General features: G+C 75.0%; 52 protein-coding genes (1 of these 52 running past the window's edge). 36 read left to right on the top strand and 16 right to left on the bottom strand.

Features of this window, described 5'->3' with window-relative positions; genetic code table 11:
• From trpC to EV188_RS25505, 6 genes are all read left to right on the top strand, one after another.
• Positions 1-780: the 3' portion of an indole-3-glycerol phosphate synthase TrpC gene (gene trpC, locus EV188_RS25530; RefSeq protein ID WP_133829147.1), read on the top strand. It extends 30 nt beyond the left edge of the window; 780 of the gene's 810 nt are visible here — the last part of the coding sequence; the start codon falls outside the window, past its left edge; it ends in the stop codon at positions 778-780.
• Positions 781-857: 77 nt separating this feature from the next.
• Entirely contained in the window at positions 858-2,144 is a 1,287-nt protein-coding gene (gene trpB, locus EV188_RS25525; RefSeq protein ID WP_133829146.1) for a tryptophan synthase subunit beta, read from the top strand.
• Between the two features lie 20 nt (positions 2,145-2,164).
• Positions 2,165-2,956, top strand: coding sequence for a tryptophan synthase subunit alpha (gene trpA / locus EV188_RS25520; RefSeq protein WP_133829298.1), 792 nt, complete (start codon positions 2,165-2,167; stop codon positions 2,954-2,956).
• A 15-nt stretch (positions 2,957-2,971) separates the two neighbouring features.
• Positions 2,972-4,102, top strand: coding sequence for a prolipoprotein diacylglyceryl transferase (lgt, locus tag EV188_RS25515; protein ID WP_133829145.1), 1,131 nt, complete (start codon positions 2,972-2,974; stop codon positions 4,100-4,102).
• A 235-nt stretch (positions 4,103-4,337) separates the two neighbouring features.
• The gene (gene gltB / locus EV188_RS25510) at positions 4,338-8,924 is read left to right on the top strand and encodes a glutamate synthase large subunit (protein ID WP_133829144.1); all 4,587 of its coding nucleotides are present in this window, start codon (positions 4,338-4,340) and stop codon (positions 8,922-8,924) included.
• Entirely contained in the window at positions 8,917-10,428 is a 1,512-nt protein-coding gene (locus tag EV188_RS25505; protein WP_133829143.1) for a glutamate synthase subunit beta, read from the top strand. Before gltB ends, EV188_RS25505 begins: the two co-directional genes overlap by 8 nt.
• Positions 10,429-10,435: 7 nt before the next feature.
• Here the strand turns inward: EV188_RS25505 and EV188_RS25500 are convergent, their stop codons facing one another.
• On the bottom strand, positions 10,436-10,816 hold the full coding sequence (locus tag EV188_RS25500) for a nuclear transport factor 2 family protein (RefSeq protein WP_133829142.1): 381 nt from the start codon (positions 10,814-10,816) through the stop codon (positions 10,436-10,438).
• A 10-nt stretch (positions 10,817-10,826) separates the two neighbouring features.
• Positions 10,827-11,822 carry a helix-turn-helix transcriptional regulator gene (locus EV188_RS25495; RefSeq protein ID WP_133829141.1) on the bottom strand — a complete coding sequence of 332 codons (996 nt, stop codon included), beginning with the start codon at positions 11,820-11,822 and terminating at the stop codon, positions 10,827-10,829.
• A gap of 61 nt (positions 11,823-11,883) precedes the next feature.
• On the opposite strand from EV188_RS25495, the gene EV188_RS25490 reads away from it, so the two are divergent.
• A complete protein-coding gene (locus tag EV188_RS25490; protein ID WP_133829140.1) occupies positions 11,884-12,651 on the top strand; it encodes an SDR family oxidoreductase in 768 nt (255 codons plus the stop codon).
• Here EV188_RS25490 and EV188_RS25485 read toward each other — a convergent pair.
• Positions 12,644-13,447, bottom strand: coding sequence for an alpha/beta fold hydrolase (locus tag EV188_RS25485; protein WP_133829139.1), 804 nt, complete (start codon positions 13,445-13,447; stop codon positions 12,644-12,646). The genes EV188_RS25490 and EV188_RS25485 overlap by 8 nt on opposite strands.
• A 90-nt stretch (positions 13,448-13,537) precedes the next feature.
• Positions 13,538-14,353, bottom strand: a complete 816-nt coding sequence (locus tag EV188_RS25480; RefSeq protein ID WP_133829138.1) for a peptidylprolyl isomerase — start codon at positions 14,351-14,353, stop codon at positions 13,538-13,540.
• Positions 14,354-14,444: 91 nt separating this feature from the next.
• On the opposite strand from EV188_RS25480, the gene EV188_RS25475 reads away from it, so the two are divergent.
• Both EV188_RS25475 and hisS read left to right on the top strand, forming a co-directional pair.
• Positions 14,445-15,137 (top strand): MBL fold metallo-hydrolase, encoded by a 693-nt coding sequence (locus tag EV188_RS25475; RefSeq protein ID WP_133829137.1) that lies wholly within the window; start codon positions 14,445-14,447, stop codon positions 15,135-15,137.
• Complete coding sequence (gene hisS, locus EV188_RS25470; protein WP_133829136.1) at positions 15,134-16,408, top strand: histidine--tRNA ligase; 1,275 nt, start codon at positions 15,134-15,136, stop codon at positions 16,406-16,408. Before EV188_RS25475 ends, hisS begins: the two co-directional genes overlap by 4 nt.
• Here hisS and EV188_RS25465 read toward each other — a convergent pair.
• The 5 genes from EV188_RS25465 to EV188_RS25445 form a co-directional block, all read right to left on the bottom strand.
• A complete protein-coding gene (locus EV188_RS25465; RefSeq protein WP_133829135.1) occupies positions 16,405-16,809 on the bottom strand; it encodes a DoxX family protein in 405 nt (134 codons plus the stop codon). The two genes, hisS and EV188_RS25465, sit on opposite strands and share 4 nt — an antisense overlap.
• 134 nt (positions 16,810-16,943) lie before the next feature.
• Positions 16,944-17,807 (bottom strand): amidohydrolase family protein, encoded by an 864-nt coding sequence (locus EV188_RS25460; RefSeq protein WP_133829134.1) that lies wholly within the window; start codon positions 17,805-17,807, stop codon positions 16,944-16,946.
• Entirely contained in the window at positions 17,807-18,637 is an 831-nt protein-coding gene (locus tag EV188_RS25455; RefSeq protein ID WP_133829133.1) for a 3-hydroxyacyl-CoA dehydrogenase NAD-binding domain-containing protein, read from the bottom strand. The genes EV188_RS25460 and EV188_RS25455 overlap by 1 nt, the downstream gene beginning before the upstream one ends.
• Positions 18,634-20,538 (bottom strand): acetoacetate--CoA ligase, encoded by a 1,905-nt coding sequence (locus tag EV188_RS25450; RefSeq protein WP_133829132.1) that lies wholly within the window; start codon positions 20,536-20,538, stop codon positions 18,634-18,636. The genes EV188_RS25455 and EV188_RS25450 overlap by 4 nt, the downstream gene beginning before the upstream one ends.
• Positions 20,538-21,311 carry a crotonase/enoyl-CoA hydratase family protein gene (locus tag EV188_RS25445; protein WP_243741991.1) on the bottom strand — a complete coding sequence of 258 codons (774 nt, stop codon included), beginning with the start codon at positions 21,309-21,311 and terminating at the stop codon, positions 20,538-20,540. Before EV188_RS25445 ends, EV188_RS25450 begins: the two co-directional genes overlap by 1 nt.
• Positions 21,312-21,437: 126 nt before the next feature.
• On the opposite strand from EV188_RS25445, the gene EV188_RS25440 reads away from it, so the two are divergent.
• The 5 genes from EV188_RS25440 (at position 21,438) to EV188_RS25420 (ending at position 26,704) form a co-directional block, all read left to right on the top strand.
• Positions 21,438-21,881, top strand: coding sequence for a MarR family winged helix-turn-helix transcriptional regulator (locus tag EV188_RS25440; protein WP_133829296.1), 444 nt, complete (start codon positions 21,438-21,440; stop codon positions 21,879-21,881).
• Between the two features lie 140 nt (positions 21,882-22,021).
• The gene (gene eat / locus EV188_RS25435; protein ID WP_133829131.1) at positions 22,022-23,452 is read left to right on the top strand and encodes an ethanolamine permease; all 1,431 of its coding nucleotides are present in this window, start codon (positions 22,022-22,024) and stop codon (positions 23,450-23,452) included.
• Positions 23,449-24,822, top strand: coding sequence for an ethanolamine ammonia-lyase subunit EutB (locus EV188_RS25430; RefSeq protein ID WP_133829130.1), 1,374 nt, complete (start codon positions 23,449-23,451; stop codon positions 24,820-24,822). The genes eat and EV188_RS25430 overlap by 4 nt, the downstream gene beginning before the upstream one ends.
• Positions 24,819-25,544, top strand: coding sequence for an ethanolamine ammonia-lyase subunit EutC (gene eutC / locus EV188_RS25425; RefSeq protein WP_133829129.1), 726 nt, complete (start codon positions 24,819-24,821; stop codon positions 25,542-25,544). The genes EV188_RS25430 and eutC overlap by 4 nt, the downstream gene beginning before the upstream one ends.
• A 182-nt stretch (positions 25,545-25,726) precedes the next feature.
• The gene (locus EV188_RS25420) at positions 25,727-26,704 is read left to right on the top strand and encodes a hypothetical protein (RefSeq protein ID WP_133829128.1); all 978 of its coding nucleotides are present in this window, start codon (positions 25,727-25,729) and stop codon (positions 26,702-26,704) included.
• A gap of 95 nt (positions 26,705-26,799) precedes the next feature.
• Here EV188_RS25420 and EV188_RS25415 read toward each other — a convergent pair whose 3' ends face one another.
• Positions 26,800-28,350: a hypothetical protein gene (locus EV188_RS25415; RefSeq protein WP_133829127.1), complete on the bottom strand. Its 1,551-nt coding sequence runs from the start codon at positions 28,348-28,350 to the stop codon at positions 26,800-26,802.
• On the bottom strand, positions 28,347-29,792 hold the full coding sequence (locus EV188_RS25410) for a YibE/F family protein (RefSeq protein ID WP_243741990.1): 1,446 nt from the start codon (positions 29,790-29,792) through the stop codon (positions 28,347-28,349). Before EV188_RS25410 ends, EV188_RS25415 begins: the two co-directional genes overlap by 4 nt.
• 54 nt (positions 29,793-29,846) lie before the next feature.
• On the opposite strand from EV188_RS25410, the gene EV188_RS25405 reads away from it, so the two are divergent.
• Positions 29,847-30,863 carry an alcohol dehydrogenase catalytic domain-containing protein gene (locus tag EV188_RS25405; RefSeq protein ID WP_133829126.1) on the top strand — a complete coding sequence of 339 codons (1,017 nt, stop codon included), beginning with the start codon at positions 29,847-29,849 and terminating at the stop codon, positions 30,861-30,863.
• Positions 30,864-30,916: 53 nt separating this feature from the next.
• Here the strand turns inward: EV188_RS25405 and EV188_RS25400 are convergent, their stop codons facing one another.
• Together EV188_RS25400 and EV188_RS25395 are read right to left on the bottom strand one after the other, a co-directional pair.
• The gene (locus EV188_RS25400; protein ID WP_133829125.1) at positions 30,917-32,287 is read right to left on the bottom strand and encodes an acyl-CoA dehydrogenase family protein; all 1,371 of its coding nucleotides are present in this window, start codon (positions 32,285-32,287) and stop codon (positions 30,917-30,919) included.
• Between the two features lie 55 nt (positions 32,288-32,342).
• Positions 32,343-33,179 carry an SCO6745 family protein gene (locus EV188_RS25395; protein ID WP_208114375.1) on the bottom strand — a complete coding sequence of 279 codons (837 nt, stop codon included), beginning with the start codon at positions 33,177-33,179 and terminating at the stop codon, positions 32,343-32,345.
• 61 nt (positions 33,180-33,240) lie between these two features.
• On the opposite strand from EV188_RS25395, the gene EV188_RS25390 reads away from it, so the two are divergent.
• From EV188_RS25390 to EV188_RS25365, 6 genes are all read left to right on the top strand, one after another.
• The gene (locus EV188_RS25390; protein ID WP_133829124.1) at positions 33,241-34,833 is read left to right on the top strand and encodes an Rv2578c family radical SAM protein; all 1,593 of its coding nucleotides are present in this window, start codon (positions 33,241-33,243) and stop codon (positions 34,831-34,833) included.
• Between the two features lie 23 nt (positions 34,834-34,856).
• Positions 34,857-35,267, top strand: coding sequence for a TIGR03618 family F420-dependent PPOX class oxidoreductase (locus EV188_RS25385; RefSeq protein ID WP_133829123.1), 411 nt, complete (start codon positions 34,857-34,859; stop codon positions 35,265-35,267).
• 159 nt (positions 35,268-35,426) lie between these two features.
• On the top strand, positions 35,427-35,786 hold the full coding sequence (locus EV188_RS25380) for a hypothetical protein (RefSeq protein ID WP_133829122.1): 360 nt from the start codon (positions 35,427-35,429) through the stop codon (positions 35,784-35,786).
• A 74-nt stretch (positions 35,787-35,860) separates the two neighbouring features.
• Positions 35,861-37,678, top strand: coding sequence for an aspartate--tRNA ligase (gene aspS, locus EV188_RS25375; RefSeq protein WP_133829121.1), 1,818 nt, complete (start codon positions 35,861-35,863; stop codon positions 37,676-37,678).
• A 7-nt stretch (positions 37,679-37,685) separates the two neighbouring features.
• Positions 37,686-38,651 (top strand): DUF389 domain-containing protein, encoded by a 966-nt coding sequence (locus EV188_RS25370; RefSeq protein ID WP_208114374.1) that lies wholly within the window; start codon positions 37,686-37,688, stop codon positions 38,649-38,651.
• A 13-nt stretch (positions 38,652-38,664) separates the two neighbouring features.
• Positions 38,665-39,897, top strand: a complete 1,233-nt coding sequence (locus tag EV188_RS25365; protein ID WP_133829120.1) for a hypothetical protein — start codon at positions 38,665-38,667, stop codon at positions 39,895-39,897.
• Positions 39,898-39,900: 3 nt separating this feature from the next.
• Here EV188_RS25365 and EV188_RS25360 read toward each other — a convergent pair whose 3' ends face one another.
• Positions 39,901-40,572 carry a hypothetical protein gene (locus EV188_RS25360; protein ID WP_133829119.1) on the bottom strand — a complete coding sequence of 224 codons (672 nt, stop codon included), beginning with the start codon at positions 40,570-40,572 and terminating at the stop codon, positions 39,901-39,903.
• A gap of 119 nt (positions 40,573-40,691) precedes the next feature.
• On the opposite strand from EV188_RS25360, the gene EV188_RS25355 reads away from it, so the two are divergent.
• Complete coding sequence (locus tag EV188_RS25355; RefSeq protein WP_133829118.1) at positions 40,692-41,465, top strand: isocitrate lyase/PEP mutase family protein; 774 nt, start codon at positions 40,692-40,694, stop codon at positions 41,463-41,465.
• A gap of 45 nt (positions 41,466-41,510) precedes the next feature.
• Here EV188_RS25355 and EV188_RS25350 read toward each other — a convergent pair whose 3' ends face one another.
• Positions 41,511-42,680 carry an aminotransferase class I/II-fold pyridoxal phosphate-dependent enzyme gene (locus tag EV188_RS25350; protein ID WP_133829117.1) on the bottom strand — a complete coding sequence of 390 codons (1,170 nt, stop codon included), beginning with the start codon at positions 42,678-42,680 and terminating at the stop codon, positions 41,511-41,513.
• Entirely contained in the window at positions 42,680-43,159 is a 480-nt protein-coding gene (locus EV188_RS25345) for an Lrp/AsnC family transcriptional regulator (RefSeq protein ID WP_133829116.1), read from the bottom strand. Before EV188_RS25345 ends, EV188_RS25350 begins: the two co-directional genes overlap by 1 nt.
• A gap of 48 nt (positions 43,160-43,207) precedes the next feature.
• Between EV188_RS25345 and EV188_RS25340 the strand changes: the two genes are divergently transcribed.
• From EV188_RS25340 to aroB, 14 genes are all read left to right on the top strand, one after another.
• Positions 43,208-44,089, top strand: a complete 882-nt coding sequence (locus tag EV188_RS25340) for a polysaccharide deacetylase family protein (protein ID WP_133829115.1) — start codon at positions 43,208-43,210, stop codon at positions 44,087-44,089.
• A gap of 2 nt (positions 44,090-44,091) precedes the next feature.
• Positions 44,092-44,535: a hypothetical protein gene (locus tag EV188_RS25335; protein WP_133829114.1), complete on the top strand. Its 444-nt coding sequence runs from the start codon at positions 44,092-44,094 to the stop codon at positions 44,533-44,535.
• Complete coding sequence (locus EV188_RS25330; RefSeq protein WP_133829113.1) at positions 44,532-45,938, top strand: replication-associated recombination protein A; 1,407 nt, start codon at positions 44,532-44,534, stop codon at positions 45,936-45,938. Before EV188_RS25335 ends, EV188_RS25330 begins: the two co-directional genes overlap by 4 nt.
• A 329-nt stretch (positions 45,939-46,267) precedes the next feature.
• Entirely contained in the window at positions 46,268-47,014 is a 747-nt protein-coding gene (locus EV188_RS25325; RefSeq protein WP_133829112.1) for a hypothetical protein, read from the top strand.
• 145 nt (positions 47,015-47,159) lie between these two features.
• Positions 47,160-47,561: a DUF948 domain-containing protein gene (locus EV188_RS25320; RefSeq protein WP_133829111.1), complete on the top strand. Its 402-nt coding sequence runs from the start codon at positions 47,160-47,162 to the stop codon at positions 47,559-47,561.
• Positions 47,558-47,860 carry a hypothetical protein gene (locus EV188_RS25315; protein ID WP_133829110.1) on the top strand — a complete coding sequence of 101 codons (303 nt, stop codon included), beginning with the start codon at positions 47,558-47,560 and terminating at the stop codon, positions 47,858-47,860. Before EV188_RS25320 ends, EV188_RS25315 begins: the two co-directional genes overlap by 4 nt.
• Positions 47,861-47,914: 54 nt before the next feature.
• Positions 47,915-50,584 carry an alanine--tRNA ligase gene (gene alaS / locus EV188_RS25310; protein ID WP_133829109.1) on the top strand — a complete coding sequence of 890 codons (2,670 nt, stop codon included), beginning with the start codon at positions 47,915-47,917 and terminating at the stop codon, positions 50,582-50,584.
• A gap of 31 nt (positions 50,585-50,615) precedes the next feature.
• Complete coding sequence (ruvX, locus tag EV188_RS25305) at positions 50,616-51,035, top strand: Holliday junction resolvase RuvX (RefSeq protein ID WP_243741989.1); 420 nt, start codon at positions 50,616-50,618, stop codon at positions 51,033-51,035.
• Positions 51,032-52,468: an endolytic transglycosylase MltG gene (locus tag EV188_RS25300; protein ID WP_133829107.1), complete on the top strand. Its 1,437-nt coding sequence runs from the start codon at positions 51,032-51,034 to the stop codon at positions 52,466-52,468. The genes ruvX and EV188_RS25300 overlap by 4 nt, the downstream gene beginning before the upstream one ends.
• Positions 52,469-52,478: 10 nt before the next feature.
• Positions 52,479-53,372 (top strand): shikimate dehydrogenase, encoded by an 894-nt coding sequence (locus EV188_RS25295; RefSeq protein ID WP_133829106.1) that lies wholly within the window; start codon positions 52,479-52,481, stop codon positions 53,370-53,372.
• Between the two features lie 261 nt (positions 53,373-53,633).
• The gene (locus tag EV188_RS25290; RefSeq protein WP_133829105.1) at positions 53,634-54,251 is read left to right on the top strand and encodes a prepilin peptidase; all 618 of its coding nucleotides are present in this window, start codon (positions 53,634-53,636) and stop codon (positions 54,249-54,251) included.
• A gap of 27 nt (positions 54,252-54,278) precedes the next feature.
• Complete coding sequence (gene aroC / locus EV188_RS25285; RefSeq protein WP_133829104.1) at positions 54,279-55,475, top strand: chorismate synthase; 1,197 nt, start codon at positions 54,279-54,281, stop codon at positions 55,473-55,475.
• Positions 55,472-55,999 (top strand): shikimate kinase, encoded by a 528-nt coding sequence (locus tag EV188_RS25280; RefSeq protein ID WP_133829103.1) that lies wholly within the window; start codon positions 55,472-55,474, stop codon positions 55,997-55,999. Before aroC ends, EV188_RS25280 begins: the two co-directional genes overlap by 4 nt.
• Positions 55,986-57,077: a 3-dehydroquinate synthase gene (gene aroB / locus EV188_RS25275; protein ID WP_133829102.1), complete on the top strand. Its 1,092-nt coding sequence runs from the start codon at positions 55,986-55,988 to the stop codon at positions 57,075-57,077. Before EV188_RS25280 ends, aroB begins: the two co-directional genes overlap by 14 nt.
• The last annotated feature ends 96 nt before the right edge of the window (positions 57,078-57,173 follow it).

Raw genomic sequence — 57,173 nt, 5'->3', positions numbered from 1 at the left:
GTCCGGGCCGACCTCACCGCCCGGGAAGCCGCCGTTCCCTTCGACGTCATCAAGGACAAGGCGGCCTCGGCGCCGCCGGCCCGCGACGCGCTCGCCGCCCTCCAGGGCCCCGGCATCGGGGTCATCGCGGAGGTCAAGCGCGCGAGCCCGTCGAAGGGCCACATGGTCGACATCCCCGACCCGGCGTGGCTCGCCGGCCGGTACGTCGACGGCGGCGCCCGCGTCATCAGCGTGCTCACCGAGCAGCGCTTCTTCGGCGGCTCGCTCGACGACCTCGACAAGGTGCGCGCCGCGGTCGACATCCCGGTCCTGCGCAAGGACTTCGTGGTCGGCACCTACCAGGTGCACGAGGCGCGGGCCCACGGCGCCGACCTGGTGCTCCTCATGTGCTCGGTGCTCGAGCAGAACGCCCTCGACGCGCTCGTCGACCGGGTCCACTCCCTCGGGATGACCGCCCTGGTCGAGGTGCACAACGAGGAGGAGGCCGACATGGCGCTGCGGGCCGGCGCCAAGCTCGTCGGCATCAACGCGCGCGACCTCCACACCCTCGAGGTCGACCGCTCGGTGTTCAGCCGCATCGCCCCGGGCCTGCCCGGCGAGGTGCTGCGGGTGGCCGAGTCGGGCGTCCGCGGTCCGGGCGACCTCATGACCTACGCGGGCCACGGCGCCGACGCGGTGCTCGTCGGCGAGTCGATGGCCACGGCCGAGGACCCCCGCGCCGCGGTGCGCCAGCTCGTCACGGCCGGGTCGCACCCGGCGTGCCCGAAGCCGGCCCGCTAGCACACCCCGAAAGACACTCGCCGCACCTCGTAGCATCGTCGGCGACCCGTCCGCCTGCGCAGGAAGAAGTACGTGAGATGACGTCGGCCAGCCAGGGTCTCGCCGGGACCACGCACGAACCCGACGAGCGGGGCCACTTCGGTCCCTACGGCGGGCGGTTCATGCCAGAGGCGCTCATCGCCGCGGTCGACGAGGTCGCCGCCGAGTACGAGAAGGCGCGCCACGACCCCGAGTTCCTCGCCGAGCTCGACCGCCTGCAGCGCGACTACGCCGGCCGGCCCTCCCCGGTCACCGACGCGCGGCGGCTCTCGGAGCACGCGGGCGGCGCGCGCATCCTGCTCAAGCGCGAGGACCTCAACCACACCGGTTCACACAAGATCAACAATGTGCTCGGGCAGGCGCTGCTCACCCAGCGCATGGGCAAGACCCGGGTGATCGCCGAGACCGGCGCGGGCCAGCACGGCGTGGCCACCGCGACGGCGGCGGCGCTCCTGGGCCTCGAGTGCATGGTCTACATGGGCGAGGTCGACACCGAGCGCCAGGCGCTCAACGTGGCCCGCATGCGCCTGCTGGGCGCCGAGGTCGTGCCGGTGACCACCGGGTCGCGCACCCTCAAGGACGCCCTCAACGAGGCCTACCGCGACTGGGTGTCCACCGTCGGCCACACCCACTACATCCTCGGCACCGCCGCGGGCCCGCACCCGTTCCCGAAGATGGTGCGCGACTTCCACCGCGTCATCGGCCTGGAGGCGCGCGAGCAGGTCCTCGCGGCCTACGGGCAGCTGCCCGACGCCGTGGTGGCCTGCGTCGGCGGCGGCTCGAACGCCATCGGGATCTTCCACCCGTTCCTCGACGACGCCGGCGTCCGGCTCGTCGGCTACGAGGCCGCGGGCGACGGCGTCGAGACGGGCCGGCACGCCGCGTCGATCACCGGCGGCACGCCCGGCGCGCTGCACGGCGCGATGTCGTACCTGCTCCAGGACTCCGACGGGCAGACCCTCGAGACGCACTCCATCTCGGCGGGCCTCGACTACCCGGGCGTCGGCCCCGAGCACGCGTTCCTCGCGGACGCGGGCCGCGCGACCTACGAGCCGGTCACCGACGCCGAGGCGATGGAGGCGTTCCGCCTGCTCTGCCGCACCGAGGGCATCATCCCCGCGATCGAGTCGGCCCACGCGATCGCCGGCGCCCTGCGGCTCGGGACGACCCTCGGCCCGGACGCCACGATCCTGGTGAACCTCTCGGGCCGCGGCGACAAGGACGTCGACACCGCCGCGCGCTGGTTCGGGGTGGTCGACCCCGAGGCCCTGCCCACCGAGGCGCCCGAGGACCAGGACGCGGCGAGCGGGGAGCGGGAGCTGTGACGACCACACCCACCACCGGGATCGACCGCCTCGGCGAGGTCTTCACCACCGCGAAGGCCGAGGACCGCGCCGCCCTCATCGCCTACCTGCCCGCGGGCTACCCGACGGTCAAGGGCTCGCTGGGCATGCTCACCCAGGCCCTCGACGCGGGCGCGGACCTCGTCGAGGTCGGCCTGCCCTACTCCGACCCGGTCCTCGACGGCCCGGTGATCCAGCACGCCGTCGACACCGCGCTGCGTGGCGGGGTCCGGGTGCGCGACACCCTCGAGGTCGTCGAGCAGCTCGCCGCCCGGGGCGGGCGCGCGGTCGTGATGACCTACTGGAACCCGGTGCTGCGCTACGGCGTCGACGCCTTCGCCCGCGACCTCGCGGCGGCCGGCGGGCTGGGTGTCATCACCCCGGACCTGGTCCCGGACGAGGGTGCGGGGTGGCTCGCCGCCGCCGGGCGCGAGGGCCTGGCGCCGATCTTCCTCGTCGCCCCGTCGTCCACCGACGAGCGCATCGCCGCCACCACGGCGGCCACCCGCGGCTTCCTCTACGCCGCGTCGACCATGGGCGTCACGGGCGCCCGCGACGCCGTCTCGGACACCGCGACCACGCTGGTCGACCGCGCCCGGAGCCACACCGACCTCCCGATCGGCGTCGGTCTCGGGGTCCGCAACGGGGCGCAGGCGGGCGAGGTCGCGAGCTTCGCCGACGGCGTCATCGTCGGGTCGGCCCTCGTGAGCGCCGCGGAGCACGGCCGCGCGGCGATCGCGCGGCTCACCACCGAGCTCGCGGCCGGCGTGCGGGGCCAGCACACCGGGCGCTGACCGCCGGGAGATAGCGTGGCCGTCGTGCTCGCCGCGGTCTTGCCCACCTACCTCCCCAGCCCGCCCCGGGGCGTCTGGGAGCTCGGCCCGGTCCCGCTGCGGGCGTACGCGCTCTGCATCATCGCCGGGATCGTCGTCGCGATCCTGTGGACCGAACGCCGCTTCGTCGCCCGCGGCGGCGAGCCCGGCACGGTCACCGACATCGCCGTGTTCGCGGTGCCGTTCGGCCTGATCGGCGGGCGGCTCTACCACGTCGCCACCGACTGGCCGACCTACTTCGGCCCCGGCGGCAACCCGGTCGCGGCGCTCTACATCTGGCAGGGCGGGCTCGGCATCTGGGGCGCGATCGCGCTCGGCGGGGTCGGCGCCTGGATCGGGTGCCGGCGCCGCGGGATCCCGCTCACGGCGTTCGCCGACGCGGCCGCGCCCGGGATCGTCACCGCGCAGGCGATCGGGCGGCTGGGCAACTGGTTCAACCAGGAGCTCTACGGCGCCCCGACGACGATGCCGTGGGGTCTCGAGATCTACCGCCGGGTCGACCCGGCGACGGGCGTGCCCGACAACCTCACCGGCGTCGCCGTCGACCCCACGCCGATCGCGATCGTGCACCCCACGTTCCTCTACGAGCTGCTCTGGAACCTCGCGGTGGCCGCGCTCGTCGTGTGGGCCGACCGGCGCTTCCGGCTCTCGCACGGGCGGGCGTTCGCGCTCTACGTCGCGGGCTACACCGCCGGGCGCTTCGTCATCGAGCTCATGCGCACCGACCCGGCGACCCGCGTCTTCGGCGACGTCCGGATCAACGTGGTCGTCTCGGCCGTCGTGTTCCTCGGGGCCGTGGCCTACATGGTCGTGTTCCGCGGCCGTCCCCGGGAGGTCTTCGGCCGCGCCGCCGACGAGGCGGGTTCGGGCGACGAGGCCCCGGGTACGCCCGGCTCCGTGGCCGACAAGAGCACCGGGGACAGCACCGAGGACGAGCGCGCGCGCAACGAGGTCGAGGCGCGTCGGGACGAGAAGTCGCCGGCCGCCGAGGCCGGCGGCGGAGGCGGGTCGGCGAGCGCGAGCAGCGTCGACGCGGCACCCGCCGACCCTGCGCAGGAGCGCGAGGAGGACGCGCCGGCGGAGCCCCCGTCGGCCGCCAAGAGCTGACGGCCCGCGAGCTCGTGACACCGTCCGTCACGGCCCTGCTGACGGGCCCGTGACGGACTAGCATCGACAGGGCGCCGCGCCGGCCGTCGGAGTCCCGCGCGCGCCCCTCTCCGCGGGTCGGACCACACCCGCCGTGCACCGACGCGCGGCGGCGGGACCGTCCGCGACACCCTTCCTGGGCCACCGCCGTCCCCGGGTCCCACCCCCCGCCCGCGTGACGACCAGGAGGCGCCGGATGTCCGTGGCACCCGCACGTCCGCAGGGTCTCTACGACCCCGCCTACGAGCACGACGCCTGCGGCGTCGGCGCGGTCGCCCACGCCCGCGGCGAGCAGAGCCACGGCATCGTGCGCGACGCGCTCACCGTGCTCCACAACCTCGACCACCGTGGCGCCGCCGGCAGCGAGCCGACCAGCGGTGACGGCGCCGGGATCCTCGTCCAGGTGCCCGACGCGCTGCTGCGGGCGAGCGTCGAGTTCGCGCTCCCGCAGCCGGTGCCCTCGCCCGACGGCGGCGCGCCGGTGCTCGCCTACGCCACCGGCCTCGCCTTCCTGCCCGCCGACCCCGACCGGCGCGCGAAGGCGGTGTCGCTGCTCGAGCGCGTCGCCGGCGAGGAGGGGCTCGAGGTCCTCGGGTGGCGCGAGGTCCCCGTCGACCCCGAGGGCGCCGACGTGGGCTCGGTCGCCCGCGGCGCGATGCCGCACTTCGCCCAGCTCGTCGTGGCGACCCCCGACCGCTCGGTGGCCGGGATCGCGCTCGACCGCCTCGCCTGGATCCTGCGCAAGCGTGTCGAGCGGCAGTCGCAGGACGAGGGCCACGGGGTCTACATCGCCTCGCTCTCGAGCCGGACCATGACCTACAAGGGCATGCTGACCACCGACCAGCTGCCCCTGTTCTTCCCCGACCTGCGCGACGAACGCCTCGTCAGCGCCATTGCGGTCGTGCACAGCCGGTTCTCCACGAACACCTTCCCGAGCTGGCCGCTCGCGCACCCGTACCGGTGCATGGCGCACAACGGGGAGATCAACACGATCCGCGGCAACCGCAACCGGATGCGCGCCCGCGAGGCCCTGCTGGGCACCGACCTCTTCCCCGGCGACCTGCAGCGGGCCATGCCGGTCTGCCCGGACGACGTGTCGGACTCGGCGAGCTTCGACGAGGTGCTCGAGCTGCTCGCGCTCGGCGGCCGCCCGCTGCCGCACGCGGTGATGATGATGATGCCGGAGGCGTGGGAGAACCACGCCGAGATGCCGGCCGACCAGCGGGACTTCTACCGGTTCCACGCGACGCTCATGGAGCCGTGGGACGGGCCGGCCGCCGTCGTGTTCACCGACGGCACCGTCATGGGCGCCACCCTCGACCGCAACGGGCTGCGCCCGGCGCGCTGGTGGCAGCTCGCCGACGACCGGGTGGTGCTGGCCAGCGAGTCCGGGGTCCTCGACATCCCGCCCGACCAGGTGCTGGCCAAGGGCCGGCTGCGCCCGGGTCGGATGTTCCTCGTGGACACCCGGCGCGGGGAGGTCGTCGACGACGACGCGTACAAGAGCGAGCTCGCCGCGGCCGAGCCCTACGGCGAGTGGCTGCACGCCGGCCTGATCCGCCTCGACGAGCTGCCCGCGCGCGAGCACGTGGTGCACACCCACGACTCGGTGATGCGCCGCCAGCAGATCTTCGGCTACACCGAGGAGGAGCAGCGCATCCTCCTCGCGCCGATGGCCACGACGGGCGCCGAGCCGCTCGGCTCGATGGGCACGGACACGCCCGTCGCGGCGCTCTCGCGGCGCGCCCGCCTGCTCTACGACTACTTCGTCCAGCTGTTCGCGCAGGTCACCAACCCGCCGCTCGATGCGATCCGCGAGGAGCTCGTCACCTCGATGGCCCGCGCGATCGGGCCGGAGCAGAACCTGTTCCACCCGGGGCCCGCGTCCTGCCGCCAGGTCGTGCTGCCCGAGCCGGTGATCGACAACGACGAGCTGGCCAAGCTCGTCCACATCGACGACGACGGCGACATGCCCGGCTTCGCCGCCACGGTGATCTCCGGCCTGTACGAGGTCGACGGGGGCGAGCAGGCGCTGCGCGCCGCGCTCGACCGGGTGCGCCGCGAGTCCTCGGAGGCCATCGCGGCGGGCCGGCGAATCCTCGTGCTCTCCGACCGCGACTCCGACGAGGCGCGGGCGCCGATCCCCGCGCTCCTGCTGGTCTCGGCGGTGCACCACCACCTCGTCGCCACCCGGGAGCGCACCCAGGTCGCGCTGGTCGCCGAGACCGGCGACGCCCGCGAGGTCCACCACGTCGCGCTGCTGCTCGGGTACGGCGCCGCCGCGGTCAACCCGTACCTGGCGTTCGAGTCGATCGAGGACATGATCGGCAACGGCTGGATGCAGGGCGTCGAGGTCGCCGAGGCGATCGCGCGCTACGTCGGCGCGCTGGTCAAGGGCGTCCGCAAGGTGATGTCGAAGATGGGCATCTCCACGGTCTCCGGCTACACCGCCGCGCAGGCCTTCGAGGCCCTGGGGCTCTCGCAGGACTTCGTCGACGAGTTCTTCACCGGCACCTCGTCGAAGCTCGGCGGGGGTGGCCTCGACCTCGTGGCCCGCGAGGCCGCCGAGCGGCATCGCCGGGCCTACCCGGACAACCCGGGGGAGCGCACGCACCGCAAGCTCGAGGTCGGCGGCGAGTACGCCTACCGGCGCGAGGGCGAGCTGCACCTGTTCAGCCCCGAGACGGTGTTCCTGCTGCAGCACTCCACGCGCACGAAGCAGTGGGACATGTTCCAGCGCTACACCGCCGAGGCCGACCGGCTGATCGCGGAGGGCGGGGCGCTGCGCGGGATGTTCCGGCTGCGGACCGAGGACCGCGTCCCGGTGCCGCTCGAGGAGGTCGAGCCGGCCACCGAGATCGTGAAGCGCTTCGCCACCGGCGCCATGTCCTACGGCTCGATCTCGGCCGAGGCGCACACCGACCTCGCGATCGCCATGAACAACGTCGGCGGCAAGTCGAACACCGGCGAGGGCGGCGAGGACCCGGTGCGCCTGCACGACCCGTCGAAGCGCTCATCGATCAAGCAGGTCGCGTCTGGGCGCTTCGGCGTGACCAGCGAGTACCTGGTCAACGCCACCGACATCCAGATCAAGATGGCCCAGGGCGCCAAGCCCGGCGAGGGCGGCCAGCTGGCGGGCCAGAAGGTCTACCCGTGGATCGCCGAGGTCCGGTACTCGACGCCGGGCGTCGGGCTGATCTCACCGCCGCCGCACCACGACATCTACTCCATCGAGGACCTCAAGCAGCTCATCCACGACCTCAAGAACGCCAACGAGCACGCGCGCATCCACGTCAAGCTCGTGTCGTCGGTGGGCGTGGGCACCGTGGCCGCCGGCGTGGCCAAGGCGCACAGCGACGTCGTGCTCATCTCCGGCTACGAGGGCGGCACCGGCGCCGCGCCGCTGACCTCGCTCAAGCACGCCGGAAGCCCGTGGGAGATCGGCCTGGCCGACACCCAGCAGACGTTGATGATCAACGGCCTGCGCGACCGGATCACCGTCCAGGTCGACGGCCAGATGAAGACCGGCCGCGACGTGATCATCGGTGCCCTGCTCGGGGCCGAGGAGTACGGCTTCTCGACGGCGCCCCTGGTCGTCAACGGCTGCATCATGATGCGCGTCTGCCACCTCGACACCTGCCCGGTCGGCGTGGCCACGCAGAACCCGGAGCTGCGCAAGCGCTACACCGGCAAGCCCGAGTTCGTCGAGAACTTCTTCTGGTTCATCGCCGAGGAGGTCCGCGAGCACCTGGCCGCGCTGGGCTTCCGCTCGCTCGACGAGGCCATCGGGCACGCGGAGCTGATCGACGGCGGCGAGGCGATCGAGAACTGGAAGGCCCGCGGCATCGACCTGACGCCGCTGTTCGCCGTCCCCGACGTCCCGGAGGGCGCGCCGACCGACCGCATCCGCACCCGCCCGCAGGACCACGGACTCGACCGGGCGCTGGACCGCACGCTGATGCAGCTCGCCGAGGGCGCGATCGCCGACGGCGACCCGGTGCGCCTGGAGCTGCCGGTGCGCAACGTCAACCGCACCGTCGGGACGCTCACCGGCGCCGAGATCACGCGCCGGCACGGCGACGCCGGGCTCCCCGACGACACCCTGCACGTCGAGCTGACCGGCTCGGCGGGCCAGTCGTTCGGCGCGTTCCTGCCGCCGGGCATGACGCTCGACCTGGTCGGCGACGCCAACGACTACCTGGCCAAGGGGCTCTCCGGCGGGCGGGTCATCGCCCGCCCGCACCCGGACGCGCCCTTCACGGGCGGGCCCGACGAGCAGCACGTCATCGCCGGCAACGTCATCGCCTACGGGGCCACCGGCGGCGAGGTGTTCCTGCGGGGCCAGGTCGGCGAGCGCTTCTGCGTCCGCAACTCCGGGGCGCTCGCGGTCGTCGAGGGCACCGGCGACCACGCCTGCGAGTACATGACCGGCGGGCGGGTCGTCGTGCTCGGCACCACCGGGCGCAACCTGGGCGCGGGCATGTCCGGGGGCGTCGCGTTCGTGCTCGACCTGCCGGCGGTCCGGGTGAACCCGGAGATGGTCTCCCTCGAGGCCCCCGACGACGAGGACGCCGACTGGCTGCACAGCGTCGTCGAGCGCCACCGCGAGCTCACCGGGTCGCCCCGGGCCGCGCACCTGCTCGCCGACTGGGACGACGCGGTCCGGCGGTTCACGAAGGTCATGCCCGACGACTTCCGCCGCGTGCTCGACGCGACGCAGCGCGCCCAGGCCGAGGGCCGCGACCCCGACGAGGTGATCATGGAGGTGGCGGCCGGTGGCTGACCCGCGTGGGTTCCTCCGCTACGAGCGGCAGGACAACCCCAAGCGCCCGATCGAGGAGCGCCGCACCGACTGGCACGAGCTCTACGCGCCGCTGACCGACCCGGTGGTCCGCGAGGGCACGACGCACCAGGCCGCGCGGTGCATGGACTGCGGCATCCCGTTCTGCCACTCGGGCGGGGCGGGCTGCCCGCTGGGCAACCTCATCCCGGAGTGGAACGACCACGTGCGCCGCGGCGAGTGGGGGCGGGCCACCGAGCGGCTGCACGCGACCAACAACTTCCCGGAGTTCACCGGCGCGCTGTGCCCGGCACCGTGCGAGGCGGCGTGCGTCCTGTCGATCACCAGCCAGCCCGGGCCCGTCGCGATCAAGCGCGTCGAGTGGTCGATCGCCGAGAACGGGTGGGCCGACGGTCTCGTCGGCCCGCAGCCGCCGAGCAACCGCACCGGCAAGCGGGTCGCGGTCGTCGGCTCCGGACCCGCCGGGCTCGCCGCGGCCCAGCAGCTCACCCGCGCCGGCCACGACGTGACGGTGTACGAGCGCGACGACCGCCTCGGCGGGCTGCTGCGCTACGGGATCCCCGAGTTCAAGTTCGAGAAGTGGGAGATCGACCGGCGCCTCGAGCAGATGCGCGCCGAGGGCACCCGGTTCGTCGTCGACTGCGAGGTCGGGGGAGCGGACCTGCCCGTCGAGCGGCTGCGCGCCGAGCACGACGCCGTGGTGCTCGCCGTCGGCGCCCTGGCCGGGCGCGACGACCGCACCATCGAGGGCCGCGACCTCGAGGGCGTCCACCTCGCCATGGACTACCTCGTGCCGGCCAACCGCGAGTGCGAGGGGGACGGGCCGTCGCCCATCAACGCCCACGGCAAGCACGTCGTGGTGATCGGGGGCGGGGACACCGGCGCCGACTGCTACGGCACCGCCATGCGCCAGGGGGCGGTCGGGCTGCACCAGCTCGACCAGTACCCGCCCCCGCCGCGGACGCGCCAGGAGTCGTCGTCGCCGTGGCCGACCTGGCCCTACGTGTTCCGCACGCCGCCCGCGCTGGAGGAGGGCGGCGAGCGCCTGTTCGCCACCGCCGTGCGCCGGTTCGTCGGCGACGACGAGGGTCACGTGCGGGCGGTCGAGCTCGTGTCGGTGGAGGTCCGCCGCGACGCCGACGGGCGCCGCGAGGTCGTGCCGACCACCGAGGAGGTCCACGAGATGCCCGCGGACCTCGTGCTGTTCTCGATCGGGTTCACCGGCCCCGACGACATGGCGCTGCTGCCGGCCCTGGGGCTCGAGCGGAACCCGAAGGGCTCGATCGGCTGCGGCTCGGACTGGCAGACCGACGCCCCCGGCGTGTTCGTCTGCGGCGACGCCCACCGCGGCGCCTCGCTCATCGTGTGGGCCATCGCCGAGGGCCGGTCCGCGGCCGCGGCCGTCGACAGCTACCTCGACCCCGACGGCACCACGGACCTCCCCGCGCCCCTGCACCCCGGCGCGGTGCCCTTGAGTCCGGCCTGAGTCCCGCTCAGTCCGCGGCGGGCGTGATGTGCGTCAGCACGCACCGCCAGCCGTCGGGGCGCCGGGCGAACACGTCGGTGGTCCACTCGTCGGCGTCGATGTCCCGGCCGCCGTACTGCGCGGTGCTCAGGACGCGCACGCTGAGCCAGGCGACGTCGCCGAGCACCCGCACTCGGCGCTCGCCGACGCCCTCCATCCGCGTGTGCCCCAGCGCGCCAGAGCGCACGACGGCCAGGAAGTCGTCGCGGGACGTGATGCCCGTCCACGAGACGATGGCCCAGTCGTCGTCCATGAACGCGGCGATGCGGTCGGCGTCGTCGGAGACGATCGCGCGGCCCCAGTCGTCGAGGAGATCGACGAGCTCCTGCTCGAGGGTGTCTGTCGTCATGGCCGGCACGCTATGCCGGGGTCGACCCGGATGACTTGGACGAATCGGAACCGGTCGCGGCCGCGTACCGGTCGGCGAGCTCCCGCGCGGCGCGGTGCAGTTCCGGCGCGGTGCCGGGGTCGATCGTGAGGGGGAGGTCGAGGGCGCCGAGGTAGACCGCGAGCAGGGCCGCGCTCTGGGCGCCGGCGTCCAGCCAGCACGTCCCGGCGGTCCGCGGCTCGACGCTCCAGCTCCCGATCGGCACCCGCGCGGCGACCGTCGCCGCGTCGGCGTGGACGACGACCCGCGCCCGGTGGTGCCACAGCGCGCGCATCCGGCCCCGGACCACCAGGCGCTCCCAGCCGCCCTCGGGCGGCTCGCGCGGCACGAAGCGGGGTCCGGTGGGGACGCGCGGGGTGAGGCGGTCGAGGCGGAAGCTGCGCCAGTCGTCGCGGTCGAGGTCGTGGCCGACGAGGTACCAGCGCCCGCTGACGTGGACCAGGCGGTGGGGCTCGACGCGGCGCTCGCTCGCGGCCCCGTCGCGGGCGCGGTAGGTGCACCGCAGGGTCGCGTGCTCGCGGCAGGCCCGGGCGACGGCGGCGAAGGTGTCCGTGGGAACGGGGTCGCGCGCGGGGTCCACGGTGTCGGCGACGGCGGAGAGCGTCGCGACCTGGTGGCGCAGGTGCGACGGCAGGAGCCGGTCGAGCTTGGCGGCCGCGCTCGCGGTAGCCTCGGCGGCGTCGGCGAGCCCGGAGGCGCTCACGGTCTGCAGGGCGACGGCGATGGCGAGCGCCTCGTCGTCGGTGAAGCTCACGGGCGGGAGCACCCCGCCGGGGCGCAGCGTGTAGCCGCCGCCGGTGCCGGTGGTGGCGTCGACGTCGTAGCCCAGCCCCCGCACCCGCTCGACGTCCGCCCGCACCGTCCGGGTGCTGACCGCGAGCTGGTCGGCGAGCTCCGCGGCCGTCCAGCGCGGCCGGCTCTGGAGCAGGGTCAGCAGGCGCAGCAGCCGGGACGCGGTGTCGGGCACGGACCCAGCATGACCGGGTGGCGGAACGATCCCTTCCGCAACGCCCGGCACGGTCGGCGCCATGACACCTCCGGATCGCCCCCTCGCCGGCCTCGGCGCCCTCGTGACCGGCGGCTCCCGCGGGATCGGCGCCGCGGTCGCGCGCCGGTTGGCCCGTGACGGCGCCGCGGTCGCGCTGACCTTCGTCGAGCACGAGCGGGCCGCTGCCGACGTCGTGGCCGCGATCGGCGCCGACGGCGGGACGGCCCGCGCGTTCCGCCTCGACGTCGCCGACCCCGCCGGGTTCGGGCCGGTGGTCGGCGCCGCGCAGGCCTTCTACGCCGAGGCGGGCGCGCGCGGGCTCGGCGTGCTGGTCGCCGACGCCGGGATCGCCGCGCACCAGCCCCTCGCCGCGGTGGATGTCGCGACGTGGGACCGGGTCATGCCCGTCAACGCCCGTGGCGTGCTGCTGGCGGTCCAGCACGCCGCCGCCCGGATGGTCGACGGCGGCCGGATCGTCGCCGTCTCCACCGTGGGGACGGCCTGGCCCAGCCCGGGCGAGACGGTCTACGCCGCGAGCAAGGCCGCGGTCGAGCAGATCGTCCGCGTCGCGTCCCGGGAGCTCGGCGGGCGCGGCATCACCGTGAACACCGTGTCCGCCGGGCCCACCGACACCGACCTCCTGCGCGCCGGCGCCCCGCCCGAGGCCCTCGCCGGCGCCGCAGCCCTGACCGCGCTGGGCCGGATCGGCGAGCCCCGCGACGTCGCCGACGTCGTGGGGCTCCTGTGCCGGCCCGAGGCGGGCTGGCTCACCGGGGCGAACCTCCGCGCCGACGGTGGGCTCACGTGACGGCGAGCTCCCGGGCCACGAACTCGGCCACGACGTCGTGCACGGCGTCGCGGTCGTGCTCGTTGAGGACGTCGTGCAGGTCGCCGGGGAACGTCACGACCCCGGCGTCCGGGAGCTGGTCGGCGGTCAGCCGGGCGTGCTCGACCGGGACGAGCGGGTCCGCCTCCCCGTGCACCAGCAGGACCGGGACGGCGGGCCGCCCGGCGGCGAGCCCGGCGGCGACCTCCGGCCAGGTGTCCGCGACGGCCTGCAGCGTGTCCCGCCGGAAGCCGCCGTGGTGGGTCAGCGGGTCGTGGAGCAGGGCGTCGACGTACTCCGGGTGCGTGCTCAGCAGGTCCCGGGGGTCGTCGACGGGCAGCTCCGCCTCGCCGAGCGCGAGCCACTCGTGGATCCACTCCTGCGACCGTATCGGCGCGCCCGAGAGCACGAGCGCGTCCGCGATCCCGGGGGACCGCAGCGCCAGCAGGAGCGCGGCGAGCGCCCCGCCGGAGTGGCCGATCAGGGTCAGCGGCACGCCGGGGTCCTCGGCGCACGCGATCCCCGCGAGCGTCCGCGCGTCGTCGACCAGCAGGTCCCACGACGCGATGAGCGCGCGCTCGCCGTCGCTCCGCCCGTGCCCGACGGCGTCGAGGGCGTGGACGGCCTGCCCTTGCGCCGCGAGCCGGCGCGCGAGGGCGTCGTACAGACCGAGGTGCTCGCCGTAACCGTGCAGCAGGACGACGGTGCCGCGGACCGGGGTCTGCGGCAGCCAGCGGTCGTGGAAGACGGTGCCGGCGGAGCCGGGGAAGGTGGCCATGGTGCGGTCCTGTCGTCGGGGTGTGGCCCGACGGTGGCGCGCCCCGCTGTCAGGGCGCTGCCGGTCCGCTGCCGGTCAGGGTCTGGGCGGTCAGGGTGCGGGCGGCGCCGCGACGACCGCGCGCTGGATCTGCACCGGGGTCCGCGGGGCGCCGCCGCCGGCCTGGTTGGAGCCGTCGTCGCCGCCCTGGGCGATCCGGTCGAGCACGCCGAGCCCGTCGCCGCCGATCCGGCCGATCACCGAGTACTCCGGCGGGAGCGCCGAGTCGCCGTAGACGAGGAAGAACTGGCTGCCGGTGGTCCCGGGCTGGCTGCTCTTGGCCATGGCGATCAGGCCGCGGGCGTAGGTCGAGGCCTGGCCCTCGGCGCCCGGGAACGGCGGCAGGCCCTGCGGGGGCTCCTCGGCGTACTGGTAGCCGGGGCCGCCGGAGCCGGAGCCCGTCGGGTCGCCGCACTGGAGCACCTGCAGGCTGCCCGCGCTGGTGACGAGCCGCGGGCACGGGGTGTCGTCGTAGAAGCCCTGCGACGCGAGGCTGACCACGGCGTTGACCGCGCAGGGCGCCGACGCGCGGTCGAGCACCAGGGGGATCGCGCCCTGGGAGGTCTGCAGGGTGACGTCGACGATGCCGGTCGTCGGCGGGTTCCCGTCGGGCGGCGTGTTCGGCTTGGAGGCCGGCTCCGACGGGTTGTACGTGCAGGTCGAGGGGGGTGCGGCCTCCGGTGTGGGCTCGTCGGACCCCGTCACCACGAAGTAGACCCCCGCGCCGACGGCGAGGACCGCGACGACCGCCACCACCGAGATCAGGGTCAGCCGCTGGCGCCGGCGTCGGGAGCGCTCGGCCCGCCGTTCGATCTGGCGTTCCAGCTTGCGCTTGGCGGCCTTCCGGCGCTGCTCGTTCGTCGGCACGGCCGACATCGTAGGAACCGCGCCGGACGGTCCTCGTGAGGGTCTCGACTACGCTGGCCGGGTCGCCGATTCCGCTGAGGAGGACGAGGACGTGCTGGTCGAGGCCTTCGCGGCCGGGGTGTTCCAGACCAACTGCTACGTGGTCGCTCCCGGCCCCGGGGAGTCCGCCGTCGTGGTGGACCCGGGCCAGGACGCCGAGGAGGGGCTGCGCGAGGTGCTCGCGCGTCACAAGCTGACGCCCGTGGCGGTGCTGCTCACCCACGGGCACATGGACCACATGTGGTCGGTGACGCCGGTGTGCGACGGCGACGACATCCCCGCCTGGATCCACCCCGAGGACCGGCACATGCTCGCCGACCCGCTCGGCTCGGTCGGGCCGATGGGCCAGCAGATCGCCGCGATGTACCCGGGGCTGGAGTTCCGCGAGCCGCGCTCGGTCGAGGTGCTCGCCGACGGCGCCGAGCTCGAGCTCGCCGGGCTGCGCCTCACCGTCGACCACACCCCGGGCCACACCCGCGGCTCGGTCGTGTTCCGCTCGGCCACCGAGGAGGGCCAGCCGTTCCTGCTGGCCGGTGACACGCTCTTCCAGGGCGGCATCGGGCGCACCGACCTGCCCGGCGGCGACACCGACGAGATGATGGCCTCGCTCCGCGACAAGATCCTCTCGCTGCCCGAGGAGACCGCCGTCCTGCCCGGCCACGGGCCGATGACGACCGTCGGCCAGGAGCGCGCGTCCAACCCGTTCGTGCAGGGCCTGACGAGCGCGCCCGGGCGTCACCTGTGAGCGCGTCGGTCCCGGCCGGCGGCTTCGCCGCGCCCAAGGGCATCCCGGAGTACGTCGGGCCGGAGTTCACGACGGTCCGCGACACCCTGGTCCGCGAGGCCGACCGCGCCGGCTACGCGCACATCGAGCTGCCGGTCTTCGAGGACACCGCGCTCTACGCCCGCGGCGTGGGCGAGTCGACCGACGTCGTCTCCAAGGAGATGTACTCGTTCGACGACCGCGGCGGCCGGTCGGTGACCCTGCGCCCCGAGGGCACGGCGGGCGTCGTCCGTTCCGTCATCGAGCACGGGCTCGACCGGGGCGGGCTGCCGGTCAAGCTGCGCTACACCGGGCCGTTCTTCCGCTACGAGCGCCCGCAGGCCGGCCGCTTCCGCCAGCTGCAGCAGGTCGGCGTCGAGGCGATCGGCGTCGACGACCCCGCGCTCGACGCCGAGGTCCTCGCCGTCGCCGATGCCGGGTTCCGCGCCCTCGGGCTGCGCGGCTACCGGTTGGAGATCACGAGCCTCGGCGACGCGACCACGCGGCCGCAGTACCGCGCCGAGCTGACCCGCTTCCTCGAGAAGCTCGACCTCGACGAGGCCACCCGCGAGCGCGCCCGCATCAACCCGCTGCGGGTGCTCGACGACAAGCGCCCCGAGGTCCGCGCCCAGCTCGACGGCGCGCCGCTGATGATCGACCACCTCTCCGACGAGGCGGCCGCGCACCACGCGGCGGTGAAGCGCTACCTCGACGACCTCGGCGTCGCCTACGTCGAGAACCCGTGGATGGTGCGCGGGCTCGACTACTACACGAAGACGACCTTCGAGTTCGTCCACGACGGCCTCGGCTCGCAGTCGGGCATCGGCGGCGGCGGGCGCTACGACGGGCTCATGGCCGAGCTCGGCGGGCAGGCGCTGTCCGGGGTCGGCTTCGGTCTCGGCGTCGACCGTGCGCTGCTCGCGTGCCGTGTCGAGGAGGCCGGCCACGACGCCGCCGGGCGCGTGGAGGTCTTCGGGGTGCCGCTGGGCGACGCCGCGAAGGAGCGCCTCGTCGGCATCGTCGGGTCCCTGCGGCGGGCGGGCATCCGCGCCGACCTGGCCTACGGCAACCGCGGCCTCAAGGGCGCGATGAAGGCCGCGGACCGGTCCGGCGCCCGCTTCGCGCTCGTGCTCGGCGACCGCGACCTGGAGGCCGGCGAGATCCAGGTCAAGGACCTCGCCGACGGCAGCCAGACCGCGGTCGCCCTGGACGACGCGGCGGCCGCGGTGGACCGGGCGCTGCACGAGGGCTAGACGGCGACGGACTCTCGCGCCGGCGTCACGGCGGTGACGAGCCGCCGCGAGACCGGGCGGGTCGCCCACGAGGCGACGGCGACGGCGAGCAGGGTCGAGGTCGTCGCGAGGTGGAACCACGGGCTCCCCGACACGAGGTGGGACACGAAGGCGCCGCTGAGGTCGAAGACCGTGCCGGCGTAGGCCCACTCCTTGAGCCGCGGGTAGCCGGGCACCGTGATCGCGACGGCACCGAGGATCTTCCAGACGCCCAGGATCGTGGCGAGGTAGGCCGGGAAGCCCAGCGCCACGATCCCGGCGACGGCCCACTCCGCGCCGAGCAGGTCGGCCACCCCGCCCGAGAGCAGGACGAACGCGGTGACGCCGGTCGAAGCGCGGTAGGTGAGGGTGCGGACGTCCATGGTGGGCTCCCTGTCGGGTCGGTGCGGGGTCGTCGACGTGGAGACCCGCGGGAGCCCGCAGATGTGACCGGAGCGAACGGGGAGTTCGGACGCGTAGAGGCAGCGAACCGCCCGTTCGCTGCCGTCGGGCGAGGTCAGGCCAGGCCGAGCACCCTCGCGGCGTTGTCCTTGAGGATCGCCGGCCGGACGTCGTCGGGGATGTCCAGATCCGCGAAGTCCCGCAGCCAGCGGTCCGGCGTGATGACGGGGAAGTCCGACCCGAAGAGGACCTTCTCGCGCAGCTGGCGCGACGCGGCCCGGACCAGCTGGGGCGGGAAGTACTTCGGCGCCCAGCCCGAGAGGTCGATGTACACGTTCGCCTTGTGCCCCGCGATCGAGATCGCCGCGTCCTGCCACGGCACCGAGGGGTGCGCGAAGATCATCGTGAGCTCGGGGAAGTCGGCGGCGACGTCGTCGAGCAGCATCGGGTCGGAGTAGCGCAGCTTCAGCCCCGCGCCGCCGGGCAGGCCGGCGCCGATCCCGGTCTGCCCGGTGTGGAAGAGCGCGGGCACGCCGGCCTCGGCGATGGCCGCGTAGAGCGGGTAGAACGCCCGGTCGTTCGGCTCGAACCCCTGCAGCGTGGGGTGGAACTTGAACCCGCGGGCCCCCTGCTCGACGAGCCGCCGGACCCGGGCGACCGCCGCCCGCCCGCCGTGCGGGTCCACCGACCCGAAGGGGATGAGCACGTCGGGGAACGCCGCCGCGCGCTCGACGATCTCCTCGCTCGACAGCGGCGGGTGCCCGGTCGCGGCGGGCGCGTCGACGGTGAAGACGACCGCGGCCATCGATCGTTCCCGGTAGTGCGTGGCGATCGCCTCGACCGTGGGCGTGCGGTCCTGGTCGCTGCGGAAGTACTGCGCCGAGGCGTCGAGCAGCTCGTCGGTCAGCGCGAAGCACCCGTGGGCGTCCTGCTCGACGTGGGTGTGGACGTCGATGGCGGTGAGCGCGTCGAGATCCATCACTGCTCCCTGGCGGTCAGGACGGCCCGGATCACCGCGTCGCGGCGGGCGAGGAGGGCGTCGGTGTCGGTGCCCGCGACCTGCGTGACGAGGCGGTCGACGAGCTCCGGGGTCATCGTCGGCGACCCGAGGTCGGCCCACAGCGCCTCGGTGCCCGGTCCGAGGTGCTCGAGGACGTGCCGGAGCCCGCCGGCGCCGCCGGAGAGGTGCTGGCCGGCGATCGGCCCCACGCCGGCCCACCGCAGGCCGGGGCCCTCGGTGATCGCGGTGTCGATGTCGGCGACGGTCGCGACACCCCGCTCGACCAGCGAGTACGCCTCGCGCCACAGGGCGGCCTGGAGGCGGTTGGCGAGGTGGCCCGGGAGCTCGGCGTGCAGGCGCAGGGGCGTGCGGCCGACCCCGGCGTAGAAGGCCATGGCCGCGTCGACGGCCGCCTCCGACGTCGCCTCGCCGGGCACGACCTCGACCAGCGGGACGAGGTGCGGCGGGTTGAACGGGTGCCCGACGAGCACGCGCTCGGGGTGGTGCGGCGCGCCGCGGGCGAGGTCGGTGGGGCGCAGCGTCGAGGAGCTGCTGGCGATGACGACGTCGGGCCGGGCCGCGGCGTCGAGGACGGCGAGCAGTTCGTGCTTGACGTCGAGGCGCTCGGGCCCGTTCTCCTGGACGAAGTCGGCGCCGGCGACGGCCTCGGCGGGGTCGTCGGTGACGGTCACCCCGTCGGGGAGCGGTCCCGGGGCGGGGTCGACGGCGACGACGTCGTGGCCGTGGGCGAGGAAGAGCCGGATCCAGCTCTCGCCGATCACCCCGGTCCCGATCACCGCGATCTTCATCGGGCGTATCCCACGAACGGCTCCAGCGCGGTCGGGTCGACCAGCGAGTCGCGCGAGGCAACGGTGTCCGGGTCGGCGCCGAGCAGGATCCGCTTGGCCGGCACCTCGAGCTTCTTGCCGGTCCGGGTGCGGGGCACGGCGGCGATCTCGTGGATCCGGTCCGGGACGTGGCGCGGGGAGAGCGCGGCGCGGAGCTCGGCGCGGATGCGGGCCTCGTCGATGCGCCGGCCCGGCGCGGGCACCACGAACAGCACGAGCTCGTCGGAGGCCTCGAGGTGCACGACGAGGCTGTCGGCGACCTCGGGCATCTCCTCGACCACGGTGTAGAACTCGGCGGTCCCGAGCCGGACGCCGCCCCGGTTCAGCGTCGCGTCCGAGCGCCCGGACACCACGACCGACCCGCCCGGCGCGAACCGGACCCAGTCGCCGTGGCGCCACACGCCGGGGTAGACGTCGTAGTACGTCGCGCGCAGGCGGGTGCCGGCGGCGTCGTCACCCCAGAAGAACAGCGGCATCGACGGCATGGGCGAGCGGATGACCAGCTCGCCGCGCTCGCCGACGACCTCGTTCCCGTCCTCGTCGAACGCGGCGGTGTCGACGCCGAGCTCGCGCCCGGAGATCTCGCCCTCGACCACCTCCTGCCACGGGCCGCCCTGGACGATCCCGGTGCAGACGTCGGTGCCGCCGCTGCCCACGAGCAGCAGGACGCCCGGCCCGAACTCGGCGGCCACCCACCGGTAGCCCTCGGGCGGCAGCGGGCTCCCGGCCACGCAGATCTGGCGCAGCGGCGCGAGATCCTGGTCGCGCGCGGGGTGGATGCCCTCGGCGCGGCACGCCATGAGGAAGCCCGGCGAGGCCCCGAAGTGCGTGGCGCGGGCGTCGGCGGCGACGCGCCACTGCCAGCCGAGGTCGGGGTGCAGCGGGTTGCCGTCGACGAGGATCAGCGCGGCGCCGTGCAGCAGGCCGCTGACCAGCGCGTTCCACATCATCCAGGCCGTGGTGGTGAACCAGAGCATGCGGTCGCCGGGCCGGACGTCCCATGCGAGGCCGTGGTTCTTGAGGTGCTCGACGGTGATGCCGCCGTGCCCGTGGACGATCGCCTTCGGCGGCCCCGTGGTGCCCGAGGAGAAGAGCACGACCAGCGGGTGGTCGAAGGGCACCGGGTCGTAGGCCGGCGCGGCGGGGGTGCCGACGAGCGCGGACCACGGCGTCGCGTCGGGGACGGTGCCCGGACCGTAGGGGACCTCGACGACGTGGTGCAGGGTCGGCAGGGCGGCGCGCACGGCGGCGACCTCGTCGGTGCGGTCGATGGGCTTGTCGCCGAAGACGTAGCCGCCGACCGCGAGCAGGACCGTCGGCTCGATCTGGGCGAAGCGGTCGACGACGCTGCGCGCGCCGAACTCCGGCGCGCACGACGCCCACACCGCGCCGAGGCTCGCGGCGGCGAGGTGGGCGATCACGGTCTCGGGGATGTTCGGGGCGTAGGCGACGACGCGGTCGCCGCGCCGCACACCCAGGCGCTGCAGGCCCGCCCGGGCGCGGGCGACGGCGTCGCGCAGCTCGCCGCGGGTCCAGCGCTGGTGCTCCCGGGTCTGCGAGTACGCCAGCAGCGCGGTGTCGTCGTCGGCGGTCCCGGCGGGCCCCTCGACGGCACGCTCGGCGTAGTTCAGCGTCGCGCCCGGGAACCAGACCGCGCCGGGCATGACGCGCTCCTCGAGGACGGTGCGCGCGGCCTCGTGGAACGGCACCCCGAAGAACGCCGCGATCGCCGACCAGAAGCCATCGAGGTCGGTGACCGACCAGCGCTGCAGGGCGTCGTAGTCATCGAAGCGCAGGTCGCGCTCGCGGGCGAGCCAGTCGACGAACGCGGCGGTGACGGTGCCCTCCGGCGGCGCGCCCATCAGCGGACCTTGCCCGCGCGCCCGTCGAGGAACGCGCTCATCCGGTCCTGGGCCTCGGCGCTGCTCGACGAGATCGCCGCCATGAGCGACTCCAGGAACAGGCCGTCCTCGTCGCGCGCCGCGGCGATGCGCGGCAGCGCCTGCAGGACGGCGTAGTTGCTGATCGGCGGGTTCTGCGCGGCGCGGTGGGCCAGCTCGAGGGCCTTCGGGAAGCCGCCGCCGGGGTCGGTGAGGTAGGTGGAGATCCCCAGCTGCTGGCCCTCGTCGGCGTCGAGGACGCGGCCGGTCAGCATCATGTCGGTCATCCGCGGCACCCCGACGAGGCGCGGGATGCGCACCGAGCCGCCCCCGCCGACGAACAGCCCGTGGCGGGGCTCGGGCAGGGCGTAGAAGGCGCTGGGCTCGGCGACGCGGACGTGGGTGGCGGCGGCGAGCTCCAGGCCGCCGCCGACGACCGCGCCCTTGAGCACGCTGACGACGGGCAGGCGGCCCTGCTCCATGCGCGTGAAGGCGCGGTGCCAGAACCGGGAGTGCTCCATGCCCTCGACGGCGTCGGTCGCGCCGAGCTCGGCGAGGTCGAGGCCGGCGCTGAAGTGCTCGCCCTCGGCGTCGAGGACCACGGCGCGCACGTCGTCGGGCGGCGCGGTGAAGAAGGCCTCGAGCCCGAGGACCGTGGCGTCGTCGAGGGCGTTGCGCTTGGCCGGACGGGCGAGGCGCAGGACGGCGACCGGCCCGTCGCGGTCGAGGACCAGGGACGGCGGGAGGTCGCTCACCGGGCTCGTCCCGGACGCGGGACCATGGCGCCGCGTGACGTCGCGCTCATGATGCTCCTTCGTTATCAGGAACCTTGAGACTAGGGCCGCTCGGGCGCCGACGGTAGGGGACGAGGGGGAACGACGGTGGCGGTTCAGGGACCCGGACGGACCAGCGACGGCCCGTCGCTGCTCTACGCGGTCAAGCAGGTCGAGCTCGCGGTCCGCGCCCGCCTCGACGACCTCCTGCGCACGACCGGCATCACCGTGCCGCAGTGGACGGCGCTGACCGTCCTCGCCCGCCGCGAGGGGCAGACGGGCGCCGACCTGGCGCGCAACGCCTTCGTCAGCCCGCAGGCGATGGGGGACCTGCTCGCCGCCCTCGAGCGCGGCCGCTGGATCACGCGCACCCCGGACCCGACCCACAAGCGTCGGGTGCTCATCGGGCTCTCCGAGGAGGGTCGGGTGCTGCTCGCCAACGTGGCGCCGGGCGCGGCGGAGGTCGAGGAACGGATGGTCACCGGCCTCGACCCCGACCAGCGCGCCGCCCTGCGCACCCTGCTCAACCAGTGCCGGACGAACTTGGTCTGAACGGCCTATGTGAGCGGACTTCGGGGCTATGGCACCAACGTTCGCTCACATGCAGTCGGCGATCGTCACCCGATCGTCACCCACTCACTTCACAGCGGGCTCACGCTATGGCGTCCGGTGGGGAGCGGAAGGGGACGCGGATGGCGGATCAGGTGGACTCCACTCGCGGAGCGGGCAGCGACTACCTCGCTGCCCGCCAGCTCAAGGCCGGGTCGGCGAGCTGGGTGCTCCTGGCCGGGCTGGGCGTCGCGTACGTGGTGTCCGGCGACTACGCCGGCTGGCACTTCGGGCTCGCCCAGGGCGGCTGGGGCGGCCTCGCCGTCGCCGCGGTCCTCATGGCCGTCATGTACACGTGCATGGTCCTCGGCCTCGCCGAGATGTCCTCCGCGCTCCCGGCCGCGGGCGGCGGCTACACGTTCGCCCGCGTGGCCATGGGCCCGTGGGGCGGCTTCGCGACCGGCGCGGCGATCCTGCTCGAGTACGCGGTCGCCCCGGCCGCGATCGCCACGTTCATCGGCGGCTACGTCGAGTCGCTCGGGCTGTTCGGGATCACCGACGGCTGGTGGGTCTACCTCGCCTGCTACGTGATCTTCGTCGGCATCCACCTGCTCGGCGTCGGCGAGGCCCTCAAGGCCTGCTTCGTCATCGCCGCGATCGCGATGGTCGGGCTGGTCCTGTTCGCGATCGGCGGGATCGCCGCGTTCGACGCCGCCAACCTCTTCGACATCGCGCCCACCGACGCGGCCGGCGCGTCGCCGTTCCTGCCGTTCGGCATCGTCGGGGTGTGGGCGAGCTTCCCGTTCGCGATCTGGTTCTTCCTCGCCGTCGAGGGCGTCCCGCTGGCCGCCGAGGAGGCGCGCGACCCGGTCCGGGCCGTGCCGCGCGGCATCATCGTCGCGATGGCCGTGCTGGTCGTCTCGGCGACGGCCGTGCTGCTGCTCGCCCCCGGCGCCCAGGGCGCGCAGGCACTGTCGGAGAGCGAGAACCCACTGGTCAGCGCCCTCGAGGTCGGGCTCGGCGGACCCTCCTGGCTCTCGACGACCGTGAACTACATCGGCCTGCTGGGTCTCGTCGCGAGCTTCTTCTCGATCATCTACGCCTACTCGCGGCAGACGTTCGCGCTCTCGCGGGCGGGCTACCTGCCCCGCGCGCTGTCGAAGACCAACCGCCGCAAGGCCCCGACCCTCGCGCTGGTCGTGCCCGCGATCATCGGCTTCGTGCTCGCCGCCACCGGCAACGGCGACATCCTGATCAACCTGGCCGTCTTCGGCGCGACCCTGTCCTACGTCCTCATGATGGTCGCCCACCAGGTGCTGCGGGCCCGCCACCCGGAGCTGGAGCGGCCCTACCGCACGCCGGGCGGGCGGATCACCACCGGCGTCGCTCTGGTCCTGGCGCTCGCCGCGGTCGTGGCGACGTTCCTCGTCGACGTCGTCGCGGCCCTGTGCGCGCTGGGGGCGTTCGCGGTACTCATGGCCTGGTTCGGGTTCTACTCGCGGCACCACCTCGTCGCGGCCGCGCCCGACGAGGAGTTCGCCGCGCTCGCGAAGGCCGAGGAGGAGCTCGAATGAGCTGGACGACGACGCTGGGCGGGCACTCGTACCGGTTCGCCGACCTGCGCGACCTGCTCGCGAGGTCCACCCCGCTGCGCTCCGGCGACGTGCTCGCCGGCGTGGCGGCGGAGTCGGCGGCGGAGCGGGTCGCCGCCCAGACGGTGCTCGCCGATCTCCCGCTCCAGCACTTCCTCGACGAGGCCGTCGTGCCCTACGAGGACGACGACGTCACCCGCCTGATCATGGACTCGCACGACGCCGACGCGTTCGCCCCGGTGCGCTCGCTGACCGTCGGCGGGTTCCGCGACTGGCTGCTGTCCTGGGAGGCGGACACCGCCACGCTGAGCGCGCTCGCGCCCGGCCTGACCCCGGAGATGGTGGCCGCGGCCAGCAAGCTGATGCGCGTCGGCGACCTCGTCGCGGTCGCCCGCAAGACCCGCGTCGTCACCGGGCTGCGCACCACGATCGGCCTCGAGGGACGGCTCGCGACCCGCCTGCAGCCCAACCACCCGACCGACGACGCCGTCGGCATCACCGCCTCGCTCGTCGACGGGCTGCTGCACGGCGCGGGCGACGCGGTCGTCGGCATCAACCCGGCCACCGACCGGCCCTCGACGGTGCTGGCGCTGCTCGAGCTCGTCGACGACGCCCGCCGGCGTCTCGACGCGCCCATCCAGTCCTGCGTGCTCACCCACGTCACGACGACCCTCGAGCTCCTGGAGCAGGGTGCGCCGGTCGACCTGGTGTTCCAGTCCGTCGCCGGCACCCAGGCGGCGAACCGGGGCTTCGGGGTGACGCTGGACCAGCTCCGCGAGGCCCACGCCGCCGCTTCCGAGCTGCACCGCGGCACCGTCGGCGACAACGTGACGTACTTCGAGACCGGGCAGGGCTCGGCGCTGTCGGCGGACGCGCACCACGGCGTCGACGAGCAGACGCTCGAGGCGCGGGCCTACGCGGTGTGCCGGGCGTTCGACCCGCTGCTGGTCAACACCGTCGTCGGCTTCATCGGCCCCGAGTACCTCTACGACGGCAAGCAGATCCTGCGCGCCGGGCTCGAGGACCACCTCTGCGGCAAGCTGCTCGGCGTCCCGATGGGCGTCGACGTCTGCTACACCAACCACGCCGAGGCCGACGCCGACGACACCGACACCCTGCTGCTCACGCTCGGCGCCGCCGGGTGCGGGTTCGTGATCACGGTGCCGGGCGGCGACGACATCATGCTCAACTACCAGTCGCTGTCGTTCCAGGACGTGCTGCAGGTCCGCCAGACCCTCGGGCTGCGACCCGCGCCGGAGTTCGAGGCGTGGCTGGGCTCGGTAGGGCTGCTCGACGACGCCGGGCGCGTGCCGCAGCTGGTGCCGGAGCCGATCCGGGCGCTGATGTCGTGAGCGCCGATCCCTGGGAGACGCTCCGCGCCGCCACCCGCGCGCGAGTGGGGCTCGGACGCGCCGGCGACGGGCTGTCGACGGCCGAGAACCTGCGCCTCGCCGCGGCCCACGCTCAGGCCCGCGACGCCGTCCACACGCCGCTCGACGCCGACGCGGTCGTCGCCGCGCTGGGGGAGCGGGCGGGGCCGGTGGTGCGCTCGCAGGTCGCCGACCGCACGGAGTACCTGCAGCGTCCGGACCTGGGGCGGCGGCTGTCCTCCGATCACGGGCTGTCGTCCGGGGAGTTCGACCTCGCGGTGGTCGTGGCCGACGGGCTCTCGGCGACGGCGGTGCACGAGCACGCCGCCGCGGTCGTCGACGCCCTCGTGCCGCGGCTGGAGGGGTGGGCGGTGGCGCCGGTCGTGGTGGCCGAGCAGGCGCGCGTGGCGTTGGGCGACGAGATCGCCGCGGCGCTCGGCGCGTCGATGGTGCTCGTGCTCATCGGCGAAAGGCCCGGGATGTCCGCGCCCGACTCCCTCGGCGCGTACCTGACGTTCGGCCCGCGGCCGGGGCGCGTCGACTCGGAGCGCAACTGCGTCTCCAACATCCGCCCGCCCGACGGCCTGACCTACGACGCGGCGGCCGAGGTGCTCGCCGCGTTGCTCACCGAGTCCTTCCGCCGGCAGCTCTCGGGCGTCGAGCTCAAGGACACGGGGGCGGCTCTCCCGCCCGCCGCGGGCTGACCGCTCGTCCTGTCGGCGTCCCAACGGCTGATCTAGAGCCACCATTCGGATGAATCCGTCCGTCACCCCTCTGTGTGCTTTTCGTTACCTGATCGTGGTCACCGCTGGTGGCCACGTCATCCAAGGGGCGGAAGGACACCACACGCATGGGTCTTCACAGGGCAAAGCTCGGACGTCGGGGGGTGGCCGCGCTGGCGGCAGCCGGGGCCCTGATCGTGGGCGGCGGCGCGGCCGCGATGGTCGGGACGAGCAACGCGGACCCGGTGCTGCCGGTACCGGCGCCCGTGGTCGGGACGACGTACGTGCTGCCGGATCTGTTGCCGTTCAAGACGCTCGACACGCGTGCTCCGGGCACCGCCGAGGTCGACGACGAGTTCGGCGCACCCACCGGCGGCGGCGAGGCGTCCCTGCGCCTGCAGACGCCCGACGGCACGGCGAAGGCCTCGATCGTGAGCCGCGAGGACGCCGGCAAGCCGCTCGCGGCGTTCATCCCGACCGCCGCCTATTCGGCGTACCAGGGCGCTGCGACCGTCCCGGTCCAGTTCCCGAGCCTCCAGCTCGAGGTCGACTACAACGGGCTGGACACCCCCGGTGGCTTCTCGACGCTCGGGTACGAGCCGGTCTACAACCCCACCACGGACAGCACCGAGGCCGGAGTCTGGCACCGCTACCAGGCCGGAGCGGGCCGCTGGTGCTCGACGCAGCCGATCCCGGGCGTCATCACCGAGGACGAGCGGCGGTGCAACGCCACCAAGCCGCTCTCGGACTTCACCACGGCGCAGCCGAACATCGTCGTCACCGGCGTGATCATCAACCAGGGCAGCGGCAACCCGGGCCTCGACGCGGCGGTCGACCTGGTCAGCACGCCGAGCACGATCTACGACTTCGAGCTCACGAAGCCCGAGGTGCCGACGCTGCCGACCACGAAGCCCTGCGAGGAGCCGACCACCCCGGCCCACCCCGGCGGCGGTGAGTGGGGCGAGGACGGCCACGAGAACGGCGGCCACGAGGACGGCGGCACCAACGGCGGCCACGAGGACCAGGGCCACGAGAAGCCCGACAACGGCGGGCACGAGCAGCCGAGCGACGGCGGCCACGAGCAGCCCGACGACCAGGAGCAGCCCGACGACGGCGGGCACGAGCCCCCGGCCTGCTCGTAACCCCACAGCGTCGCGGTCCCACCCGTGACGAGCGAACGACGCCCTCGCTGCCCTCCGACGCAGCGAGGGCGTCGTTCGCTGCGTAGGGCGTCGCGCTACTCGCCCGACCGCCCCTTGCGGCCCGCGGGGAGGCGGTCGACGAGGCGCCCGAGGCGTTCGGTGGTGCCCTGCAGCGGGGCGAGGGCGTCCGCGAGGACCTTGATCTCCTCGTCGAGGTTGTCGATGCGCCCGGCGAGGGTGCGCAGGTCCGGGCTGACCTTCTGCAGCTCGCCGGCCGCCGTCGTCAGCGAGGTGTCCAGCGTGCTCAAACGCGCGGGGACGTCGGGGAAGGTCGTGTCGGCGTGCCGGGCGAGCGTCTGCACGTGGTCCACCGCACCCGCGATCTGCGTCAGCGCGGGGGCGGCGTCGGCGAGCGAGTGCAGGTCGTCGAGGCTGCGGGTGAGGGCGTGCAGGTCGTCGACCGCCTCGGCCAGCGCCGCGATCGTCGGCACCGCCTCGGCCAGCCGGGCGATGGTCGGGACGGCGTCGGCGAGGGCCGCGACGGTGGGCACGGCGTCGGCGAGACGACCCACCGCGGGCACGCCGTGGGCGATCTGCGCGACGGAGCCGGTCGCGCCGGCGAGCGTCCCGAGGTCGTCGACGGCGCCGGCGATGCGCTGGAGGGTCGGGACCGCGCCGGCGAGCTCCTCGAGGTGCGGTGCGGCCTCGCCGAGCTGCTGCAGCGCCGGCGCGGCGCCCGCCAGCTGCTCGAGCATCGGTGCCGCCTCGCCGAGCTGCCGGAGCGCCGGGACCGCGCCGGCGAGGGCCGCGATGTCCCCGCGGGCCTCGCCGATCTGCTGGAGGGCGGGCACGGCCTCGCTGAGCGTGTGGATGTCGGGGGCGGCCCCGGCGATCGCCTGCAGCGCGGGCACGGCCTCGCTGAGCCTGTGGATGTCGGGGGCGGCCCCCGCGATCGCCTGCAGCGCGGGCACCGCGCCGGCGAGGGCGGCGATGTCGCCGCGGGCCTCGCCGATCTGCTGGAGGGCGGGCACGGCCTCGGCGAGCGTGGCGATGTCGCCGCGGGCCTCGCCGATCTGCTGCAGCGCCGGCACCGCCTCGGTGAGGGCGGTGATCGCGGGCGCCGCGCCGGCGATCGCCTCCAGCGCCGGCACCGCCCCGGCCAGGGCGTGGAGGTCGTCGGTGGCGTCGCCGAGGCGCGTCAGCGCGGGGGCGGCGTCGGCGAGGCGGTCGAGGGCGGGCGCGGCGCCGGCGATCCGCTCGAGGGTCGGCACCGCGCGGGCGAGGGCGTGGAGGTCGTCGACGGCGCCGGCGAGGCGGTCGAGCGCGTCGGTCGCGTAGGACAGGCGGGTCAGGTCGGGCGCGAGCTCGTCGAGCGTGTGCTGCAGCCCGGACGCGACGGGGAGCAGCTGCTCGAGCGACGACACCAGCCGAGGCACGGCCCGCAGCGCGTCGGCGACGAGCGGGCTCAGGTCGGCGGTGCTGCGCGCGCCCTGGGTGGCGATGTCGGCGATGCCGCGCACGATCGCCGGGCCGTGCAGCGTGAGCTCGACGGCCGTGCGGGTCGACGCGACGACGAGGGCGCGCGCGGTGTCGAGGACGCCGCTCGGAGGGCTCTCGACGGAGCGCGGGAGGGCGGGTCGGCTCATGCGGGCTCACCCCGGGACTCGGTGCTGCTACTGCGGACGGCGCGGACGACGACGGCGGCGAGGACCGTGGTCAGCGGCACCGAGGCGACGAGCCCGATGCTGCCGACCAGGGTCCGCACGACCTCCTGCGCCACGTCCTCGGCGGTCAGCAGGTCGCCGAGACCCCGCCCCGCCAGGGCGAACAGCAGCAACAGGGGCAGCGCCGCCCCGGCGTAGGCGAGCACGAGCGTGTTCACCGCCGAAGCGACGTGATCACGGCCGACGCGCATGGCGGCACCATAGAGGTCGGCGAGCCGCGTGGCCGGGTCAGCGCGGTGCAGCTCCCAGACGGCGCTGGTCTGGGTGACGGTGACGTCGTCGAGCACCCCGAGCGCGCCGATGATCACGCCGGCGAGCAGCAGCCCGCGCAGGTCCAGCCCCGGCCCGAGCACCCCGGCGAGCTCCGAGGCCTCCTCACCGAGCCCGGTCAGCCGCGAGGTCGCGGCGAACAGCACCGCGAGCACGCCGATGAGCCCGAGGCTCGCGAGCGTGCCCAGAGCTGCGGTGGCCGTGCGCGCCGAGACGCCGTGGGTCAGCGGGAGGACCACGCCCACGATCAGCCCCGACGCGGTGAGCGCCACCGGGACGGGCGAGGACCCCGTCGCCAGCGCCGGCAGGACGAACAGCGCCAGCACGCCCAGGGTCACGCCGAGCGCGACCAGGGCGGCGAGGCCCTGCCAGCGCCCCAGCAGCAGCACCGCGAGCGCGAACGCGCCGCCGAGCACGAGCAGCGGCGGGCCGCGCTGGAAGTCGACGATCGTGTAGGTCAGGGGGTCGGCGGGGTCGCCGCCCGCCCAGCCGAGCACCACCGGGTCGCCGACGGCGAACCGCGGCGAGCCGGGGGTGGCCGGGGCGAGGCTGACGATCGTGCTGCCGGCGGCCGGGCCCTCGCCGAGCCGCAGCGTCACGGCCACGCAGCCCTCGCCGGGACCGGGGGAGGGCAGGTTGGGGTCGGTGCAGTCGGACTCGCCGGCCGCGCGGACGACCTCGGCGTCGACGGGGGTCTGCGAGCCGAGGCCCGGCGCGCCCTGCCCGGTCGCGGCGCCCGCGGCGACCTGCGCGTACTCGCCCGGCGACGGCGCGAGCACCACCAGCCCGACGAGCACCGCGAGCGCGCACGGCGCCAGCAGCGCCGCGAGCACCCACCGGACCCGGCGCCCGGACACGCCCTCGAGGTCCCCGCCGCCGTGCCCGTGCCCGTGGCCGTGCCCGCTCGGCGCCGGCGGGTCCGCGCGCCGCCGCCGACCGGTGGGTTTGTCAGCCTGGCGTCCACGCTGACGTTGAACGTCAGAAAATCCGCCCGCTCGATCGCGCTCGACCCGGATCGGCCCCGTCGGCGCGTCGTCGTCCTCCGCGGTCGCGCCGGCGCGCGCGCGGCGCGCCGGCGGGCGGGAGGACGTCACCCGGTCATCATCGCCGGGACCGTGCCGAACCGGACGCGGGGGGAGACTCGACCCGTGCGCGCCGTGGTGATCGAGGAGTTCGGGGTCGAACCGACCGTCGTCGACCGGCCCGACCCGGTCCCGGCGCCCGACGGCGTCGTCGTGGCCGTCGAGGCCACCGGGCTCTGCGCGAGCGACCGCTTCGCCTGGCGCGGGCACGATGCCGGGGTCGTCACGCCGTTCGTCCCGGGGCACGAGCTCGTCGGGCGGGTCGTGGCGGTCGGCGCCGAGGTGCGCGGCGCCCGCCCCGGCGACCGCGTCATCACCCCGTTCGTCCAGGGCTGCGGGCGCTGCGCGGCGTGCGCGGCGGGCCAGGCGCAGGTCTGCCCGGACCAGGAGCAGCCCGGGTTCACGCACGACGGGTCGTTCGCCGAGCTCGTGGCCCTGCGCCACGCCGACACCAACCTCGTCGCGGTGCCCGACGACCTCGACGCCGGCGCCGCGGCGCTGCTCGGGTGCCGGGTGGCCACCGCGTTCCGCGCCGTCGTCGACCGCGGCGGTCTGCGCGCCGGGGAGCGCCTCCTGGTCCTGGGCGCCGGCGGGGTGGGACTCGCCGCGGTGCTGGTCGCCCGCGCGCTGGACGCCGAGGCCGTCGTCGTGGACCCGGCGCCGGAGGCGCGCCGGCGGGCCCTCGCGCTGGGCGCGCAGGCGGCGCTCGACCCGTCGCTCGGGCCCGACGGCCTGCGCGACGCGCTCGGGGGCGGCGGCGCGCGGGTGGCCGTCGAGGCGGCCGGGCGCGCCGACTCGCTCGCGCTCGGGGTCCGTGCGCTGCGCACGCAGGGCACGCTCGTGCAGGTCGGGCTGCTGGCGAGCGAGCCGACCGTGCCGGTGCCCGAGGTCATCGCCCGCGAGCTCCACCTGCTCGGCAGCCACGGCATGGCCGCCGCCGACTATCCGCGGCTGATGGAACTGGTCGCGAGCGGCCGCCTCGACGTCGCCGCGCTCGCGACCCGGCGGATCGGGCTCGACGACGCGCCGGGCGCGCTCGCGACGCCGCCGGTGCCGGGCGAGGTCGTCGTCGTCGTGCCGTGAGCGGGCGGATTTCCTCACGCTGAACGTGAGCGTGGCCGCCACGCTGACACACCTCAGGCGCCGGGGGAGGCGAGGCGACCCCCGAGGCGCAGCACCGAGTCCGGCGCCTTCTTCGCCAGGCGCAGGAAGGTCTCCCCGGCGCGGGCGCGGGCGAGCGAGCCGTGGCCGAAGGTCCGGCGCAAGCCGCCGTGGTCGCCGGGCAGGTGGTGGTGCAGCGGGGTCGCGGTCGCCTCGGGGTCGCCCAGCGAGCGGCCGATGACCATGCGCTGGATCTCGCTGGTGCCCTCGAAGATCGTGTAGAGCTTCGCGTCGCGGAACCACTTCTCGACGGGCAGGTCGTCGACGTAGCCCCAGCCGCCGCAGGTCTGCACCGCCTGCTCCGCGGCGCGCATCGCGACCTCGGAGGCCTTGAGCTTCGACATCGAGCCCTCGCCGAGCCGGAACGGGACCCCGTTCGCCGCCATCCACGACGCCCGCCAGCACAGCAGCCGCGCGGCGTCGATGTCGGCGGCGAGGTCGGCGAGCGGGAACGCGACGCCCTGGTTGTCGAGGATCGGGCCGCCGAACGCCTCGCGCTCGCGGGCGTACGCACACGCGTACTCGAAGGACGCCCGCGCCACGCCCAGCGCCATCGCCGCGACCATCGGCCGCGTCTGCTCGAACGTCCCGAGCGCCGCCGGCTTCCCCTCGCCGCGTCGGGCCTTCTCCAGCTTGTGCTCGAGCTTGTCCTCGCCGCCGAGGAGGTTCTCGCCGGGGATGCGGCAGCCCGTGAACGACAGCTCCGCGGTGTGCGACGCGCGGTGCCCGAGCTTGCGCAGCCGCCGGACCTGCTCCATCCCGGGCGTGTCCTTCGGGACGACGAACATCGCCTGGCCCTTGGTGCCGAGCGACGGGTCGACGACGGCGTTGACGATCGTGACGTCGGCGATCCCGCCGTTGCCGATCCAGATCTTCTCGCCGTCGAGCACCCAGTCGTCGCCGTCCTTGCGGGCGCGCGTCTGCAGGTTGGCGACGTCGCTGCCGCCCTGCGGCTCGGAGACGGCGAGCGCCGCGAGCTTGATGTCGCCGGGCTCGCCGAACATCTCGGGCGCCCACCGCGCGACCTGCTCCGGCGTCCCCGCCTGGTTCAGCGCCGAGAGCGCCAGCGCGGGCAGGACCACGGTCAGCCCGATCCCCGCGCAGCCCCAGAACATCTCCTCGAGGAAGAGCGGGAGCGAGAGACCGGTCGGGTCGGCGATCAGGTCGGCGTAGAAGAGCGCGTTGTAGAAGCCCTCCTGCGCGGCCCGGTCGACGATCTCCCAGGGGCACTCCTCGACGGCGTCGTAGTGCGCCGCGGCGGGACGGACGACGTCCTCGGCGAACGCGTGGGCACGCCGGACCAGCTCGTGGTGGGCCGGGGTCAGTTCGAGGGTGAAGGCACTCATCGACGCTCCGATCTGCTGTTGACCCCTGGTACCGCGTACCGGCGGTACCGAAACGTCACGGGCGCGGGAGGCCGATCGGGTTCGGGAAGGGGAGCGCGTCCGCGGCGGAGAGGGCGAGCGGGCGCAGCAGTTCGGCCAGACGGTCGGTGGCCGTGCCCCCGAGTGCGCGCCACGGCCCGGCGGCGACGCGGTCGGTGTCGCGCTCGATCGCGTCGCGCGCCTCCCGGCCCGCGTCGGTCAGCGCCCCGTCGCCGTCGAGCCAGCCCCGCGCGAGCAGGCCCTCGCCCGCCGACGCCCACACCGCGTCGTCGAGCCGGCGCGACTCCTGCAGCGAGCCCGACTCCCCGGCCGCGGTCTTGAGCCGGTGCGCCGACACCGGGCCCACGCCGTGGGTGACGAGCACGGCGACGTGGCCGTCGCCCCGGTGCTCGCGCAGGGTCGTCGCCGCCTGCCAGAGCGCGAGGTGCGGCGCGTCCGGCCGCGGCAGGCCCTGGTTGGCGGCCGCGAGGACCCGGCCCTGCGTGTCCGCGGCCGCGGCGGCCGCCCAGGCGAGGTCGGCGGCCTCGGCGACGGCGGGCCCCTCGACGTCGCCCAGCAGCCGCCGCAGCGCCCGGTCGGCGCCGTCGAGCCGCGCCGCGAGGCACGTCGCGGGGTCCGCGAACCCCCAGGCGTCGGGCAGGGCGCGCGTGATGCGCTCCCGGTGGAAGCCGTGGAAGCAGGCCCACACGGCGTCCGGGCCGACGGCGCCGAGCGGGGCGGCGCGCTGGGCCACGTAGCCCATCCAGAACCCGCGCAGGCCCACCGCGTCGGCGGCCTCCCGGGCCTCGGGGGCGAAGTACGTGACGGCGTGCAGCGGCTCGAGCAAGGTCCACAGGCGGCGGGCGTCATCCACGGCGAGGATGGTGGCCCGGACAGCGGTTGCCCCGACATCGAACACGTGTTCGAATGACCGGGTGCGGTGGGAAGCGCAGAAGGTCGCCGGGGGACCCGAGGAACTGCCGGGCATGCCCGCGCTCAAGGGGCTGGTGCGCAGCGTCCGGACGCCCGAGTTCGCCGGCATCACGTTCCACGAGGTCCGGGCGCGCTCGGTGCTCAACCGGGTGCCGGGTGCCTCGCCGATGCCGTTCTCCTGGACGGTGAACCCCTACCGGGGTTGCAGCCACGCGTGCACCTACTGCTTGTCGCCGGACACGCCGATCCTCATGGTCGACGGCACGAGCGTGCGGCTCGCCGACGTCCGCGTGGGCGACCTCGTGGTGGGCACGGCGATGCGCGGCGGCGCCCGCAGCCTGGTCCCGACGCCCGTGCACGACGCCTGGACCACCACGAAGCCGGCCTGGCGGGTGCGCCTGCTCGACGGCACCACGCTGGTGGCGAGCGCCGACCACCGGTTCCTCACCCCGCGCGGCTGGGTGCACGTGCGCCCCGAGGGCTGCGAGGGCACCGAGCGCCCGCACCTGCGGGTGGGCGACGCCCTGGTCGGCGCCGAGACGCTGGCCGACGAGGCGTTCCGGCGTCCGGGCACGCCGCCCGTGGCGCCCGCCCCGCCGGGCGACGTCGCGGGCGGACGCGTCGTCACGGCGGTCGAGGAGCTGCCCGGCGAGCACGCGCTGGCCGACCTCACCACCGGCACGGGCGACTTCGTGGCCGACGGGGTGATCAGCCACAACTGCTTCGCCCGCAACACCCACACCTACCTCGACCTCGACGCGGGCGACGACTTCGACCGCCAGGTGGTCGTGAAGCTCAACGTGCCCGAGGTGCTGGCCCGCGAGCTCCGGGCGCCGCGCTGGACCCGCGAGCACGTGGCGATGGGCACCAACACCGACCCCTACCAGCGCGCCGAGGGCCGCTACGCGCTGATGCCCGGCATCATCCGGGCGCTCGGCGGCTCGGGGACGCCGTTCTCGATCCTCACCAAGGGCACGCTGCTCGCCCGCGACCTGCCGGAGCTCACGGCCGCGGCGCGCGACGTCCCGATCGGCGTCGGGGTCTCGCTCGCGCTCATCGACCCCGAGCTGCACCGGCGCGTCGAGCCCGGCACGCCGACGCCGCGCGCGCGGCTCGACCTCGTGCGCCGCATCCGCGACGCCGGGCTGCCGTGCGGGGTGTTCGTGGCCCCGGTGCTGCCCGGGCTCACCGACACCGACGAGGCGCTCGACGCCCTGCTCGACGAGATCGCCGGCGCGGGAGCGAGCGGGGCCAGCGTGCTCGCGCTGCACCTGCGCCCGGGGACGCGCGAGTGGTTCCACGCCTGGCTGGCGCGGGAGCACCCGGGGCTCGTCGAGCGCTACGCGGAGCTCTACCGCCGCGGCGCGTACGTCGACGCCGCCTACCGGCGCGACCTGGCGGCCCGCGTCGGCCCGATGCTCGAGCGCCACGGGCTCGCCGGCGGCGGGCACGCCATGGGCGGGCGGCAGGGCCACGGCGAGCGCCGGGACGGCCTCGAGGGCAAGGGTGGCTGGCCCGACGGGGCGGTCCCGCCGCCGCCCACCGTGCCCGAGGAGGTCGTCACGGCCCCGCCCGAACAGCTCTCCCTGCTCTGAGGTGGGGCCCCTAGCCTGCGGTCATGGACCTGGACGAGGCACGAGACGTGATGCGCGAGCAGCACCATGCGGTGCTGGCCACCCGCCGTCGGGACGGCGGCCCGCAGATGTCGCCGGTCGCCGTGGCGGTGGACGACGACGGCGCGGCGGTCGTCAGCACCCGCGAGACCGCCCTCAAGACCACGAACCTGCGCCGCGAGCCCCGTGCCTGGCTCTGCGTCCTGCCCGACGGCTTCTTCGGGCGGTGGATCCAGGTCGAGGGGGACGTCGAGATCGTCGAGCTGCCCGACGCCCTCGAGGGCCTCCGCGCCTACTACCGGCAGGTCTCCGGCGAGCACCCCGACTGGGACGACTACGACGAGGCGATGCGCCGCGAGCGCCGCGTGCTGCTGCGCGTGCACCTCGACCGGGCGGGCCCGGACCGCAGCGGCTGACCGGTCCCGGGGGAGTAGTCGGCGCGCGGGTACTCCTCTGCGCTCCGTGACTACTCCTCTGCTGCTCACGGCCTTCAACGGTGTCGTCGCTGGTCATAGCGTTCCGATCACCGCCGGGACGTCACGCAGGGTGGCGCCGGGACAGTCGAGGAGCGCGAGATGACCACCGAGAGCCCGTACGACCAGCGCCGTCCCGTCGCCGGAGCGCCCGGCCCCCGGGTGCGGGGCGGGCTGGGCACCCCGGGTCCGCGGCCGCCGTATGCCGCTGCGCACCCCGCGTACGTCGTGGCGGCGCCCCACGACCCGTACGGCGGCGACGGCGCCGTGGTCATGAGCGTGGCGGGCGGGGGTGTGCGGCGCCTGAGCAGCCGGGTCTCGAACGTCGTGATCGGCGCCATCGTCTTCGCCACGTGCGTCGTGCCGCTGGTGATCGCGGCGATCGTCTACCTGTCGATGCCCGACGTCGACGGGATGCTCGACCGGGTCCAGACGCCGGGCATCACGGTGGAGGGTCCGTGAAGCACCGCGGGTGCGGGCGTCGATAGCCTCGGGGGGACGTCCCGTCCCGTCCGAACCCAGGAGCACCACCCCAGATGATGCGCTCGCACTCCGCCGGCACGCTGCGCGCCGAGAACGTCGGCGCCACGGTCACCCTCGCCGGCTGGGTGGCCCGCCGGCGCGATCACGGCGGCGTGGTGTTCATCGACCTGCGCGACGCGTCGGGCGTCGTCCAGGTGGTGTTCCGCCTGGGCGAGGTGGCCGAGGAGTCCCACCGGCTGCGCTCCGAGTTCTGCGTGCAGATCACGGGCGTCGTCGAGCAGCGCCCGGCGGGCAGCGAGAACGCCGACCTCGCGACCGGCGCGGTCGAGGTCAGTGCCACGTCGCTCACGGTGCTCTCCGAGTCGGCGCCGCTGCCCTTCCAGCTCGACGAGCACGGTGACGTCGGCGAGGACGCCCGGTTCCGCTACCGCTACCTCGACCTGCGCCGCGAGGGCCCGGCGTCGGCGATCCGCCTGCGCAGCCGGGCCAACAAGATCGCGCGCGACGTGCTGACCGACCGCGACTTCGTCGAGATCGAGACGCCGACCCTGACCCGGTCCACGCCCGAGGGTGCGCGCGACTTCCTCGTGCCGGCCCGGCTCAAGCCCGGCAGCTGGTACGCGCTCCCGCAGTCGCCGCAGCTGTTCAAGCAGCTGCTCATGGTGTCCGGGCTCGAGCGCTACTTCCAGATCGCGCGCTGCTACCGCGACGAGGACTTCCGCGCCGACCGCCAGCCCGAGTTCACCCAGCTCGACATCGAGGCGAGCTTCGTCGACCAGGACGACGTCATCGCGCTCGGCGAGGCGATCGTGACGGCGCTGTGGTCCGAGCTCGCCGCCCACACCATCGACACCCCGATCCCGCGGATCCCCTACCTCGAGGCGATGGCGCGCTACGGCTCGGACAAGCCGGACCTGCGCTTCGACATCGAGCTGGTCGAGCTCACCGACTACTTCGCCGACACCCCGTTCCGCGTGTTCCAGGCGCCCTACGTCGGTGCGGTCGTCATGCCGGGCGGGGCCTCGCAGCCCCGCCGCACCCTCGACGGCTGGCAGGACTGGGCGAAGCAGCGCGGCGCCAAGGGCCTCGCCTACGTGCTGGTCGGCGAGGACGGCACGCTCACCGGGCCGGTCGCCAAGAACATCAGCGAGGCCGAGCGCGAGGGCCTCGCCAAGGCCGCCGGCGCCAACCCCGGCGACTGCATCTTCTTCGGCGCGGGCACGCCCGCCGAGGGGCGCGCCCTGCTCGGCGCCACGCGCGGCGAGATCGCCCGGCGCCTCGACCTCGTCCCCGAGGGCTCCTGGTCGTTCGTGTGGGTCGTCGACGCGCCGCTGTTCGAGGCGGCCGGCAGCACCGACGACGTCGCCGTCGGCTCGGGGCAGTGGACCGCGGTGCACCACGCGTTCACCTCGCCCAACCCCGACTGGATCGACTCCTTCGAGCAGGATCCCGAGCACGCGCTGGCCTACGCCTACGACCTCGTCTGCAACGGCAACGAGATCGGCGGGGGGTCCATCCGTATCCACCGCAAGGACGTCCAGCAGCGGGTGTTCTCGCTCATGGGCCTGACCCCGGAGCAGCAGGAGGAGAAGTTCGGCTTCCTGCTCGACGCGTTCGCCTACGGCCCGCCGCCGCACGGCGGCATCGCGTTCGGCTGGGACCGCATCTGCGCCCTGCTCGCCGGGCTCGACTCGATCCGCGAGGTCATCGCCTTCCCGAAGACCGGTGGCGGCTACGACCCGCTGACGGCCGCCCCCGCGCCCATCACGGCGCTGCAGCGCAAGGAGGCCGGGGTGGACGCCCAGGCCCCCAAGAAGCCGGAGACCCAGCCCGCCGCGCCCGTCAAGCCGCAGGAGCGCCCCGTCCAGTGACCGCGCGGTGATCAGGCTCCGGGTCCTGTGCCCGGACGGCGACGACGACCTCGCCGGCCGCGTCCTCCGTGTGCTCGGCGAGGAGCCCGGCGCGGTGCACGTGGTGCGGATGCGGGGCGCGGCCGTGGTGCCGCCCGGGGACGTCGTCGAGGCGGACCTGGCCCGCGAGTCCGTCGACGAGGTGCTCGACGCCCTGCGCGGACTCGGGTGCGCCGACCGGGGCGGCATCGTCCTCGAGACGCTGGACACCCTGGTCTCCGCGGCCGCCGACCGGGCCGAGGAGGCGGCGCCCGGCGAGGGCGTCGACGCCCTGGTCTGGGACGAGCTGCTCGGGCGCACCGGCTCGCAGGCGCGCCTGTCGGTGACGTTCGTGGTGATGCTGACGATCGCGTGCCTGCTCGGGGCGATCGGCGTCGTCACCAACTCGCCGGTGACGGTCGTCGGCGCGATGGTCCTCGGCCCCGAGTTCGGGCCGCTCGCCGCGCTCGCGGTGGCGGTGGTGCGCCGCGACGGCCCGCTGGCCCGGATCGCGGCCCTCGCCCTCGGTGCGGGGTTCGCCATCGCCCTCGTCGTCACCGCGCTGGCCGCCGCCCTCGCCGACGCGGTCGAGCTGATCCCCGACGACACGCTCACGAACCTGTCGGGCGTGGAGTTCGTCTACCAGGTCGGCCCGTTCTCGCTGGTCATCGCCCTGCTCGCCGGCGTGGCCGGGATGGTCGCGCTCATCGCGGGCGAGGGATCGGGCGTGCTGGTGGGCGTGTTCATCTCGGTCACCACGGTGCCCGCGGCCGGCTTCGCGGCGGTCGCCGCCGTGCTCGCCGACTGGCCGCGCGCGGCCAGCTCACTGGCCCAGTTGCTCCTCAACGTGGCCGGGATCGTGCTCGCCGGAGTGATCGTCCTGGTGATCGTCCGGGCCTCGCGGCGGCGCCGCGGACTCACCGAAAGGGTCCCGACGGGCCGCACGGGCGGGTAGAGTTCACCGGCTGATGGCCTCCCTCACGACGGACGACGCAGGAACCTCCGACGGACGGGCGGGCGGCGCTCCGGGTTCGGCCGACCGCACGGCGGAGCTGGTCGCGCTGGCCGAGGAGCTGCTCACCCGGCGCCACGGCGCCACCGTGCGGCTCGCCGACGCGGTCGACCTCGGGGGCAGCGAGCGCTCGCTCGTGGTGCGCGTCCGGGTCGCCGAGAACCCCTTCTCGCTGCCCCACACGCTCGTCGTCAAGCACTACCTCGACGAGCCGGGCGGGCACAGCGCGGTGCGGTTCAGCTACGAGGCGGCGTCCTGCCAGCTGCTCACGGCGATGCCGTCGGAGGAGCGCGCGAGCCCGATGCTCGTCGCCCAGGACCCGACGCAGCGCCTGCTGGTGCTCGAGGACCTCGGGCGCTGCGCGACGCTCGCCGACCGTCTCGACGAGCGCGACCCGAAGGCCGCGGAGCGTGCGCTGCTCGGCTGGGCCCGCGCGCTCGGGCGGATGCAGGCGTCGACCGCGGGCCGCGAGGACGACTTCGGGGCCCTGCTGCGCCGGTTCGGCGAGCGCACCTGGCGCGACCCGCTGGCCGACGACGCCCGCGCCGCGCTGGCCGAGGTGCCCGACCAGCTCGCCCAGCTCCTGCGCGTCGAGGCGGCGCCCGCCGCGGTGGCCGAGGCCCGCGGGGCGGCGCGCCTGCTCGGCGGCTCCGGCTTCCGGGCGTTCAGCCCCGCCGAGATCCGGCCGGACAACTGCCTCGTGACGGGCAGCGGCTCGCGGTTCCTCGACTTCGAGTGGGCCTGCTTCCGCGACGTCGCGCTCACCGGGGCCTCGCTGCGCCTGCCGCTGCCCAGCGGCGGGCCGGCGCACGCCCAGCCACCAGGGATGGCCGAGGCGATGGTCGCCGCCTGGCAGGCCGAGCTGACGCCCGTGTGGCCCGACCTCGCCGACCCCGACCTCCTGCGCGAGCGCCTGCTGCAGGCCGAGGTGCTGTGGGTCTGGCTCGCCACCCGGGCGCTGCTGCCCGGTGTCGTCGGTGCCGAGGAGTCGGCGCGCCGTCCGCACGTGGTCGTCGCCGACCCCGGGCCCGACGCGCCGGCGGTGCTCAGCGCCCTGTGGCGCCGTCTGGGCGTGGACGCCGAGCGTGCGGGCCGGGTCGCGACCGCCGAGCTGGCGGCGGCGACCGTCGGCGCCCTGGGACGGCACGGGGGCGACGTCGCGCTGCCGCCGTTCCCCGCCTTCGCCTAAGGGCTAGCCGGAGAGGCGGGCGCGGTGGACGAACGCGTCCGCCGCCTCGCCCGACCACGTCGCCGACCCCGCGGCGGCCAGCGCCTCGGCGCGCCGCCGGCCCGCGAGCAGGAGCAGCAGGGCGTCGGCGTCGATCTCGACGACGTCCGGGAACGCGTCGGTCGGGCCGGTGCAGCGCCCGCCGACGACGTGCACGGTGCGCTCGAGCGCCGCGGTCCGCCCGGCGTCGGGCCGGCGCACCACGAGGCGCACGGTCGCGTCCCGGGCTCCCAGGGCGGCGACGAGCAGCCGCGGCGCCATGTCGATGACCAGACGGCAGGCCTCGACGGTGGCGTCGGCGTGGTCGGCGAGGTCGACCGGAGCGGCCAGCGCGGTCGTCAGGTCGTGGGCGTGCAGGCAGAGGTCGAGGCAGTCGGCGCTGCGCTCGCGGTCGCCGGGAGGACGGCCGTCGAGGCGCAGCGCGGTGCGCCGTCGCGCGCCGGCGAGGGAGGACTGCAACTGCTCGGGGCCCGCGAACCGGGTGCCGCCGTGCTCCCCGGCGAGGTGGGCGACGAGGTCGCCGACCGTCGGTTCGGGTCCGGGGGCGGGACGCGTCCAGTCCTCCGCGTCCAGCCCGGCCACGGCGTCCTCGGCCACGTCCCACAGCTCGAGCACCGCCTGCGTCGCGTCGTCCATCGATCTCGCCGCCCGTCGGTCGCCTGGTGCCGCGACGATATGTGACCGTCGACACAGTCAGCAACGACCACGCCGGTGACGGGGTGGCCGGCGCCGCCGCCCCGGGGTAGGAGATCGCCATGAGCACCGCTGACAAGGCCGCCGAACTCCGCCGACTCCACGAGGCCCCCGAGCTGCTCGTGGTCGTCAACGTGTGGGACGCGATCACGGCGACCACGGTCGCGAACACCCCCGGTACGAAGGCCCTCGCCACCGCCAGCCACGGCATCGCCGCCTCGCGCGGCTACCCCGACGGCGAGGTGATCCCGCGCGACGAGATGATCAGCGAGGTCGGCCTGATCGCCCGGCAGACGGACCTGCCGGTCACCGCCGACCTCGAGGCCGGCTACGGCGACCCGGGCGGCACGATCGCCCGCGCCATCGACGTCGGCATCGTCGGCGCGAACCTCGAGGACCAGCTCAGGCCGCTGTCCGAGTCGGTGGCGGCGGTCGAGGCGGCCGTCGCGGCGGCGGAGAAGGCCGGCGTGCCGTTCGCCCTCAACGCCCGCACCGACGCCTGGGTCCGCGGGGGCGACCGCGACCCGCAGGTCATCCTCGACGACGCGATCGAGCGCGGGCGCGCCTACCTCGAGGCCGGCGCGACCTCGTTCTTCGTGCCGGGCAAGCTCTCCGAGGAGACGATCCGGGCGCTGGTGTCCGCGCTGGGCGAGCGCACGGTCAACGTCATCGGCGTGCCCGGGATGCCGGGCACCGCGCGCCTGGCGGAGCTGGGTGTGGCCCGCTGCTCGTTCGGGCCGTGGAGCCAGAACGTGGCGCTGACGGCGCTGGCGAAGCTCGCCGAGGACGCCTACGCGGGCGGCGGCCTGCCCGAGGGCACCCGCAAGCTGAACTGACGTGCCCATGTGAGTGCTTTCCGCCCCTATAGGGGCGGAAAGCACTCACATACGGGAGGACAGGAAGGTGCCCATGCGCTCGAGGGCCTGCTCGAGGAGGGGGAGGGCGGTCGCGTAGGAGCAGCGGACGTGACCCTCGCCGGACGGCCCGAACACGTTGCCCGGGACGACGGCCACCTTCTGCTCGTTGAGCAGCTGCTCGGCGAAGTCCTGCGACGACAGCCCGCTCGCCCGGATCGACGGGAACGCGTAGAACGCGCCGCCGGGCTCCGGGCACGTCAGCCCGAGCTCGTCGAGCCCCTTGACGAACAGGCGCCGGCGCCGGTCGTAGTCGGCGACCATCTCGGTGACGTCCGGCTCGGCGCTGCGCAGGGCCTCGATCGCCGCGACCTGGCTGACGTGCGGGGCGCAGAGCATCGTGTACTGGTGGATGCGGTGCATGAGCGCCGCGAGCGGCTCGGGCGCGCAGACGTAGCCCACGCGCCAGCCGGTCATCGCGTAGGACTTCGAGAACCCATTGAGCAGCACCGTCCGGTCCCAGGCGCCCGGGACGGCGGCCGTGCTGGTGTGCGTGCCGGTGTAGGTGAGCCGGTCGTAGATCTCGTCGCTGACCAGCCAGAAGTCCTCGCGCTCGGCCAGGGCCGCCAGCGCCGTGAGGTCCTCGGCCGACTGCGCCGCGCCCGTCGGGTTGGACGGCGAGCCGAACAGCACCGCCTTGGTCCGCGGCGTCACGGCGGCCGCGATGCGGTCGGCGTCGAGCCGGTAGCCCTCCGCCGGGTCCATCGCGACCGACACCGCGACACCGCCCGCGAACGCCACGCAGGGCTGGTAGGCCACGTACGACGGCTCGGGGACGATCACCTCGTCGCCCGGGTTGACCAGGGCCCGCAGCGCCAGGTCGAGCCCCTCGGAGACCCCGGAGGTCACCAGGCACTCGTCGGCCGGGCGGTAGGTGATGCCGTGGCGGGCGGCGAGGTCGGCGCAGATCAGCTCGCGCAGCTCGAGCAGCCCCGAGTTGCCGGTGTACGTCGTCGCCCCGCGGGTGAGGGCATGGATCGCCGACTCGCGCACGCCCCACGGCGTCGGGAAGTCGGGCTCGCCGACGCCGAGGGTGATGACGCCCTTCATGGTCTGGGCGAGGTCGAAGAACTTCCGGATGCCCGAGGGCGGGCAGGCCTCGACGACCCGGGACAGCGGCTTCCGGGGAGGGGCCATCAGGGCATCACCGAGAGGCGCTGGTCGGGCTCGGGGTCGGTGAGCAGCTGCCCGTCGTCCTTGTAGCGCCGCAGCAGGAAGTGGGTGCTCGTCGCCGTGACGCGGTCGACGCCGGAGAGCTTCTGGGCCACGAAGTCGGCGACCTCCTTCATCGAGGCGCCCTCCACCTCGACGCGCAGGTCCTGCGCCCCGCTGACCAGGTGCACCGCCCGGATCTCGCGGAACCGCGCGATCCGCTCGGCGGTGTCGTCGAACCCGCGGCCCCGCTCCGGGGCGACGGTGACGTCGACGAACGCGGTGACGCGGTCCTCGCCGAGCCGGTCGCGGTCGATCACCGTCTTGTAGCGCCGGATGACGCCCTCGGCCTCCCACGCCGCGATCGCCGCGCGTACCTCGTCCTCCGCGATCCCGGTGAGCGCCGCGATGCGGTCGGGTGTCGCACGGGCGTCGGACTCGAGCACGCTCAGGATCTCGCGCATGGGGGAACCCTAGTCGTCGTACGCGGGGGTCGTCGGGAGGAGCGGATCGTGGCCAAAGAGATCTTCGTGGCGTTCGGGGTGGACGTGGACGCCGTCGCCGGCTGGCTCGGGTCGTACGGCGGGCAGGACTCGCCCGACGACATCTCCCGCGGGCTCTTCGCCGGCGAGGTCGGCGTGCCGCGGCTGCTGGAGCTCTTCCGCCGCCACGAGATGACCCAGACCTTCTTCTGGCCCGGCCACTCCGTCGAGACCTTCCCCGCCGAGTTCGACGCCTGCGTCGCGGCCGGGCACGAGACCGGCGTGCACGGCTACAGCCACGAGAACCCGCTCGCGATGAGCCGCGAGCAGGAGGAGACGATCCTCGACTACTGCGTCGACCTCATCGAGCGCCGCAGCGGGACCCGGCCCACCGGCTACGTCGCCCCGTGGTGGGAGTTCAGCCGGGTCACCAACGAGATCCTGCTCGACCGCGGCATCCGCTACGACCACTCGCTGATGCACCGCGACGTCACCCCGTACTACGTCCGCGTCGGGGACTCGTGGACGCCGATCGACTACGACCAGCCGGCCGAGACCTGGATGAAGCCGCTCGAGCGCGGCACCGAGACCGACCTCGTGGAGATCCCCGCGAACTGGTTCCTCGACGACCTCCCGCCGATGATGTTCATCAAGGGCAGCCCGAACAGCCACGGCTTCGTCAACCCCCGCGACATCGAGCAGATGTGGCGCGACCAGTTCGACTGGACCCACCGCGAGTGCGACTACGCGGCCTTCACGATGACGATCCACCCCGACGTCTCCGGGCGCCCGCAGGTCCTGCTCGCCCTCGAGCGGCTCATCGAGCACATCAACGGCCACGACGGGGTCCGCTGGGCGACGTTCGACGAGATCGCGCAGGACTTCGTCGCGCGGAACCCGCGCAGGGCCTGAGCGTGTGCGGAGCCTGCGGCTCCGGCCGCGTCCGCGCGCCGTGGGAGGACACCCTCGGCCCGCCCGACCCCGGCGCGGCCCGGCGCCGCGCGGCCGCCCTGACCCGGTGGCTCGCGCCGCGGCGCTGGCGGGTGGCGGCGTGGTCCGGGGGCTACACGCTCACCGGCCCGTGCGGGGCGCTCCCGCCTGCCGGGAGCGTCGACGAGGTGGTGGCGCGGGCGGGCGGGTCCCTGCCGCTGGTCGACGGGGACACCCTCGCCGACGCGATCGTCCGCGTCTCGATCGCCGCCCTGCTCGACCGCGCGCCGATCGTCCTCGCCGGGCCCGAACCCGGTCCGGCGCGTCGGCTGCTCGCCCACGGTGACGTGCCGATCGACGTCGTCCCGGTCGACGCGGCACAGTGGAACGTCACCCGTCGGGGGGCGTCAGTACCGTTCGGGGCATGAGCGAGGAGGGCCTGTTCGAGGTCGCGGCGCCGGAGCCCGTCCACGAGGGCCCGGACCCGGACCGTCCGGTGACGCGGGGGGTGGTGGAGGACCGGCCCGCGCCGACGAGCGGGGTCGGCGCGCCGTTGGCCGTGCGGATGCGGCCGGCGAGCATCGACGAGGTCGTCGGGCAGGACCACCTGCTCGCCCCGGGCGCGCCGCTGCGCCGTCTCGTCGAGGGCGCGGCGCCGGCGTCGGTCCTGCTCCACGGCCCGCCGGGTACCGGGAAGACCACGCTGGCGCGCCTGATCTCGCAGGCCACGGGCCGGGCGTTCGAGGCCCTGAGCGCCCTGAACGCCGGGGTGAAGGAGGTGCGCGGGGTCATCGAGGTCGCGCGCCGCCGCCTCGCCGCGTCCGAGCCGCGGCGCACGGTGCTGTTCATCGACGAGATCCACCGGTTCTCGCGCACCCAGCAGGACGCGCTGCTCGCCGCCGTCGAGGACCGGGTCGTGCTGCTCGTCGGCGCGACCACCGAGAACCCGAGCTTCTCCGTCGTGGCGCCCCTGCTGTCGCGGTCCCTGGTGCTCGGGCTCCACGCCCTCGACGACGAGGCGGTCGGCACGCTGCTCGACCGCGCCGTCGCCGACCCCCGCGGGCTCGGTGGTTCCGTCACCCTCCATCCCGACGCCCGCGCCCACCTCGTCCGGCTCGCCGCGGGCGACGGGCGGCGCTCGCTGACCGCGCTCGAGGCGGCCGCGGACGCGGTGGGCGGGCGCGGCGAGATCACGCTCGCCGACGTCGAGCGGGTCGTCGACGAGGTCGCCGTGCGCTACGACCGCGCCGGCGACCAGCACTACGACGTCATCTCGGCGTTCATCAAGTCGATCCGCGGCTCCGACCCGGACGCCGCCCTGCACTACCTCGCCCGCATGATCGTCGCGGGGGAGGACCCGCGGTTCATCGCGCGCCGGCTCGTGGTCCACGCCAGCGAGGACATCGGCCTCGCCGATCCCACCGCGCTGCCCGCCGCGGTCGCCGCCGCCCAGGCCGTGCAGCTCATCGGTCTGCCCGAGGCACGGATCAACCTGGCGCAGGTGACGATCCACCTCGCGACCGCGGCGAAGTCCAACGCGGTGATCACCGCGATCGACGAGGCGATGAGCGACGTGCGCACCGGCGCCGCCGGTCCCGTCCCGCCCCACCTGCGCGACGGCCACTACGCGGGCGCCCAGGCCATGGGCAACGCGGTCGGCTACGTCTACCCGCACAACGACCGTGCCGGGGTCGTCGCCCAGCAGTACCCGCCCGACGAGCTCGTCGGGCGCGACTACTACCGGCCCGGCGGGCGCGGCGACGAGCGGGAGCGCGCGGAGCGGTTGGCGCGGTTGCGGGAGGTCGTGCGGGGGGACAGGAGCAGGGAGTGAGCAGCAGGAGCGGGTGAGGCGCCGCGGGCACGCCCCCCGGCTGCCCGCGGCACCTCGATCGCGGGGCCACCGCCCCCGACGGACCGGTGGCCTCGCCCGCATCTTCGCGGCCGCGCGCCACGGGGTTTCCCGGAACGCGTCCCCGGGCGTCCGGGAGCCGTCCGGGCGGCGTCCCGGACAGCGGCCGGACGGCGGCTGGGCATCGGGCCCGCCGTGCCGGACGATCACGCGTGGGGTCCGGGGGGACCACAGGGGTACCTGAGGGGGACGTCATCGACGGCGAGGCTGTGGGACCACGGGCGGGGGAGCCCGGCGGCCGGGACTCACCGGTGCGCTTCTGCGCGGACTTCCGCGACACGCTGCGCGCCCGCGACGTGTCGTTCCGCCGCGCGGAGGAGCTCTCGGGGTGGGGCAAGTCGACCATCGCCACGGCGACGCGCGGGCCGGGGCTGCCGAACGCGGATCTCGTGACCGACGTGCTCGGCGCCGTCGGGCTCTCGCCGGACGAGGTGGCGACCTGGCGGGCCCGGCACGCGCGGCTGCGCGAGGGCGACGTGGCGCGCGACGACCCGCCCGCCCCGCTCGCCACGCCGCCGCCCGCGCCGCGCCGCTCCACCCGGCGCCGCGTGGAGATCGCCGCGTTCACCGTGCTGGTCTCGCTCGTGGCGGGGCTCGCGACCGCGCTCGTCCTGGTCCTCGCGGCCGCGCCGGAGCCGCCCGCCGACCGCACGGTGGTCGTCCAGAACCGCGTCGCGATCGGCGACGCGGCGCTCGTCGAGGACCGCAGCCCGTCGTACCTGTCGGCCCGGCCGGTCGCGCGGTGCGCCAACATCCCCGGCTGCAAGATCCCCGGGACGGAGGTCGGCAGCGGCTTCACGTTCGAGGCGGTCTGCCAGCTCACCGGCGAGGTCATCACCAACGCCGACGTCACGTCGACGAACATCGGGCAGAACCCGAACGCCGCGGTCTCCGAGCTCTGGCTGGGCGCCCGGGCCCCCGACGGGCGCATCGGCTACATCTCCGAGGTCTACCTCGCGCCGTCCTACCGGGGCGGGCTCGGACTGCCCCCCTGCTGATCAAGAGCGGGCGGGAGGGGGACGAACGGCGCACGGTAACCTGCCGCCACCTGCGCCAGGTGTCGCCCGCGACCCCGCCCCTGCGGTGGTGTCGCCGGGCGTCGGTCCGGGGACCTGTACCGCATCCAGCACCCGAGGAGGACCCGTGTCGGTCGGCCAGATCGCGGCGATCGTCGCCGCGGTGGCGTTCGTGATCCTGGTGGTGCTGCTCGCCATCCCGTTGATCAAGCTCGGGCGCACGCTCGACGAGGCGACGATCGCGATCCGCAAGACGCACGAGGGCACCGAGCCCCTGCTCTCCGACGCCGGGGTCACGCTGACCACGGTGAACACCCAGCTCGAGCGCGTCGACGGCGTCACCGCCAGCGCCCAGGCCGTCGCGGCCAACACCAAGGCCCTGAGCACGCTGTTCACGGCGACGCTCGGCGGGCCGCTCGTCAAGGTCGCCGCCCTGTCCTACGGGCTGCGCAAGGCCCAGCAGGCGCGCCGGCTGAAGAACTCAGCCCCGGCCAAGGGCCGCAAGTCGAAGCGGAGCGTGCGCGCATGAGGCGTCTGTTCTGGGTCGGCGTCGGCGTCGCGGTGGGCGTCAGCGCGACCCGCAAGGTCAACGAGCTGACGCAGAAGGCCACGCCGGCCGGCGTCGGCACGAGCCTCGGCGAGGGGCTGCGCGAGCTCGGGGCCGGGCTCGGGGCGTTCGGCGCGGAGGTGCGCGCCGGAATGAACGAACGCTCCGAGGAGCTGTACGCGATGGTGGAGGACACGACGGAGATCCCGGTGCGGCCCGACCCCTCGCCGTCGGCCCGCCACGCGCGAGCGCCCCGGCGGGGAAGCTCGCACGCCCGCTGAGCACATCCCCGCGCCTCGCGCCCCCTATCCGCACCTCCTCCTGAGCAGGACACCGTGCAGACCCACGAGATCCGCCGACGCTTCCTCGCCCACTTCGAGAACGCCGGCCACACTCCCGTCCCCAGCGCCTCCCTGATCCTCGACGACCCGACGCTGCTGTTCGTCAACGCCGGGATGGTGCAGTTCAAGCCGTACTTCCTCGGCGACGCGCCGGCCCCCTGGAAGACGGCCACGTCGATCCAGAAGTGCGTGCGCACCGGCGACATCGAGAACGTCGGCCACACCACCCGCCACAACACGTTCTTCCAGATGGCGGGCAACTTCTCCTTCGGCGACTACTTCAAGGAAGGCGCGATCCGCCACGCCTGGACGCTCGTCACGGGCAGCCAGGACGACGGCGGGTACGGCTTCGACCCCGAGCGCATCTGGGTCACCGTCTACGACAACGACGACGAGGCCGAGCGCCTGTGGCAGGAGGTCGCGGGCCTGCCGCCGGAGCGCATCCAGCGCCGCGACGGCCGCGACAACTACTGGGACATGGGCGTGCCCGGTCCCGGCGGCCCGTGCTCGGAGATCTACTACGACCGCGGCCCGGAGTTCGGGATCGAGGGCGGGCCGGTCGCCGACGAGGACCGGTACCTGGAGATCTGGAACCTCGTCTTCATGCAGGACGTCCGCGGCGAGGCGAGCCCGAAGTACGGGGCCGAGCCGATCGGCGAGCTCCCGCAGAAGAACATCGACACCGGCCTCGGCGTCGAGCGCGTCGCCTTCCTGCTGCAGGGCGTCGAGAACGTCTACGAGACCGACCTGCTGCGCCCGGTGATCGACCGGACCCAGGAGCTCACCGGCCGCCGCTACGGGGTCGACGAGGCCGACGACGTGCGCTTCCGCGTCATCGCCGACCACGTCCGCACCGCCGCGATGATCATCAGCGACGGCGCCACCCCCGGCAACGAGGGCCGCGGCTACGTGCTGCGCAGGCTCCTGCGCCGCGTGATCCGCAACGCCCGCATCCTCGGGTGCACCGACCCGGTGCTCGTCGACCTCCTCGGCGTCGTCCGCGACGCCATGGGCCCGTCGTACCCGGAGCTCCACACCTCCTACGAGCGCATCGCCGCCGCGTTCCGCACCGAGGAGGAGAGCTTCCTCGCCACGCTGGCCACCGGCTCGAAGATCTTCGAGGGCGCCGTCGCCGAGACCCGGGCCGGGGGCGGCACGACGATCCCGGGCGCGAGCGCCTTCGCCCTGCACGACACCTACGGCTTCCCCATCGACCTCACCCTGGAGATGGCCTCCGAGGCCGGCCTCGAGGTCGACGAGGGCGCCTTCCGCACGCTCATGGACGAGCAGCGCGCGCGGGCCAAGGCCGACGCCGCCGCCCGCAAGCAGGGCGGCGCCGACGCCCACGCCTACCGCGAGGTGCTCGAGCGCGCCGGTCTGACCCGGTTCCTCGGCTACTCCGACCTCGTCGCCGACTCCACGGTCGTCGGGCTGATCGTCGACGGCCAGCCGGCCTTCGCCGCGGGGGAGGGGCACGACGTCGAGATCATCCTCGACCGGACCCCGTTCTACGCCGAGGGCGGCGGGCAGCAGTCCGACACCGGACGCATCGTCGGCGACGGGTTCAGCGTCGAGGTCACCGACGTGCAGTCGCCGGTGCCCGGCCTCGTGGTCCACAAGGGCCGCGTGGTGTCCGGCGAGGTCGTGCGCGACGCCGCCGCCCGCGCCGAGGTCGACGTCGAGCGCCGCGCCGCCGTGTCGCGCTCGCACACGGCCACCCACCTCGTGCACGCCGGGATGCGCCGCGCCCTCGGGGACGCCGCCGCCCAGGCCGGGTCGCTCAACGCCCCCGGCCGGCTGCGGTTCGACTTCACCTCGCCGGGCGGGGCCGTGCCGGCCACGGTGCTCACCGACGTCGAGGACGAGGTCAACTCGGTGCTCCTCGGCGACGACGAGGTGCGCCCGTACATCACGTCGATGGACGAGGCCCGCAAGCTCGGCGCCATCGCCCTGTTCGGCGAGCGCTACGGCGACGAGGTGCGCATCGTCGACATCGGGGACTACTCCCGCGAGCTCTGCGGCGGCACCCATGTGGGGCGCACGGGGCAGCTGGGACTGGTGAAGCTGCTCTCCGAGGGCTCGATCGGCTCCGGCGTGCGGCGCGTCGAGGCCCTCGTCGGCATCGACGCCTTCCGGTTCCTGGCCCGCGAGCACGTGCTGGTCAACCAGCTCGCCGAGCAGTTCCGCGCCCAGCCCGACGAGCTGCCCGACCGGATCGCCGGCGTCGTCGACCGCCTGCGCACCGCCGAGAAGGAGCTCGAGACCATCCGGGCCCGCGAGGTGCTCTCCTCGGCCGGGTCGCTCGTGGACGGCGCCGAGGACGTCGGCGGGATCGCCCTCGTCGCGGCCCGGACGCCCGCGGGCGTGGGCGGGGGAGACCTGCGGTCGCTCGCCGGTGACGTGCGCGGGCGCCTCCAAGCCCGCCCCGGCGTCGTCGCGCTCTTCGCCCCCGACGGCGACAAGGTGTCGTTCGTCGTCGCCACCACCGAGGGCGCCCGCGAGCGCGGCCTCGCCGCCGGCGACCTCGTCAAGGCCTTCGCCCCCGCGGTGAACGGCCGGGGCGGCGGCAAGCCGGACCTCGCCCAGGGCGGCGGCAGCGGGGTCGCGGGCATCGACGACGCCATCGCCGCCCTCCGCGCGGAGGTGGCGGGCGCTGAGCGCTGACCTCGCTCCTGACCTCGGACGACGTCTCGGGGTGGACGTCGGCAGCGTCCGGGTGGGCGTGGCGCTCTCGGATCCGGCGGGGGTGCTCGCCACCCCGCTCGTTACCCTCGATCACGATGAGGCCGGTACCGACCTGGACCGGCTCGTGGCGCTCGTCGACGAGCACGAGGTGGTCGAGGTGGTCGTGGGACTTCCCCGGACGCTCGCCGGTCGCGACGGCCCGGCCGCGCAGACCGCGCGGGCCTACGCCGAGTCGCTCGCGGGGCGGCTCACGGTGCCGGTGGTGCTCTCCGACGAACGGCTCACCACGGTGACGGCGACCCGGACGCTGTCCGACCGGGGCGTCAAGGGCCGCAAGCAGCGCCGCGTGATCGACCAGGCCGCGGCCGTCGAGATCCTGCAGGGCCACCTCGACCGACGCCGTGCCGCCGGCCGCGCGGAGGACTCGTGACCGGACGTCACCCCGGGCCCCACCGGCCCGACAGTCGCCCGCACACCGAGCGGCGGGTGATCCGGATGTCGGCGACGACCGGGCGGTCCTTCAGCTCGGTGCCGCGCGACCGGTACGTCGCGCACCCCGACGCCGAGACCGACCGGCACTACGCGGCGGCGTGGCGGGTGCCGGAGCCGCCGCCGTCGTCCTCGTCGTCGGAGTCGTCCGACGAGCCCGCCGAGGCCGACGCCGGCTGGCTGCTCGGGGACGACGAGGCGCACCCCGGCGGCGACTCGGTCACCGAGGCGCTGCCCCAGGGCCGGCGTCCCCGCCGGCGCCGCTGGCTCTGGCCCGGGGTCGCCGCGGTCCTGGTGCTCGCGCTGGTCGGCGGGGTGTTCTTCGCCCGCGACCTGTGGCCGATCCTGTTCCCGCCCGACTACGACGGCCCCGGCGACGGCCGGGTCGTCGTCGAGGTCTCCGACGGCTCGTCGACCCGCGCGATCGGCGAGGAGCTCGTCGCCGCGGACGTCGTCGCCTCGGCGCGGGCGTTCGGCGACGCGGCGGAGGAGAACCCGAACGGCCGGGGCATCCAGCCCGGTTTCTACGAGCTCCAGCACCGGATGTCGGCGTCGGGCGCCGTCACGGCCCTGCTCGACCCGGCGAGCCGCGTCGGGCGCCTCGACATCCGCAGCGGGGTCCAGCTCGACGACACCGCGGGCGTCGGCACGGCGATCGTGCCCGGCGTGCTGTCGCTGATCTCGCGCGCCACGTGCACCGTCGACGAGTCCGGCGCGGAGCGCTGCGCCTCGGTCGACGAGCTCCGCACGGCGATGGCCACCACCGACCCCGCCGAGCTCGGCGTGCCCACGTGGGCGCAGGCCGGCGTGCGACGGGCCGAGCCGAACCGGCGCCTCGAGGGCCTGCTCGCCCCCGGGACCTACGACATCGCACCCGGCACGGGGGCCCGCGAGGCCCTCGAGGCCGTCGTCCGGGCGTCGGCGCCGCGGCTCGAGGCGGGCGGGCTGGTCAGCGAGGCCGAGGCCGCGGGGATGCAGCCCTACGACGCGCTGATCCTGGCCTCGCTCGCCGAGCGGGAGGGCGTGCCGGCCGACTTCGGCAAGGTCACGCGGGTCATCCTCAACCGGCTCGCGGTCCCGATGCGCCTGCAGTTCGACTCGACGGTGAACTACCCGCTCGACCGGCAGACGCTGCTGACCAACCCGTACGACCGGGCGCGCCCCGGCCCGTACAACACCTACCTCAACCTCGGGCTCACCCCGACCCCCATCGGCGCGGTCAGCCCCGACGCGCTGCGCGCCGCGCTCGACCCCGACCCGGGGCCGTGGGTGTACTTCGTGAAGTGCCAGACCGACGGCATCTCGTGCTTCGCGGTGACCCCCGCCGAGCACGACGCCAACCGGCGCCTCGCCCAGGAGCGCGGGGTCTACTGAGGCCGTGTCGATGGGTCGAGCTCCGCTCCGCTGCGTCTCCCGACGCGCCGCCGTCCTGGGCTCGCCGGTCACACATTCCCGTTCGCCGGTCCTGCACCGCGCCGCCTACGCCGCGCTCGGGCTCGACGACTGGACCTACGAGGCCGTCGAGTGCACCGCCGAGGCGCTGCCGTCCTTCGTGCGGGGCCTCGACGGGTCCTGGGCCGGTCTGTCGGTGACGATGCCGGGCAAGCGCGCGGCGCTCGAGACGGCGTCGTCGGTCTCGCTGCGCGCCCGGCGGGTGGGGGCGGCGAACACCCTGGTCCGGCGCGACGGCGGCTGGGCGGCGGACTGCACCGACGTCGACGGCGTCGCGGGGGCGCTGCGTGCGGCGGGGGTGCGCGACTTCCCGCCGACCGTGTTCGCGGCCGACGCCGTGGTGCTGGGCAGCGGGGCGACCGCCTGCGCGGCGCTGGGCGGGATCCACGAGATCGGGTGCGAGGGGGTCACCCTCGTCGTGCGGGACCCCGAGCGCGCGGCCGGGACGCTGGACGTCGCGCGGGAGTTCGGGTTCGCGCGGCGGGCGGTGACGTGGGCGGACCTCTCGCCCCGCGACCTGGCGGACGCCAAGGCGCTGGTGAACACGACGCCGGCGGGGTCGGTGGACGACGCCCTGGCTCGTCGGCTGGTGGCATCCCTGCCCGACTGGGCGGTCGTGCTCGACGCGGTCTACCACCCCTGGCCGACGCCCCTGGCCGCCGCGGCCGCCGCCCGCGGCCTCGCCGTGGCGACGGGCCTCGACATGCTCCTGCACCAGGCGTTCGGCCAGGTCGAGCAGTTCACGGGGATGGCGGCCCCGCGCGAGGCGATGCACCGGGCCCTCGCGGCCACCACCGACACCCCGCTCCTGCCCCTGCTCGCCTGATCCCGGGTGCGAGCGATGCGGCATCGCTGGCGCTCATCGCCAGGATCGCCACATCCTCGCCGGCGCGACACGCCGGGGCGCGCGTCGTCCGGCGTGTTTCAGCCTGGCGGCCATGCTCGCGTTGAACGTCAGGAAGTCCGCCCGCTCGATCCCTCGCAGGTGCGCGGCTCGCCCGATCGCCGTCCCCATCGGCCGGATGCGTCCACAGGGTCGCGAGGTCGTGCGTGACGGATCGGTGCTGGTCAGGACACGCTCGACGACGTGATCAGGGACGTGGTGCTCGCCGGGCTGGCGGGCGGGGGAGCGGGCGCGCTCGCGGGCCTCGCGGTCCGGGCGTGGCTCGCGCGGATGCGACGCGGCGCGCTCGTGCCCGTCGGACCGTGTGCCCTCCTGCTCGCGGCGCTCTGGGCGGTCGCGTGCGTCCTCGTCGCCGCGCACCGGGTCCCCGCGGTGTGGCTGCCCGCCCAGCTGGTGCTCGGCGTGCTCGTGGTCGCCGGGAGCGCGGTCGACCTCGCCGTCGGACGCCTGCCGGACGCGCTGACGGGGCCGGCGGCGCTGGCCGTGCTCGCCGCGCTGATCCCGCTCCCGCCGCTCACGCTGGGCGCGGGCCTGCTGGGCGGCGTGGTGCTCGGCGGCGTCCTCGCGGCGGTCCACCTCGCCGCCCCGACCGCCCTCGGTGCCGGTGACGTCAAGCTCGCCCCGTCGCTCGGCGCCCCGCTCGCGGCCGCGGCGTGGCCCGCCCCGGTGCTCGCGGTCGTGCTCGCCTGCCTGGGCGTGCTCGCGGTCGGTCTCGCGCGGCCGGCGCAGAGCGTCCCGTTCGGGCCTCCGCTGCTGGTCGCGACGTGGGTGATCCTCACCGTGTCCCTGACGGGCGGGTGAGGGGAGGTGACGTGGAACGATGGACCCGTGTTGCGGTGGCTGACGGCGGGAGAGTCGCACGGGGCGGCGCTCACGGCCGTGCTCGAGGGCATGGTCGCGGGCGTGTCGGTGAGCTCCAAGGAGGTGTCGGCCGAGCTGGCGCGGCGGCGTCTGGGCTACGGGCGCGGCGCGCGGATGGCGTTCGAGGCCGACGAGATCGAGCTGTCCGGCGGCCTGCGCCACGGCGTGACGCTCGGCAGCCCGGTCGCCATCCGGATCGCCAACTCCGAGTGGCCGAAGTGGGAGACGGTCATGTCGGCCGACCCCGTCGACCCCGCGCTGATCGAGGGCCGGGCGCGCAACGCCCCGCTCACGCGTCCCCGCCCCGGCCACGCCGACCTCGCGGGCATGACGAAGTACGACTTCGACGAGGCCCGCCCGGTGCTCGAGCGCGCGAGCGCCCGTGAGACGGCCGCCAAGGTGGCGCTCGGCGCGGTCGCCAAGGCGTTCCTGGCGCAGGCCCTGGGCGTCGAGGTGCTCTCGCACGTGATCAGTCTGGGCACCGCCGACGCGACGCCCGGCGCGATCCCCATGCCCGGCGACGGCGAGCGCATCGACGCGAGCCCGGTGCGCGCCGTCGACGAGGCCTCGACGGCGGCGATGGTGGCCGAGGTCGACGCCGCCAAGGAGGACGGCGACACTCTCGGCGGCGTCGTCGAGGTCGTCGCCCACGGGCTGCCGGTGGGCCTCGGGTCCTACGTGCAGGCCGACCGGCGGCTCGACGCCCGCCTCGCCGGCGCGCTCATGGGCATCCAGGCCATGAAGGGCGTCGAGATCGGCGACGGGTTCACCACCGCCCGCCGGCGGGGCTCGGCCGCGCACGACGAGATGCACGCCGCCGCGCCCGGCGTCAGCCGCGCCTCCAACCGCGCCGGCGGCATCGAGGGCGGCATGACCAACGGCGAGCCGCTGCGGGCGCGCGTCGCGATGAAGCCGATCTCCACGGTGCCCCGGGCCCTCGCGACCGTCGACACCGCCACCGGCGAGGCAGCCGTCGCCCACCACCAGCGCTCCGACGTCTGCGCGGTGCCCGCGGCCGGGGTCGTCGCCGAGGCCCTCGTCGCGCTGGTGCTGGCCGACGCGGCGCTGGAGAAGTTCGGCGGCGACTCGCTGCGCGAGACCGCCCGCAACCTCGAGGCCTACCGTGGCGCCATCGACCCGCACTTGCTGCGGAGCGAGCCGTGAGCCCCGTCGTCGTCCTCATCGGGCCGCCGGGGGCGGGCAAGTCGACGGTCGGCGAGCTGCTCGCCGAGCGCCTCGGGGTGCCGTTCACCGACAGCGACACGATCGTCGAGGCGCAGCAGGGCCGGGCGATCAGCGACATCTTCCTGTCCGACGGCGAGCCCGCCTTCCGCGTGATGGAGCGCGAGGCGGTCGCCGGCGCCCTCGCCGAGCACCACGGGGTCCTCGCGCTCGGCGGCGGCGCCCCGATGACCGAGGGCGTGCGCGCCGACCTCGAGGGCCACCCGGTGGTCTTCCTCGCGGTCGGGCTCGCCGCCGGCGTCCGCCGGGTCGGCCTGTCGACGGCGCGCCCGCTGCTCGCCGGGGTCAACCCGCGCGCGACGTTCTCGGCGCTGCTCCAGGAACGCCTGCCCGTCTACCGCGCGGTCGCCCGCCACGAGATCACCACTGACGCGCTGGAGCCCGAGGCCGTCGCCGACGCCGTGCTCGCCGCGCTCTCCCCGGAGGCCGACCGTGCCGGCCGGTAGCCCCGTCACCGAGCAGCGCCTGCACGTCGCGAGCGCGGCGCCCTACGACGTCGTCGTCGGACGCGGGGTGACGGGCGCGGTCACGGAGACCCTCGCCGGCACCGCCACCGTCGTCGTCTGCCACCAGCCCGCCGTCGCCGGGATCGCCGGCGCGATCCGCGACGAGCTCGAGGCCGCGGGCACGCGCACCTACCTGCTCGTGCTGCCGGAGAGCGAGGACGGCAAGGACCTCGCCACCGCCGGCGCCTGTTGGGAGGAGCTCGGGCGCCTCGGTCTGACCCGCTCCGACGCCCTCGTGGCGGTCGGCGGGGGAGCGGCCACCGACCTCGTCGGGTTCGTCGCCGCGGGCTGGATGCGCGGGGTCCGGGTGGTGCACGTGCCGACCACGCTGCTGGCCATGGTCGACGCCGCGGTCGGCGGCAAGACCGGCATCAACACCGGCGCCGGCAAGAACCTCGTCGGCGCGTTCCACGAGCCCGCCGCCGTCGTGGCCGACCTCGACACCCTCGCCACCGTCAGTCGCGCCGAGCTCGCCGCCGGGATGGCCGAGGTGATCAAGACGGGGTTCATCGCCGACCCCGCGATCCTGGAGATCGTCGAGACCGACCCCGACGGCGCCCTCGACCCCGCCGACGACGCGCTGGGCGAGCTCGTGGTCCGGTCGGTGCGGGTCAAGGCAGACGTGGTGGCCGCGGACCTCCGCGAGTCGCACCTGCGCGAGATCCTCAACTACGGGCACACGCTGGGCCACGCCGTCGAGCGTCGCGAGGACTACCGCTGGCGCCACGGCGAGGCGGTGTCGGTGGGCCTGGTGTTCGCCGCCGAGCTCGCCCGCCGGGCGGGGCGCCTCGACGACGCGACGGCCGACCGGCACGCGGCGACCCTGCGGGCGGTCGGGCTCCCGACGACCTACCCCGCCGACGCGTTCGACGACCTCGTGGCCACGATGCGCCTGGACAAGAAGTCCCGCGGCGCGCTGCTGCGCTTCGTCGTGCTCGACGGCCTCGCCAACCCCGGCCGGCTCGAGGGCCCGGACCCCGCGGACCTCGCCGCGGCCTACGCGGCGCTGGCGAGCTAGCTGTACTGACCGGACAGGTTGGTCAAGCGGGTGATCGGGGGTCGCCGCTCGGTGGCGCTGTGGGGCCGGTGGTGGTTGTACTCGTGCAGCCAGCCC

The sequence above is a fragment of the Actinomycetospora succinea genome, assembly GCF_004363095.1.
Lineage (GTDB): Bacteria > Actinomycetota > Actinomycetes > Mycobacteriales > Pseudonocardiaceae > Actinomycetospora > Actinomycetospora succinea.
The sequence above is the reverse complement of the archived record's forward strand: the minus strand, read 5'-3'. Positions and strand labels throughout refer to the sequence as shown.

What these genes read in the sequence shown, in the direction of transcription:
- trpB (WP_133829146.1), top strand. Translation starts at nt 858, where the DNA reads ATGACGTCGGCCAGCCAGGGTCTCGCCGGGACCACGCACGAACCCGAC.
- gltB (WP_133829144.1), top strand. Translation starts at nt 4,338, where the DNA reads ATGTCCGTGGCACCCGCACGTCCGCAGGGTCTCTACGACCCCGCCTAC.
- EV188_RS25500 (WP_133829142.1), bottom strand. Translation starts at nt 10,816, where the DNA reads ATGACGACAGACACCCTCGAGCAGGAGCTCGTCGATCTCCTCGACGAC.
- EV188_RS25490 (WP_133829140.1), top strand. Translation starts at nt 11,884, where the DNA reads ATGACACCTCCGGATCGCCCCCTCGCCGGCCTCGGCGCCCTCGTGACC.
- EV188_RS25485 (WP_133829139.1), bottom strand. Translation starts at nt 13,447, where the DNA reads ATGGCCACCTTCCCCGGCTCCGCCGGCACCGTCTTCCACGACCGCTGG.
- EV188_RS25465 (WP_133829135.1), bottom strand. Translation starts at nt 16,809, where the DNA reads ATGGACGTCCGCACCCTCACCTACCGCGCTTCGACCGGCGTCACCGCG.
- EV188_RS25460 (WP_133829134.1), bottom strand. Translation starts at nt 17,807, where the DNA reads ATGGATCTCGACGCGCTCACCGCCATCGACGTCCACACCCACGTCGAG.
- EV188_RS25455 (WP_133829133.1), bottom strand. Translation starts at nt 18,637, where the DNA reads ATGAAGATCGCGGTGATCGGGACCGGGGTGATCGGCGAGAGCTGGATC.
- EV188_RS25450 (WP_133829132.1), bottom strand. Translation starts at nt 20,538, where the DNA reads ATGGGCGCGCCGCCGGAGGGCACCGTCACCGCCGCGTTCGTCGACTGG.
- eat (WP_133829131.1), top strand. Translation starts at nt 22,022, where the DNA reads ATGGCGGATCAGGTGGACTCCACTCGCGGAGCGGGCAGCGACTACCTC.
- EV188_RS25430 (WP_133829130.1), top strand. Translation starts at nt 23,449, where the DNA reads ATGAGCTGGACGACGACGCTGGGCGGGCACTCGTACCGGTTCGCCGAC.
- EV188_RS25415 (WP_133829127.1), bottom strand. Translation starts at nt 28,350, where the DNA reads ATGAGCCGACCCGCCCTCCCGCGCTCCGTCGAGAGCCCTCCGAGCGGC.
- EV188_RS25400 (WP_133829125.1), bottom strand. Translation starts at nt 32,287, where the DNA reads ATGAGTGCCTTCACCCTCGAACTGACCCCGGCCCACCACGAGCTGGTC.
- EV188_RS25385 (WP_133829123.1), top strand. Translation starts at nt 34,857, where the DNA reads ATGGACCTGGACGAGGCACGAGACGTGATGCGCGAGCAGCACCATGCG.
- EV188_RS25380 (WP_133829122.1), top strand. Translation starts at nt 35,427, where the DNA reads ATGACCACCGAGAGCCCGTACGACCAGCGCCGTCCCGTCGCCGGAGCG.
- aspS (WP_133829121.1), top strand. Translation starts at nt 35,861, where the DNA reads ATGATGCGCTCGCACTCCGCCGGCACGCTGCGCGCCGAGAACGTCGGC.
- EV188_RS25365 (WP_133829120.1), top strand. Translation starts at nt 38,665, where the DNA reads ATGGCCTCCCTCACGACGGACGACGCAGGAACCTCCGACGGACGGGCG.
- EV188_RS25360 (WP_133829119.1), bottom strand. Translation starts at nt 40,572, where the DNA reads ATGGACGACGCGACGCAGGCGGTGCTCGAGCTGTGGGACGTGGCCGAG.
- EV188_RS25355 (WP_133829118.1), top strand. Translation starts at nt 40,692, where the DNA reads ATGAGCACCGCTGACAAGGCCGCCGAACTCCGCCGACTCCACGAGGCC.
- EV188_RS25350 (WP_133829117.1), bottom strand. Translation starts at nt 42,680, where the DNA reads ATGGCCCCTCCCCGGAAGCCGCTGTCCCGGGTCGTCGAGGCCTGCCCG.
- EV188_RS25345 (WP_133829116.1), bottom strand. Translation starts at nt 43,159, where the DNA reads ATGCGCGAGATCCTGAGCGTGCTCGAGTCCGACGCCCGTGCGACACCC.
- EV188_RS25330 (WP_133829113.1), top strand. Translation starts at nt 44,532, where the DNA reads ATGAGCGAGGAGGGCCTGTTCGAGGTCGCGGCGCCGGAGCCCGTCCAC.
- EV188_RS25315 (WP_133829110.1), top strand. Translation starts at nt 47,558, where the DNA reads ATGAGGCGTCTGTTCTGGGTCGGCGTCGGCGTCGCGGTGGGCGTCAGC.
- EV188_RS25295 (WP_133829106.1), top strand. Translation starts at nt 52,479, where the DNA reads ATGGGTCGAGCTCCGCTCCGCTGCGTCTCCCGACGCGCCGCCGTCCTG.